Source organism: Klebsiella sp. D5A, assembly GCF_001620885.1.
GTDB classification, from domain to species: domain Bacteria; phylum Pseudomonadota; class Gammaproteobacteria; order Enterobacterales; family Enterobacteriaceae; genus Klebsiella; species Klebsiella variicola.
The window spans coordinates 57,672-115,342 of the sequence record NZ_LOAR01000007.1; the positions used below are offsets into that span (position 1 = coordinate 57,672).

Sequence of the window (57,671 nt, forward strand, 5' to 3'; positions counted from 1 at the left end):
CCACCAGAGTCATGGCGAACAGCGGCCACGCGGCGCGGCTCTGAACGAACGGAATGCGCCGGGTGCGGATCATGTGCACAATCAGCGTCTGCGACAGCAGCCCTTCGATAAACCAGCCGGACTGGAACAGAGTCTGCATCTCCACGGTATTGGCGTGGAACACCCACCACATCAGGCCGAAGGTGAGGATATCGAAAATCGAGCTGATCGGTCCGAAGAAGACCATAAAGCGCCCGAGATCGGCCGGGTTCCAGCGCTGCGGTTTACGGATCTGCTCATCATCGACGTTATCAAACGGGATCGCCACCTGGGAGACATCGTACAGCAGGTTCTGAATCAACAGGTGCAGCGGCAGCATCGGCAGAAACGGCAGGAAGGCGCTGGCCACCAGCACGCTAAAGACGTTACCGAAGTTGGAGCTGGCGGTCATTTTGATGTACTTGAGCATGTTGGCGAAGGTGCGACGGCCTTCGATCACCCCCTCCTCCAGCACCATCAGGCTTTTTTCCAGCAGAATGATATCCGCCGCCTCGCGGGCGATATCCACCGCGCCATCAACCGAGATGCCAATATCCGCCGCGCGTAACGCCGGGGCGTCGTTGATGCCGTCGCCCATAAAGCCCACCACGTGACCTTCGCGTTTCAGCAGCGTCACGATACGCTCTTTATGCAGCGGCGCCAGACGTGCAAACAAAGTGGTGCGCTTCGCCAGCGCCGCCAGCTCGTCGTCGCTCATGGCTTCAATCTGGCTGCCAATCACCACTTCGCCCGCATCCAGCCCCACTTCATGGCACACCTTCGCCGCCACCAGTTCGCTATCGCCGGTGAGGATTTTCACCGTGATGCCGCTGGCCTTCAGCGCCTTCAGCGCCGGGGCGGTGGTCTCTTTCGGCGGATCGAGGAAGGCGATGTAGCCTTCGAGGATCAGGTCGGATTCATCGGCGCGCTGGTAATCGCCCTCGCGCGCCGGCAGGTATTTGGTTGCCACCGCCACCACCCGCAGTCCCTGACGGTTCAGGGTATCGGTGACCCGGCGGATGCGGCGCAGCATGGTGTCGTCCAGCGGTACGATTTCGCCGTTGTAGCGCACCTGGGTCGAGACGTTAAGGATCTCCTGCAACGCCCCTTTACAGATCAGCTGATGCGCGTCGCCCTGCTCTTTCACCACCACCGACATGCGGCGGCGTTCGAAGTCGAACGGGATCTCATCCACCTTCTGCCAGCGCTCCGCGAGGCCGCGGGCGGCCTCCAGCTCCACGCCTTCCAGCACCGCGGTATCGAGCAGGTTTTTCAGCCCGGTCTGGTAATGGCTGTTGAGCCAGGCGGTATGCAGCACTCTCTCGCTGGACTTACCGGAGACATCGGTGTGGTTCTCCAGCACGATCTTGTCCTGAGTCAGGGTGCCGGTTTTATCGGTGCAGAGAATATCCATCGCGCCAAAGTTCTGAATGGCGTCGAGGTGTTTGACGATCACTTTTTGTTTCGACAGCTTCACCGCCCCGCGCGCCAGCGTCGAGGTGACGATCATCGGCAGCATCTCCGGCGTCAGGCCGACCGCCACCGACAGTGCAAACAGCGCCGCTTCCCACCAGTCGCCTTTGGTGTAGCCATTAATCAACAGCACCACCGGGGCCATCACCAGCATAAAGCGGATCAGCAGCATGCTGACCCGGCTGATGCCTTTCTGGAAGGCGTTCGGCTCGCTTTCCTGCTCGCTGACGCGCCCGGCCAGCTGGCCAAACCAGGTGTTGCCGCCGGTGGCGTAGACGATAGCCTGCGCCGAGCCGCTCACCACGTTGGTCCCCATAAAGCACAGGGTGTCGCATTCCAGCGGGTTCTGCTGCAGCGGGTCGCGGCTGCGCGCGACTTTCTCTACCGGCAGCGATTCGCCGGTCAGCGAGGCCTGAGCGACAAACAGATCGCGCGCCTGAATAATGCGCAGGTCCGCCGGGATCATATCTCCCGCCGACAGCTTGACGATATCTCCTGGCACCAGTTGGTCGATAGGCAGTTCAAGCCAGCGGCTCTCCCCCTGCTCGTTCACCACCCGCAGCACCGTGGCGGTATTGCTGACCATCGCCTTTAGCGCATCCGCCGCTTTGGTCGAGCGCGCTTCCTGGATGAAGTTAAGCAGCGTCGAGATGCCGACCATCAGCGCGATAACGCCCGCGGCGAACAGATCTTCGGTGGAATAGGAGACGATGCCGAGCACCGTCAGCAGCAGGTTGAACGGGTTGCGATAGCAGGTCCACAGATGCACCCACCACGGCGAGGGCTTCTGCGCCGGGATCTGATTGTCACCATGTTTGAGGATCTTTGCCGCCACTTCGCCTTCATTGAGCCCTTCAGGGTGGCTGTCAAAGGCACGCCAGATCTCCTGGTCATCCATCGCCGCAACGTCCAGGCAGCGCTTGCCGAGCGAGTCCGGGATCGGCACGCTGGTCAGGTTACGGGCATCAGGCAGCGGATCGCGCTGGACCAAACGGCGTGGCAGATGGCGGCTAAGCTGCGCGAACAGCTGCCGGGTATAATTTTTCAACATAAACAGTCCCTCCGCGCTCGCGCGAGCGAACGCAGCGTCGCCAACAGGCGTAGCAAAGCCTACCTGTCAGGCATGTAATTTTTATGGCAGGGACATCAAGGACATCACTGCTTTACGCTTTCCGGTAAAGCAGTGTTAAACAGGCTTACCGGAAAGAAAGGTTGCTCCATCGAGGATGAGGAGTGGGATCGGGGTCCATAAATTCTCCGGTAAGTGAATATAAACGGCGCGGATTATAGCGCGCTCGTTGAGACATGTGTGGCATTTATGGCGATGATAAGCCCGCGCAACTAAACCGAACGTAAACCAGACTTTGCTCATTGCGGTTTGGTTGAGTAGCATTAGGCTCACTTCTACCATCCCTGACGAGAATTCCGCATGCAGAACCGGCTGACCATCAAAGATATTGCGCGTTTAAGCGGCGTAGGAAAATCGACGGTATCCCGCGTCCTTAACAACGAGAGCGGGGTCAGCGAACGGACCCGCGAGCGCGTCGAAGCGGTGATGCAGCAGCACGGTTTCTCACCCTCCCGCTCCGCCCGCGCCATGCGCGGCCAGAGCGATAAAGTGGTGGCGATTATCGTTACCCGTCTGGATTCCCTGTCGGAAAACCTTGCCGTGCAGACCATGCTGCCCGCCTTTTATGAACAGGGTTACGATCCGATTATGATGGAGAGCCAGTTCTCCCCGGGACTGGTTGAAGAGCATCTCGGCATGCTCGCCCGGCGTAATATTGACGGCGTAGTGCTGTTCGGATTTACCGGCATTGATGAGGCGATGCTCGCCCCCTGGCGCGATACGCTGGTGCTGATGGCCCGCGACGCCCCCGGTTTCGCCTCGGTGTGCTATGACGACGAAGGCGCCATCACGCTGCTGATGCAGCGGCTCTACGATCGCGGACATCGCCACATCAGTTTTCTTGGCGTCCCGCACAGCGACGTCACCACCGGCGAACGCCGCCATCTCGCCTACCTCGCTTTCTGTAAAAAGCATCGCCTGACGCCCACCGCCGCTCTGCCGGGCTTGGGCATGAAGCAGGGGTATGACACCGTCGCCAGCGTGCTGACGGCCGAAACCAGCGCCCTGGTCTGCGCGACGGATACCCTCGCCCTCGGCGCCAGCAAGTACCTCCAGCAGCAGGGCCGCGCTGCGCTGCAGCTCGCCAGCGTCGGTAGCACGCCGCTGATGAAGTTTCTCCACCCGGAAATCTTGACCGTCGATCCCGGCTATGCCGAGTCCGGACGCCGGGCCGCCCGGCAGTTGATCGAGCAGATCGCCGGCAGCGTCGAACCCCGCCAGATCGTGATTCCCGCCGCCCTGAATTAATCTCGTTCGGACGATTTATGTGATCGTCGCCGGGTTTTGGGAACGTTCCCATTTTGCAAATCAAGCGGAACGGTTAGGATGCCCTCAAGGTAAAAAACGGCATCTCTCCCCCTCTGTTTTTGAGGCTTCATCATGAGCAAAGTAAACCAGCAGGACATCGATAAACTGATCGAACTGGTGGGCGGACGCGGCAACATCGCCACCGTCACCCACTGTATTACCCGTTTGCGCTTTGTGCTGAACGACCCGGCCATCGCCAAACCAAAAGAGATTGAACAGCTGCGCATGGTGAAGGGATGCTTCACTAACGCCGGTCAGTTCCAGGTGGTCATCGGCACCGAGGTGGGCGATTACTACAAGGCCCTGCTGGCTACCACCGGCCAGACCTCCGCCGATAAAGAGCAGGTCAAGCAGGCCGCGCGGCAAAATATGAAGTGGCATGAGCAGTTGATCTCGCACTTTGCCGAGATCTTCTTCCCGCTGCTGCCGGCGCTAATCAGTGGCGGTCTGATCCTGGGTTTCCGTAACGTCATCGGCGACTTACCCATGAGCAACGGCCAGACGCTGGCTCAGATGCACCCGTCGCTGAAAACCATCTATGACTTCCTGTGGCTGATTGGCGAGGCGATCTTCTTCTATCTGCCGGTGGGGATCTGCTGGTCAGCGGTGAAGAAGATGGGCGGCACGCCGATCCTCGGGATCGTTCTTGGCGTCACCCTGGTTTCCCCGCAGCTGATGAACGCCTATCTCCTCGGCCAGCAGGTGCCGGAGGTGTGGAACTTCGGCCTGTTTACGATTGCCAAAGTCGGCTACCAGGCGCAGGTGATCCCGGCCCTGCTGGCGGGCCTGACGCTCGGCTTTATCGAGACGCGCCTCAAGCGCATCGTGCCTGACTACCTCTACCTGGTCATTGTCCCGGTCTGCTCGCTGATCCTCGCGGTGTTCCTCGCGCACGCCATTATCGGTCCGTTCGGCCGCCTGATCGGCGACGGCGTGGCCTTCGCGGTACGCCACCTGTTAACCGGCAGCTTTGCGCCGATCGGCGCCGCGTTGTTCGGCTTCCTCTACGCGCCGCTGGTGATTACCGGTGTCCACCAGACCACCCTCGCTATCGATATGCAGATGATCCAGAGCATGGGCGGCACCCCGGTGTGGCCACTGATTGCGCTATCCAACATTGCCCAGGCATCGGCGGTAGTCGGCATTATTATTGCCAGCCGTAAACAGAATGAACGCGAAATCTCGGTGCCGGCGGCAATTTCTGCTTATCTCGGGGTTACCGAACCGGCGATGTACGGTATCAACCTGAAGTACCGCTTCCCGATGCTGTGCGCGATGATCGGCTCCGGCCTCGCCGGCCTGCTGTGCGGCCTGAACGGCGTGCTGGCGAACGGCATCGGCGTCGGCGGCCTGCCGGGCATCCTCTCCATCCAGCCAACCTACTGGCAGGTGTACGCCATGGCGATGGCTATCGCGGTGGTGGTGCCGATTATCCTGACCACCGTGGTGTATCAGCGCAAGTACCGTCAGGGCACCTTGCAGATTGTCTAACTTCTTCTTTCGGGGCGCCTTTGGCGCCCCTCGTTGCAGCAGGAAAGCACTATGAATCATCTTCCCCACTGGTGGCAAAACGGCGTTATTTATCAAATCTATCCGAAGAGTTTTCAGGATACCACCGGCAGCGGTACCGGCGATCTGCGCGGCGTCACTTCCCGCCTCGACTATCTGCAGAAGCTTGGGGTCGACGCCATCTGGCTGACGCCGTTCTATGTCTCACCGCAGGTGGATAACGGCTACGATGTGGCGAACTACACCGCTATCGATCCCTCCTACGGCACAATGGCCGACTTTGACGCCCTGGTGGCGGAGGCGAAGGCCCGTGGTATCCGCATCGTGCTGGATATGGTACTGAACCATACCTCGACCGAGCATGAATGGTTCCGTCAGTCGCTGAATAAGGAGAGTCCCTACCGGCAGTTCTATATCTGGCGCGACGGCGAACCGGACGCGCTGCCGAACAACTGGCGCTCCAAGTTTGGCGGCAACGCCTGGCAGTGGCATGCCGACAGCGGGCAGTATTATCTGCACCTGTTCGCCATTGAACAGGCGGATCTCAACTGGGAGAACCCGGCGGTACGCGCCGAGCTGAAAAAGGTCTGCGAATTCTGGGCCGACCGCGGCGTCGACGGTCTGCGCCTCGACGTCGTCAACCTGATCTCGAAAGACCAGACCTTCCCCTGCGATGCGGAGGGTGATGGCCGCCGCTTCTACACTGACGGCCCGCGGGTGCATGAATTCCTGCAGGAGATGAGTCGCGATGTCTTTACTCCCCGTAACCTGATGACCGTCGGCGAGATGTCCTCCACCTCGCTGGAGCACTGCCAGCAGTACGCCGCGCTGGACGGCCGCGAGCTGTCGATGACCTTTAACTTCCACCATTTAAAGGTCGATTATCCCGGCGGTGAAAAATGGACCCTCGCCCGCCCGGACTATGTGGCGCTGAAAGCGCTGTTCCGTCACTGGCAGCAGGGGATGCACAATCGGGCGTGGAACGCGCTGTTCTGGTGTAACCACGATCAGCCGCGCATCGTGTCGCGCTTTGGCGACGAAGGCGAGTACCGGGTGCCGGCGGCGAAGATGCTGGCGATGGTGCTGCACGGCATGCAGGGCACGCCCTATATCTATCAGGGCGAAGAGATCGGCATGACCAACCCGCACTTCAGCAACATCAGCGACTATCGCGACGTCGAAAGCCACAATATGTTTATCGAACGCGCAGCGCAGGGGCAAAGCCCGGACGAACTGCTGGCAATCCTCGCCAGTAAGTCGCGCGACAACAGCCGCACGCCGATGCCATGGCACGCCGGGGAGAACGGCGGCTTCAGCGACGGTGAGCCGTGGATCGGCCTTGGCGATAACTACCGGGAGATCAACGTTGAGGCGGCGCTGGCGGACCCCGATTCGGTGTTTTATGCCTATCAGCAGCTGATTACGCTGCGTAAAACCCTGCCGCTGCTGACCTGGGGCGATTACCAGGATCTCCTGCCGGACCATCCGTCGCTGTGGTGTTATCGCCGTCAGTGGCAGGGGCAAACACTGGTGGTCGCCGCCAACCTGAGCCGCGACCTGCAGACCTGGCAGCCAGAGGAAGCCCAGGGCGACTGGAAGATGATCATCAGCAACTATGCAGAAACTACGCCCCGCCCGACCGGTCTGACGCTGCGGCCGTTCGAAGCCGTATGGTGGCTGCAGGCGTAAGGTACTTCTTGCCCGACAGAAACCGGAGCGTAATGCCTGGCATCGGAGGTGGATGCCAGGCATTTTTGCTTATTTTCCAGCCAGATAAATTTACATTTATCGCCAGCGCCCATCATCCGTACTCTCACCTTTTTACCTTGTTCTGGGTCAATAAAATCGCAAACATCTTTGATGCAAATCACTACATATAGAACTTAAAATGCGTCCCGGCCCTACATGTTGTATTAATCGTCTATTATGTCACCATATCTTGTCGATGTCTGGCGGTGATGAGATGTGGATAAAACGGGCCGGATCTGAAGGCAAACAGCACGAGCCGTAGCGTGCAGCGCCTTCGGGATAACCTCCGCCTCTGTGGATAACCTGTTCTATATATGGAGTGATCATGACACCGCATGTGATGAAACGTGATGGCTGTAAAGTGCCGTTCAAATCAGAGCGCATTCAGGAAGCAATTCTACGTGCAGCTAAAGCAGCGGGAGTCGATGACGCAGACTATTGCGCCACCGTCGCAGAAGTCGTTAGCCAACAAATGCAGGGCCGCGCCCAGGTCGACATCAACGAGATCCAGACTGCGGTAGAAAACCAGCTGATGTCCGGCCCCTATAAGCAGCTGGCGCGCGCCTACATTGAGTATCGCCATGACCGTGATAGCCAGCGCGAAAAGCGCGGCCGTCTCAATCAGGAGATCCGCGGCCTCGTCGAGCAGACCAACTCCGCGCTGCTCAACGAAAATGCCAACAAGGACAGTAAAGTCATCCCGACCCAGCGCGACCTGCTGGCCGGTATCGTCGCCAAGCACTATGCGCGGCAGCACCTGCTGCCCCACGATGTGGTGATGGCCCACGAGCGCGGCATGATCCACTATCACGACCTCGATTACTCGCCCTTCTTCCCGATGTTCAACTGCATGCTGATCGATCTGAAAGGGATGCTGACTCAGGGCTTTAAGATGGGCAACGCGGAGATCGAGCCGCCGAAGTCTATCTCTACCGCCACCGCGGTGACGGCGCAGATCATCGCCCAGGTCGCCAGCCATATTTATGGCGGCACTACCATCAACCGTATCGATGAAGTGCTGGCGCCGTTCGTCACCGAAAGCTTCAAAAAGCATCGTAAAATCGCCGAAGAGTGGCAGATCCCGGACGCCGAAGGCTATGCCCGCGCCCGTACCGAAAAAGAGTGCTACGACGCCTTCCAGTCGCTGGAGTATGAAGTCAACACGCTGCATACCGCCAACGGTCAGACGCCGTTTGTCACCTTTGGTTTTGGCCTCGGCACTAGCTGGGAGTCGCGCATGATCCAGCAGTCGATTCTGCGCAACCGCATCGCTGGCCTCGGTAAAAATCGCAAAACCGCGGTATTCCCGAAACTGGTCTTCGCCATTCGCGACGGTCTGAACCATAAGTTCGGCGATCCGAACTACGACATCAAGCAGCTGGCGCTGGAGTGCGCCAGCAAGCGCATGTACCCGGATATCCTCAACTACGATCAGGTGGTGAAAGTCACCGGGTCGTTTAAAACGCCGATGGGCTGCCGCAGCTTCCTCGGGGTGTGGGAAAACGAGGATGGCGAGCAGGTACATGACGGGCGCAATAACCTCGGCGTGATTAGCCTCAACCTGCCGCGTATCGCCCTGGAAGCGAAAGGCGACGAAGCCGCCTTCTGGGCGCTGCTGGACGAGCGCCTGCAGCTGGCGCGCAAAGCGCTGATGACCCGTATTGCCCGTCTGGAAGGGGTGAAGGCCCGCGTGGCGCCGATCCTGTATATGGAAGGGGCCTGCGGCGTGCGGCTGAAAGCCGACGATGACGTCTCCGAGATTTTCAAAAACGGCCGCGCGTCCATTTCACTGGGTTACATCGGTATCCATGAGACCATCAATGCGCTGTACGGTAATCAGCATATGTACGACAGCGAGGCGCTGCGTGAGAAAGGTGTGGCCATCGTCCAGCGCCTGCGCGACGCCGTCGATGTGTGGAAGGAAGAAACCGGCTACGGCTTTAGTCTGTACAGCACGCCGAGCGAAAACCTGTGCGACCGCTTCTGCCGTCTCGACACCGCCGAGTTTGGCATAGTGGAGGGCGTGACCGATAAAGGTTACTACACCAACAGCTTCCACCTTGACGTCGAGAAGAAGGTCAACCCGTACGACAAGATCGATTTCGAAGCGCCGTACCCGCCGCTGGCCAACGGCGGCTTCATTTGCTACGGCGAGTACCCGAATATCCAGCACAACCTGAAGGCGCTGGAAGACGTGTGGGATTACAGCTATGAGCACGTGCCGTACTACGGCACCAACACGCCGATCGATGAATGCTACGAGTGTGGTTTTACCGGCGAGTTCGAGTGCACCAGCAAGGGCTTTACCTGCCCGAAATGTGGTAACCACGATGCCGCTCGCGTGTCGGTTACTCGTCGGGTATGCGGTTATCTCGGCAGTCCGGACGCGCGTCCGTTCAACGCCGGCAAGCAGGAAGAAGTGAAGCGCCGCGTTAAGCACCTGGCCAATGGGCAGATCGGTTAAAGAGCTATGCGCTTTTCCCGGAGAGCGGCGCGCAGCGCCTTATCCGGGCTACTGTTTTGCACCGTCCGGTAGCCCGGGTAAGGCGGAACGCCGCGACCCGGGAAATGGCCGCATTCCTTCGTATTCGCAAAGCAATTAGCGTCAGAGCAAGGCGGCAAACGAGGGAATTCCCGGGAGCGTACATTCAGTACGTGACTGGGGTGAGCGAGCGCAGCCAACGCGGCTATGGCGTTAATTGAGAAGCGAAAAATGAATTACCATCAGTACTACCCGGTAGATATCGTCAACGGCCCCGGCACCCGCTGCACCCTGTTTGTCTCCGGCTGCGTCCACGAGTGCCCCGGCTGCTACAACAAGAGCACCTGGCGGGTGAACTCCGGTATGCCGTTTACCGCTGAGATGGCCGACCGCATCATTGCCGACCTCAACGATACCCGCATCAAGCGCCAGGGGATTTCACTCTCCGGCGGCGATCCGCTGCATCCGCAGAACGTCGCGGAGATCCTCAAGCTGGTTCAGCGCGTGCGCGCCGAATGCCCCGGCAAAGATATCTGGGTCTGGACCGGCTATAAACTGGATGAGCTGAATGAGGCGCAGATGCAGGTAGTGAACCTGATCAACGTGCTGGTCGACGGTAAGTTTGTGCAGGATTTAAAAGACCCGGCGCTGATCTGGCGCGGCAGCAGCAACCAGGTGGTACATCATTTGCGTTAATCCCCTCCGTCAGCCTCTCAAAACCGGCTGACGCACTCCATCGCCACCGTTTTAAACTCATTGAAGCTGCGGGTCGTGGCAAGGCGGCTCATGGCGCGCTCGCGCAGGAAAGTCACGAAAATATCGTAGATCGCCATCGCCTCTTCGTACTCGCGCTTACTGATGGCGAGCAGGAAAATGATATGGGCGGTTTCGTCGCCCCAGGCGATCCCCTGCGGGGCGATAACCGTATAAACCACCGTCTTTTTGGCCAGCAGTCCCAGGGAGTGCGGCAGCGCAATGCCATCGCCGAGCATGGTGCTGACAATCGCCTCACGCTCCACCACCGAAGCATGAAACTCGGCGTCAACAAAGCCTTCCTCCAGCAGCTGCTGGCACAGCTCGGCGAACAGCGTTTGCTGATCCATCGGCTTATCGACCACCCGGAAGTGGGCGGCATCGAAGTACTTATTCAGCATCCACGGACGGGTACGGTCCACCAACACCAGCTTGCCAATCTGATCCAGCTGATAGTCGGTGGGAAACGGCGCGATGGTCACCACCGGTTTGTCTTTTTCGCTGATGCGCACCGTGGAGATAACAAAATCCGCCTCGATCGCATCCCGCTGTTCATACTCGCGCTGGGAAATCGTGGCGGCGATCTCCAGCTGCGGATATTTGCGCTGCAGGATCGCTTCGATCATCCGTACCATCGCATTGCTGGTATCGCAGACCAGTAGCACCTGTGGTTGACGCTGGTAGCCAATGTTGTAGTGGCGCTCCAGCCCGACGCCGATATGCAGCACCAGGAAGCCAATTTCGTTTTCGCTGATGGTATAAGGCGTGTACTTCCCCCAGCTGGAGACCGCGGCGAGGGTCATATCCCAGGCCATCGGGTAGTGCTGTTTGATGTTATCCAGCAGCGGATTGGGGATCATGATCTGGTAGCGCACGCGGGTGATCATGGTTTTAATGTGGGTCAGCAGATCGGCGTGCAACTGGGCGTCGTCCAGCAGGTTGTAGTTATACTGGCTGTTGATGTAGCGCAGAATGTAATTGACCAGCGCTTCGTCATCGTCGGCGCTGATGGTTTCCGGGTCGACGTCCTGCACCTGACGGGCGGCGAGATGCACGCACAGCCACTCTTCTTCAGCGGGCGAGAAGGGTTTTCCGGCCAGCCGCTGCAGCTCTCCCGCCAAATCGCGCGCGGCGTCGCGGACGTTTTGCGCCACATCTTCAGCGTTGAAATCGGCCAGCGGATAGCCTTCGCTAACGCGGCGCACCACCACTGCGCCGTACAGGCAGATAAAGCGCTCACCGACATCAGTGAGGCGAATATGGTGCCGGGTAAGCGTCTCCTGTAGCACCGGCTCCAGCAGCGCAGGGACATCCGCCTCCAGCGCCTCGGCGCCGATCAACGGATTGATACCGCCCTGTTGGGCCAGCTCCCACAGCAGATCGGTCAGGCAGGCGCGAATCGACACCTCGCTACCAAACAGCTTCATGCCGTGGCGAGGGCGGGTTTCAAGGGTAAGCTGATAGCGCTGGAAGCGCTCACGCACCTCGACCATATCATTTTGCAGCGTCGCGCGGCTGACGAACCACTCATCCGCCAGATCTTCCAGCTTGATGGAGAACGCCGACGTCAGGAAGCGCACCAGCAGAAACGTGATGCGATCCTGGGCGGTTCGCGGCACGTGCTGCGTCTTCGGCGCCGTCTCCTCCAGCGCCTGAAAGCTCGCCGGGTTATCAATTTTCAGTTGATAACCGCTGCCGCGGTTGAGGATAAACTGCGCGCCATACTGCGCCAGCAGCGCATTCAGGGCGGTAATATCGGCGCGCACGGTACGGGTGGAAACCGACAGGCGTTGCGCCAGCTCATCCTGCGGCAGCGTTTCATTTCGCAGCAGGGTGAAGAGTTGCGCTAAGCGTTGGTTGGGAAATCGCATGTCAGTTCCTTGTGGTTACGGCTCAGGGTTGGGCGGATATCACCATCTGCGATGGGCTACCAACCGGCGTGTAGTCGGAGGCAAAGGTTAATTTGCCATCCTTCGGCGCCACGCTGAAGCGGGTAATATTATCGCTACGCTGGTTGATGACGTACAGCCACTGCCCTTGATTATCCAGGGTCAGCGTACGGGGGTAATCCCCACGCGTCCAGATATCCTCCTGGTGGCTCAGGCGGCCGTCGGCCTGCACCGTAAAGTGGGCGATGCTGTTATGCAGGCGGTTGGCGACATACAGCTGCTTACCATCGTTGCTCAGCGCCAGACCGGCGGCAAAGCTGGTGCCCTTATACTCTTTCGGCAGCGCGGAGACGGTTTTGCCTTCGCGCAGCAGGCCGCTTTGCTTATCCAGATGATAGAAAGTCAGCGTCGACGCTTCTTCGTTGATCAGCCACAGGCCGTCGCCCTTTGGCGTAAAGACGAAGTGGCGTGGGCCGGCGCCCGGCGACGAAGCGGCGATGAACGGCGGATCGTTCGGCGTCAGCTTGCCGCTGGCGCTATCCAGCCGGTACTGATAGATCCGATCCAGCCCCAGATCGGTGGAGTAAACAAATTTCCCGCTGGGATCGGCGGCGATCATATGGGCGTGCGGGCCATTGTGATCGCTGATGGCGAAGCTGCCCTCGACGGCCGCCGCCGGGCGTTCGGCGCCTGCCGGGCCTTCATCCTGATGCCTGTCCACTGCCTCGCCCAGGCTACCATCTTCTTTCACCGGTAGCACGGCGATACTGCCGCTGACGTAGTTGGCCACCAGCAGATGTTTACCATCCGGCGTCAGGGAGAGATACACCGGCCCGGCGCCGCCGGAGGCAACCTGGCTGAGCGCGGTCAGCTCGCCATTCTTCTCAATGCGCCACGCCTGCACGACGCCTTTTTCGACTTCACTGGCGGCATACAGCGTTTTGCCATCGCGCGACACGGTCAGTTGCGCGACGTTTGGCAACGCGCTCACCAGGGCCCTGTCACGCAGCGCACCGGTGTTGGCATCGACGGTAAAGCGGTACAGACCTTCGCCATTGGGATTATAGGTACCTACCCAGGCATAGTGGGTTTGCGCGGCGCCCGCGGCGGCGGCAAAAAGGGACAGTGAAGCGACAAGCAGATGACGAGCGACAGGCATAGCAACTCCTTGATGGTTCGGTGGGGTAAGTTTCCCCTCACCCCGGCCCTCTCCCAAAGGGAGAGGGAGAAAACCAGATGGTTCCCTCTCCCTCCGGGAGAAAGTTAGGATGAGCGGCAATAGCACTACTTCACTAACTGTTTGGTCATCTCCAGCAGCTGGCGCACATCGGCCGGGCGGGTGTTGCCGCTGGCTTTATCGATAATCGAGCTGTAGATATGTGGGATGATTTTGCTCACCCCGGCATCGAGAGCGATTTTCAGGATCTCGCTGTAGTTGTCCAGATCGATACCGCCGGTCGGTTCCAGCCAGAAATCGTGCGCAGCGCAGGCTTTGGCGACGGCTTCGAATTCGGCGCGGTGCTTCAGGCCGCCCATCGGGAAGTATTTGATGGAGCTGCCGCCCATGTCTTTCAGCAGCGCGATGGCGGTTTCCAGCGGCACAATGCCATCCGCCGCGCCGCTGCTCAGCGGGCCGGTGGAGATCTTCACCATTCCCGGCGTACCGGTCGGCGAGACCAGGCCATTCACCACGGTCTCATTCTGCCCGAGCAGCGCGCGGCTGGTAGCCACGCCGGTGAAGACCTGGTTGACGTGCTGCGGCTGCACCTGGCGAGAAATCTCGCTCACCATCGCCGACTGGTTTGGATCGCCTGCGCCCAGCCCGACGGAGAGCGCGTTATCAATAAGCTTCGCGTAGTCACGCATATCGGCCACCGCGCTGGCGACATCCGGATAGTTTTTGGAGAGCACGCCGACCAGGACGTGACCTTCCGCCGCGTCGTAAATTTCGCGGGCGTTGTCTTTGCTGCCCGCCAGGACGTTCAGGCACACGCGATCACGGTAAAAGTTTGGGGTCAGTTTCATGCTTGTTTCTCCTTGTTCAGCACTTCCGCGATGCGGCGGGCGACCACCGCCAGCTGCTCCGCGTTCACGCTGCGGACATCGGCTTCGATAATGCCTTCATTCGCTTTATAGCCGCGGAAGTAGATGGCGTATTCGCCCTGCTTCAGCGCGTTAACCAGATCGCCGGTCTTCACGCCGGTCACCGCTTCGTTGAATTTGATTTCGGCGCGGGCGATATCGCGACCCGCGCTATCCCACACCACCCGGGCGGTCACGCCGTTAAGCGTGTTGAGCTGTTCGATAAACGGCGTCATCTTCGCCACCATCTGCTCGCCGCTCTCTTTGCTCGCCGTCAGGTAGTATTCAATGGCGCAGGTCAGGCCGAGAATGCCCTCTTTACCCACTTTCATCGCCCGGCCAATCCCCATCGACTGGCGTTTAACCCACTCGACGTACTGCGTTTTGCCGATCACCAGCCCGCTGGTCGGCCCTTCAATGGCTTTTGCGCCGCTGTAGATCACCAGGTCGGCGCCCATGCGGTAGTAGCACTGCAGATCTTCTTCCGCCGCCGCATCGACAATCAGCGGCAAGCCATGCTGGCGCGCCACTTCCGCAGCCTGCGCGACGTTGAGCATGCTTTTCTGTACGCAGTGGTGGGATTTGATGTACAGGATCGCCGCGGTGCGCGGGGTGATTGCCGCCGCCAGCTGTTGGGCGGAACATTCGTTGGCGTAGCCCGCTTCCACCAGCTTACCGCCGCCCAGCGCCACCATCGTGCCAACCGGCGCGCCGAAGTTGACGTTGTGGCCCTTCGGCAACACGATTTCGTTATTCTCAATCGGCGTAACGTGCAGGTTCTCCAGCAGCCAGTCGCTGTCTTTCACCAGCACCGCCGCCACCGACTGGGCAATCCCCGCCGACGCGCAGGAGACAACGGTCGCCCCTTCCACATCCAGCAACCTGGCGATGTACTCGCCGGTTTTATTCACCAGGTCTTTCATTTCAAAGTACTGGTTCATACCGGCCATCGCGGCTTCCACCACTTCCGGGCGCGGCGTGGAAACGCCCAGCGCCGTCATGCGGCCCGAAGTATTAATCACCTGTTTTAAATGGTATTTCTCAAAAATCGAAGGCATGTTCCGCGCTCCCTTGTTCGGTCAGATAGCCTTTGCCCGCGCGGATCGCGGCCAGCGGCACCAGAATGTTGTCAGCCTGGAGGCTCTCTTTTTCGGCATCCACCAGCAGCGTGGGCCGGTGCTCCAGGCGAAATAGCGTTAAATCGGCGTCGAAGCCCACTTCCAGCCGCCCTTTACGCGACAGGCGCAGCCCCTCGGCGGCGCTGACGGTCACGCAGGCAATGACCTGCGGCAGGGTCATGCCGATGGCGAGGAATTTCGACATCACCAGCGCCAGCGAGCGCACCGGGCCATCGATACGGTTACGGCAGTAAATATCGGAGCTGATGGTGTGCGGCAGAATGCCCAGCGCAATCGCCCGCCGCGCCACTTCAAAGCTGAAGCTGGCGGTGCCGTGCCCAACGTCGAGGCGCACGCCGCGCTGCAGGGCGCGAGTAATCGAGCTACGCAGTTCGCCGGCGGGATTCAGAATGCGGTTCGGCTTGCCGTTATAGCAGTGGGTAATGATGTCGCCGCGGCTCAGCAGATCGGCGATTTCATCGAGGTTCGGCGGGTTATTGCCGATGTGCACCATCAGCGGCAGATCGCCGTTTTCCTGCTGAATGGCCTTGGCGCGCGCCAGCGGCGTAATGCCGTTTTCGCCGACGACGCTGCTGCTCATCCGCGCCTTCAGGCCGACGATAAAATCAGGATGACGCTGCACCGCCTGCTTCACCGCAGCGGCGTCGATATTGGTCATATTGGCCAGCTCATTCTGCGCAATCAGCCCGACGCGGGAGATGTTGAGCAACGCATAAACTTCCGTCGCCGCGTTACGGGTCAGTTGATAGAAGTCATCGACGTCGTCGGCGCCGGTGCTGCCGGCATCAATCACGGTGGTGACGCCGGTGGCGATGCCGACGCTGTCCGGCTCATCGTGATAAATCGGCGAATTCGGGTAGCAGTGAACGTGGGAGTCAATCCAGCCGGCGCTGACGTAGCTGTTGCCGTGCAGATCGAGGGTGTTGCGGGAGGGCGCGCTAATCTCGCCCAGCGCCGCGATTTTCCCGTCCTGGATGGCGATATCAGTCAGGGTATCGTCGACGAGGCGCGCACGGCGCAGGAGTAAATCAAACATAGCTATCTCCTGATGAAAAGGGTGAATCTGTTGCCGGATGGCGGCGTACCGCCTTATCCTGCCTACCAATCGCGCTGACGTGTAGGCCCGATAAGCGCAGCGCCATCGGGCGATTAGCTAATCGCCACCGGGAAGATGGAGCCGAGGATCATCGCGCCGAGGATGGCGCCGCCGGTGATCGGTTTCTGCCAGATGTAGAACAGCAGTGCGCCAACCAGCGAGCCAATCCCGATAGGAATCGAGGCGGTCATCGCGCTGAGGATAATCAAGGGACCGAGGAAGCGGCCGGAGGCATTACCGGCCCCCATCATCACGTCGGCGCCGTAAGTGGAATCGCTCTGGTTAATGGTGAACTTACGCGCCAGAATGATGATGTAACCCACTGCCAGACCAAGGACCAGGCCGGTGACCAGCGAGGCGGCGAAGTTCGCCACCGGGAAGACAAAGCCCGCGCCGAGCAGCAGCGCCGGTACGCCAAGACCGATACCGGTCTGTATCGCTCCGCCGATATCGAGGATCCCCACCAGCGACCCTTCGATGATGCGGGCGAACAGGAAGCTGGCGCCAAACGCCGCCACCGCGCCGTAAACGCCGGTATCAATCCCCGACTTCAGCATGGCCACGAAGGCCACTTCGTTAAAGGCGCCGATGCCGTACAGGTAGTACATGTGCGTCCCGGCGAAGACGCCGGAGGAGAGCAGGCCAACAAAGATCGGGAACGACCAGTCGGCATACCAAAAACCTTTATTCTGTTCCATTATCAGGCTCCCGTTACTTGCCGCTGAGTGAGTTGTGGATCATGTCCAGCCAGTTCGGCACGGTCAGATGGAAGGATTCGATCATCTTCATGTCGAAGCCGCGGAAGAAGCCGCTGAGGACAAACAGCGCGACGATGGCCACCATCATCACTTTAGTCACCCGGTTCCAGCCGCTCTCTTCGACGCCTTTACCGATCAGGATCCCCAGCACCAGACCCGGTACGGCGTTACCCATAATCAGCTGCGCGGCGCCGCCGAAAATCGTCGCCCAGAAGCCTGATTTCTTACCGGCATCGATAGCCGCCAGCCAGAAGATCACCGGCATCACGGTGTTCACCAGCAGGTTTGCCGCCGGCACCAGGACCTTAACCGCGGTCACCTGCAGCGCTTCCGGTACGGACGAGGCGGTGAGGTTGAGGAAGGCGACGACAATCATGCCGATGATGCCGCAGGAGATGGCCATTTTTTTCGGATCGTGCAGCGTTTCGCCGACGTTACGATTTTTCAGCATTAGCGCCGCCGCGCCCCAGTTGGGGATAATGCGGTGGTCAACATCCTGGGTGAAGGAGCCTGCTGCCACGGAAGAGGCCCAGGCGTTAAAGAAGAAACCGAGGCCAAAGGAGAAGTGGGAAGCCGGATCGCCTTCGCAGGAATTCAGCTCGCCCAGGGTTCGAAACGCCCCCATCCCCTGGGTGGTAGGGGCGTGAAACATGCGTGCCGCTCCGGCGCCCACGCCGACGCCGACCAGGCCGCCGATGATGAGCGATTTTATTAAAATTATCAGGAACATAGTCAGACCCTTTGCTAACAATCAGGTTTGCGTGACGAAATCCACTTTATCGAGATCGATGGCGGTCACGTTGACGGTGACGTCCAGCTCCACGCTGTAGGTCCGTCGTTCACGGCGCAAAAAGAAGAACAGGAAGGCCTCTTTTCGTACCGCTTCGCGCGCATGAACAACCGTCACGTCCTGTGGCTCAATACGCAGCAGAATGTGCGATGAGGTTTTCATCACCGCAGCCTGCACATGGTTCAGGGCATCGGCGAAGGCCCGTGATTTGCTTTCGCCTTTGCCGGCAACCCTCACCGTGGTGGTGAATTGCTCTTTCATACTTATGCGCCGTATTTCTTTTTCCAGGCTTCTACCAGGCGCTCGCCCAGCTCTTCTTTATCCATAAAGCCGAAGCCCAGCACGTTGCACCCTTCGTTGATGGCAGTGACGCCCTCTTCCACCGAACGCATGCCATATTTCGCTTTGTAGCCGTATTTGGTCTGGGCGGTGATGGCCCCGGCGCCGCCGCTGCCGCAGAAGGAGATGCCGAAGGTAGCGTTTTCCGCTTTCATCATGTCGCCAAGCTTCATATCGGCAGCAACGCCAGGGACGACCACAGCACGTGCGCCCGCTTTCTCAGCGCCTGCAGCGACTTTTTGGCCTTTACCCAGACGGTCGCCAATGACTACGGTGATTTGTTCCATGTTTTGCTCCTTACAGGTTTTCTTTTGCGACTTCGAAATGGACGGACAGCAGCCAGGCCTCTTCATCGGGCAGGTTGCCGAACTGCGCGACCACTTCGCGGGCCAGCGTCATTGAATCTGGTGAAATCTCTTCGAACAGGCTGGCATCCACTTCCGGCAGCGGTTCACCACTGATTGACCGGTGGGCCATGGCCCGCACGTGGGAAGTCAGCATTTGCTCCTGAACGTCGTTAGGGACGATGCCGTGACGGTTTAACAAGGCGTAAACCTGCTGCAGCATCTTGTCAGCCAGCCGTTCGGTCTGCGCTGCCTGCTCCCCTTCGTCGTGTATTACCGCTCCGTTATTCACTTCTGATACCCCGCTGATGTCTCTGGAAATCAAGGTAGCGCCGGGGGATGGGAGTTTGTAGCGAGTTGTTTTCCACTTCGAAGTGGAAAGGGAGACGGCAGGCGTGATCGACCCCACATATTCACAGGGAAAAGGCAAAAACGACGGCTATGACGTGAGATGTATCACAACAATGAGCGTGGACAAGGCGCCCGCGGCAGCGGAAAGGCCGGAAAAAGAGAGTGGAAAAATGTGATATCGGTAGGCTTTCAGGCGGGAGGCATCGGCTGATGCCTCCCGAAAAGAACGGTTAGCGGTACTTCTTATGGTAGGTGTTGCGGGTGGTTTTAAACTCCTCCGCGGCGGCCTGCGCCTCTTTCACCTTGCCTTCGTTCGCCAGCTTCAGCGCACCGTCGATCTGGCCGATCAGAATATCCAGACCATGACGGTAATCTTTCATCTCAGCGCTGTCGGCCGCTTTGCCTTCCAGCTTCGGCGGGGTCTCTTTCTGGGCATCGACCGCGGCGGTACGCATCTTATTCAGCGCCGCTTTCAGCTCGCCGGCGTCGGAGGTCTTCTGTACCACTTGCAGGTTTTCTGCCAGAGTGTCCATGTCTTCGCCCAGGTCGGCGAAGGCCGACGCTGAACCGAGCGCAAAAGCAGAGACAGCCAGCATCGCTAACAGTTTTTTACGCATTGCTCACTTCCTTTTTATTATTTAAGCAAACAGGTGTTATTGCCCGGCGATTTTCATCTCCGGCAGCAGCACAGAACCGCACTGAATGTTGCTGCGCGTTTCAATATCATCGCCAATGGTCACGATATTACGCCACATTTCTTTCAGATTTCCTGCAATGGTGATCTCACTGACAGGATATTGAATTTCGCCGTTTTCTACCCAGAAGCCGGATGCGCCGCGTGAGTAGTCGCCGGTGACGCCACTGACACCCTGCCCCATCAGTTCGGTAACCACAAGACCGGTGCCCATCTCTTTAAGCATCTTTGCAAAACTCAGGCCGCGGCCGTTAATGCGCCAGTTGTGGATGCCCCCGGCGTGGCCGGTGCTTTTCATCCCCAGCTTACGCGCCGAGTAGTTGGTCAGCAGCCACTGGGTCAGCACGCCGTCTTTGATGATGTCACGACGCTCAGTGCGCACGCCTTCGCTGTCGAACGGCGTGGAGGCCAGCCCTTTCAGCAGGTGCGGATGTTCTTCGATGGTCAGCCACTCAGGCAAAATTTGTTTGCCCAGCGAATCGAGCAGGAAGGTGGATTTGCGGTATACCGAACCACCGGCAATCGCTCCGACCAGGTGGCCAAACAGCCCGGTCGCCACTTCGTTGGCGAAAATAACCGGCGCCTTCATGGTCGACAGCTTACGCGGCGCCAGACGCGACAGGGTGCGGCGAGCGCACTCTTCCCCGACCCATTCCGGGGACTGCAGATCCTCGATCGCCCGGCCAATGGTGTAGGCGTAGTCGCGCTCCATATCGCCATCATCTTCCGCGATGACGCAGCTGGAGAGCGAATGGCGAGTCGAGCAGTAACTTTGCAGCATGCCGTGACTGTTACCGAACACTTTGATGCCGTAGTGACTGTTAAAGCTGCCGCCTTCGGTGTTGGTGATGCGTTTATCGGCCTTCAGCGCCGCTTGCTCCGCGCGGGCGGCCAGTTCGATGGCTTCGTCCGGGGAGACCTCCGCCGGGTGGAACAGGTCCAGATCCGGGGCGTCAAAGGCCAGCAGCTCTTTATCGGCCACACCGGCAAACGGATCCGGGGAGGTGTAGCGCGCAATATCCAGCGCCGCCTGTACGGTGCGGGCGATGGCGTCCGGGCTAAGATCGGTGGAAGAGGCGCTGCCCTTGCGGTTCTGATGGTAAACCGTAATGCCTAACGCCCCATCGCTATTGAATTCTACATTCTCCACTTCGCCATAGCGGGTGCTGACGCCGATGCCCGTCGTTTTGCTGACGGAGACTTCCGCACCGTCAGATTTACCTGCCGCCAGTTCCAGTGCCGTGGTAACGGCTTCTTCCAGCGTCTTACGCTGCTGTGCAACTTGAGAGATGACTTTCATTGCTAATGCCATAATGTAAGAAGGAGTTAACTGAAGTCTAACAGAGAACCGTTTTTCAGTGCGCGCCTTAACTGGTAACATTAGCCTCTTTTTTTAAGGAGCCTGAGATGACAAAGCAGCCCGAAGACTGGCTCGACGACGTGCCCGGTGATGACGTTGAAGATGAAGATGATGAAATCATCTGGGTCAGTAAGAGTGAAATTAAGCGCGACGCGGAAGAACTGAAGCGTCTTGGCGCGGAACTCGTTGACCTGGGGAAAAACGCGCTGGATAAAATTCCGCTGGATACTGACCTGCGCGACGCCATCGAACTCGCCCAGCGAATCAAAAAAGAGGGTCGCCGCCGCCAGCTGCAGCTTATCGGTAAGATGCTGCGCAACCGCGATGTCGATCCGATTCGTCAGGCGCTGGACAAGCTGAAAAACCGTCACAACCAGCAGGTTGCGCTGTTCCACAAGCTGGAGCAGATCCGCGATCGACTGATTGACGATGGGGATGACGCTGTCGCTGAAGTGCTGAACCTGTGGCCAGATGCTGACCGTCAGCAGCTGCGTTCGCTGATCCGCAATGCGAAGAAAGAGAAAGAAGGCAACAAGCCGCCGAAATCGGCGCGCCTGATCTTCCAGTATCTGCGTGAACTGGCGGAAAACGAAGGCTAAGTCCCGCTGTTTTTGCCCGCAATCGTCTCCCGGATGGCGGCGCGCTGCGCCTTATCCGGGCTACAGATCCCTGTATATCAACCGGTTAATCTGTTTCGTAGGCCCGCGCAAGCGCAGCGCCGCCGGGCAATCTGTACCAGACTCCGTTCCCGTCGTTGTGCCGGATGGCGGCTAACGCCTTATCCGGCCTACGGAGCCCTGTATATCAACCGGTTAATCTGTTTCGTACGTCCGCGCAAGCGCAGCGCCGCCGGGCAAGCTGTACCATGCTCCGTTCCCGTCATTGTGCCGGATGGCGGCTAACGCCTTATCCGGCCTACCTTCACCCCAGTTCTAAGGTTTGCGCCAGCAGGGATGTACCCTCCGTATCGCCTGGGGCCCCTCATCCGCACGACGATACGTTTGTTTTTTGCCTTGTTGCCAAGCTGAATCGTTAAAGCTAAAAACAATGTAGATCACATATCCTGGTGATAAATACGCATTACTTAGCAAAATAATACGACTTTCATCGCATTTAACATCATAAAAACGGCCACTTTCTCACCAGGTGAGGCGCTTCACATTTTAATCACCCCCATGCCGGTAGATTTCACACGTCAATGACACAATCGATTCAGCAAAAAGGGAATAAAAATGAAAAAGACATTGGTTCTGACGACGATCGCCCTGCTGGTTTCTGGCTCAGCCGCGGCAAAAACATGGGTGCTGACGAACGCTGAAGAGGGCATGGATAAAGGAAACTGGCAGATCAGCAGCGATCAGCTGAAGGTAAAAGACCATGCGTTCAGCATTGAGCAAAAAGTCCTGCACGGCGGTAAGCAAGAAGGCAGCAAAATCCTCACCATTCACAGTAAAGACGGCCTGACCATCACTCTCAGCCCAACCCGTGGCATGAACTTACTGCGTATTGAGGGTTTCGGCAGCCGGATGGGCTGGGATTCGCCGGTTAAAGAGGTCGTCAACCCGGCGTTTATCAACCTGGAAAGCCGCAATGGACTCGGCTGGCTGGAAGGATTCAACGAGATGATGGTCCGCTGCGGCTATGAATGGACCGGCCATCCGGTGACCGCGGACGGGCAGATTTATACCCTGCACGGCAAGGCGGGCAACACGCCGGCCTCGCGGGTAGAAGTCGAGGTGGCTGACAGCGCGCCGTATGAAATCCGCATCCGCGGGCTGGTGAAAGAGAGCACCTTCAAAAAAGCCGATCTGCAGACCCTGACCGAACTGCGCTACGTGCCGGGCAGCAACAGCTTCAGCCTGCATGATGTCTTAACCAACCATGCTGACTATCCGCATGATTATCAGATTATCTACCACAGCAACTTCGGCACCCCGATTCTGGAAGAAGGCGCGCGCTTCCTCGCCCCGATGTCCAGCATCAGCCCGTTCAATGATTACGCGAAGAGCGGGTTAAAAACCTGGCAGACCTATCAGGGACCGACCAAAGATTTTGACGAGATGGTATTTAATATTCAGCCGCTGGCCGATGAAAATCACCAGACCCTGGCCGCGGTGGTCAACAAAGCGGGCGATAAAGGGGCCTCCATTCAGTTTGATACCCGTCAGCTGCCGGTCCTGACGCTATGGAAAAACACCGACACCATCAAACAGGGCTACGTCACCGGTATCGAACCGGGCACCAGCTACGCCTATCCGGTCACCATTGAACGCGAACAAAAACGCGTGAAGCAGCTGCAGCCGGGCGCCAGCGCGCAGTTTGATCTGACCTACACCCTGCTGCACGACAGCGCTCAGGTGGCCGCCGTTGAGCAGAAAATCGCGCAGATTCAGGGCGACAATAAAGTCGCGGAGAACGAGACGCCGATCGCCAAAGAGTAAGGTTGTAACCAGTGAATTCCCGGAGCGGGGCGACGCCCCGTTCCGGACTACTCCCGCCCCATCACCTCGCGCCCGAGATCCCGGGCAAACTGCTGGTACTGTCGCTCATCGATCGGCTGCGGGTAGCTCAGCACCAGCAACTCATGATCCGCGATGCCCTGATGATAGCTCGGGTGATGATGCGCCCACGCATTGGCATGAAATCCCATCGACTGATAAAAGCGCAGCCGTTTATGAGCGATTGCCGTGGTTAGCGGATCGATTTCCAGAATGGTCAGCGGCGCGCGCGTCAGGATCTGCGCCAGCAGCTGTTTACCATAGCCGCGGGAGCGCAGCGTATCGTCGATCGCCAGATGTTCGATATAACCGTAGCCGGCAAACTGCCAGCAGCCGCTGAGGCCGATAAATACGCCCTCATCGAACCACGCTTCCAGCGCGTAGCGCGGGTGGCTCAGCGCCTGAAGTTTGGCGTCGCTTTCGCGCTGCTCGTGCCACGGAAAGGCGCGCGCGTAGAGCGCGTCCAGCGTGGCGAAATGGGGCGAGTCGGTAGAACGTAATCTTTCGCAGGTCAGCATGGCACAATCCCTGGTAGCGAAAACAAAACTGCCCTCACACGGAGGGCAGTGATCGGAGGCGTTCGCGCTTATTCTGCCGCGGCCGCTTTTTGCGCCAGCTTATCCAGCAGCTTCTGATGAATGCCACCGAAGCCGCCGTTGCTCATCACCAGGATATGGTCGCCCGGGTGGGCGGTTTTGACCACCATCTCCGCCAGGGTATCGACGTCGGCGCTCCAGTGGGCCGGCTGGACGCAGGCTTCCGCCACTTCCGCCACCTGCCACGGAATATGCTGCGGCTGCAGGAGGAACACTTCATCAGCGCGACCGAGAGACGGCGCCAGATCGTCTTTGCAGACGCCCATTTTCATGGTGTTAGAGCGCGGCTCCAGCACGGCGAGAATGCGCGCGGTGCCGCCCACTTTGCCGCGCAGCGCCTGCAGCGTGGCGAGGATTGCCGTCGGATGATGGGCGAAATCGTCATACACGGTAACGCCGTTGGCTTCGCCGCGCAGCTCCAGGCGACGGCGGGCGTTGATAAAGCTGCCCAGCGCGTTCGCGGCATCCGCCGGCAGCACGCCGACGTGACGCGCCGCGGCAATCGCCATCAGGCCGTTATGCATATTATGCTCGCCGACCAGCGCCCACTTCACTTCACCAACCTTTTCGCCGTCGAGCAGCACTTCCCACTGCGAGGCGTCGGCGTTCAGCTTCTTCGCCTGCCAGTGGCCCTGCTCGCCCACCAGCTCCTGCTCGCTCCAGCAGCCCATCGCCATCACCTGCTTCAGGTTGATGTCGTTCTCCGGCAGGATGATTTTGCCTTTGCCCGGCACGATACGCACCAGATGGTGGAACTGTTTCTGAATCGCCTTCAGGTCGTCAAAGATGTCCGCGTGGTCGAACTCAAGGTTGTTGAGGATCAGCGTCCGCGGGCAGTAGTGAACAAACTTGGAGCGCTTGTCGAAGAAGGCGCAGTCATATTCGTCGGCTTCAATCACAAAGAACGGGCTGTCGCCCAGGCGTGCGGAAACATCAAAGTTCCCCGGTACGCCACCGATCACGAAGCCCGGTTTATAGCCGCAGGCTTCGAGGATCCAGGTTGCCATCCCGGCAGTGGTGGTTTTGCCGTGGGTCCCGGCGACGGCCAGCACCCAGCGATCGCGCAGCACGAAGTCGTGCAGCCACTGCGGGCCGGACATATACGGAATATTGTTTTCCAGCACCGCTTCAACGCACGGGTTGCCGCGAGTCATGGCATTACCGATGATCACCAGATCCGGCCGGGGATCCAGCTGGCTGGGGTCATAACCCTGAATTAAATCAATCCCCTGGTTTTCCAGCAGGGTGCTCATCGGCGGATAGACGTTAGCATCCGACCCTGTTACCTCATGACCGAGGGAGCGCGCCAGCATGGCCAGGCCCCCCATAAACGTGCCACAGATTCCTAAAATATGAATGCGCATTCGTCATTTCCTTCTCTTATCCGGGGCACATTTTACCCATATCCCGGGCCCTGGCGAAATGCATTTTCAGGCGAATCTGTATTTTGCTGGCGCGATTCACCAGTGCGCACTTTTTTGATTCTTTGTTAAGATTGTTGCGTTCGTTTTACTCAACATAAAAATGCAGGGAACGAGTTATGAAAACGTTAGGTGAGTTTATTGTTGAAAAGCAGCACGAGTTCTCCCACGCCACCGGTGAGCTGACTGCTTTGTTGTCAGCAATAAAGTTGGGCGCCAAGATCATCCACCGCGATATCAACAAGGCCGGTCTGGTCGATATCCTGGGTGCCAGCGGTGCTGAAAACGTTCAGGGCGAGGTTCAGCAAAAACTCGATCTGTTCGCTAATGAAAAATTAAAAGCCGCACTGCGAGCACGCGATATTGTTGCCGGGATCGCCTCCGAAGAAGAAGATGAAATTGTCGTCTTCGAAGGGTGTGAACACGCCAAATACGTGGTGCTGATGGACCCTCTGGATGGCTCCTCTAACATCGACGTTAACGTCTCTGTCGGTACGATCTTCTCTATCTACCGCCGCGTCACGCCTGTCGGCACGCCGGTGACAGAAGAAGACTTCCTGCAGCCGGGTAACAGGCAGGTGGCCGCGGGCTATGTGGTATACGGCTCTTCGACGATGCTGGTATATACCACCGGCTGCGGCGTCCACGCCTTCACCTACGACCCGTCCCTCGGCGTCTTCTGTCTATGTCAGGAGCGCATGCGCTTCCCGGAGAAGGGCAATACCTACTCCATCAACGAAGGCAACTACATCAAATTCCCGCAGGGCGTGAAGAAGTACATTAAGTACTGCCAGGAAGAGGACAAAGCGACTCAGCGTCCTTATACCTCACGCTATATCGGCTCGCTGGTGGCGGACTTCCACCGTAACCTGCTGAAGGGCGGCATCTATCTCTATCCGAGCACCGCCAGCCACCCGGACGGTAAGCTGCGCCTGCTGTATGAATGCAACCCGATGGCCTTCCTCGCCGAACAGGCGGGCGGTAAGGCCAGCGACGGTAAAGAGCGTATTCTGGATATTATTCCGGAAAGCCTGCACCAGCGCCGCTCGTTCTTCGTCGGTAACAACCACATGGTAGAAGACGTCGAGAACTTCATTAAAGAGTTCCCGGACGCCTGATCCCTGCCCTCCCTTCCCGCCTTGCGGGAAGGGAGTTCCCTGTTAGCGACTCCCCGCTCCGCTCACCCGCGTCACCGCCGCATTCTGCCGATTTTCCCACAGCACGGTCAGCCCACGCTGCAGCGCGATAAAGATAAACAGCAAAATACCGATAGCGATTTTCGTCCACCATGAGCTGAGGGTGCCGTCGAAGTTGATGTAGGTCTGAATTAACCCCTGAATCGCCACCCCGAACAGCGTTCCCAGCACGGTGCCAACACCGCCGCTGAGCAGCGTGCCGCCGATCACCACCGAGGCAATGGCGTCCAGCTCCACGCCGACGCCCGCCAACGCATAGCCTGCCTGGGTATAAATGGAAAAGACGATCCCGGCCAGCGTCGCCAGCCCGGTGGAAAGCATATAGATACGGATCGTGGCGCTGCGAGTCGAAATCCCCATTAAATTCGCCGACGTGGCGTTGCCGCCGATGGCATACACCTGGTTGCCAAAGCGAGTGCGATGGGCGACAAAAATACCGGCCACCACCACCAGCAGCATCAGTAGCCCCATGGCGCTGAGACGACCGCCGCCGGGGATGGTCCATGCCAGCCCAGACAAGGTGTCGTAGACCGGATGGTTAATCGGAATCGACTCCTCCGACACCATATAGCTGACGCCGCGCAGAAAGAACATGCCGGCGAGCGTGATGATAAAAGCCGGGATCTTTAGCGCGTCGATAAGCAGCCCCATAAACGCACCGAAGGCACAGCCCATCACCAGCACCAGTGGAAACGCCACCAGCGGTGATATTCCCCAAAAGCCAATCGCTTTGGCGAGGAAGACGCCGGTAAAGGCGATCACCGACCCCACCGACAGATCGATCCCACCGGAGAGGATCACAAAGGTCATGCCGACGGCGATGATCCCAAGGAAGGCATTATCCGTCAGGATATTGCAGATCACCCGCGTTGAGGCAAAGCCGGGGAATTGCGTCAGGCAGTAGAGGTAGCCCAGCACAAACACCGCAAGGGTGATCATCAACGGTAAATTACGTTTTATCATGGCCGCGTACCCCTTTCAGTAAACCGATAAAGCGCGGCGACTGGACAATCAGTACGCACAGCACCACCACCGCTTTCACCACCTGGTTGAGCTCCGGCGGGAAGCCAGAGAGCAAAATCCCGGTATTCATCCCCTGGATAATCAGCGCCCCCACCACCGACAGCAGCAGGTTGAAGCGCCCACCCATCAGGGAGGCGCCGCCGATGACCACCGCCAGAATGGCGTCCAGTTCGAGCCACAACCCGGCGTTATTAGCATCCGCACCGCGTATATCCGCCGCCACGATGATCCCGGCAATCGCTGCGCAAACGCCGCTCAGCACATAGGCCAGCATCACCACAATACGAGTATTCACGCCGGCGTTTTTCGCCGCGCGAATGTTGATCCCCACCGCTTCGATAAACATACCCAGCGCCGTTTTACGGGTAAACAGCCAGAACAGCAGCAGCGTGGCGGCGGCGATGATCACCGGCGTCGGAAACAGCAGAAACGATCCGCTGCCGAGCCATGCCAGGGCCGGGGAATCAAAGGTGACGATCTGCCCCGAGGTGATTAACTGCGCCACCCCGCGTCCGGCCACCATCAGGATCAGCGTCGCCACGAAAGGTTGGATCTTAAGGATCGCCACGAGGATACCGTTCCACAGCCCGGCCAGCGCACCGGCCCCCAGCGAGGCCAGCACCACCACCGGCAGGCTGTGCCCGGCGACGGTCATCGAGGCGGCCGTCGCGCCGGCAATCGCCATCACCGCCCCCACCGACAGATCGATACCGCCGGTGGCGATCACCAGCGTCATGCCAATGGCCAGCAGCGCCACCGGCGCGGCGCGGTTAAGAATATCGATCGGGCTGCCAAACAGGCGGCCATCCTGGAGCACCACCTGATAAAAATGGGGCGCGACCAGGCTGTCGACCAGCAGCACCAGCAGCAAGGCAATGATCTGCGGGGTGCCCTTCGGCCAGCTGAAGCGTCGCTTCTCCGGGCCGGTTTGCGAAAGAGATCGAGGCATCATGAGTTACTCCTTATGCCGCAATAGCGTTCATGATCGCCGGTACAGAGAGCTCGGCGAGCGGGATCTCCGCCACCTGTCGGCGATCGCGCATGATAATGACCCGATCGGCGTAACCCACCAGCTCCTCCAGTTCAGAGGAGATAACCAGCAGCGCCAGACCATCGGCGCAGAGGGTTTCAATCAGGCGAATAATTTCCGCATGGGCGCCGACGTCGATGCCGCGGGTCGGCTCATCGAGGATCAGGAACTGCGGTTTGGTCAGCAACCAGCGGGAGAGCAGTACCTTCTGCTGGTTGCCGCCGGAGAGAAACTCGATCGGCTGCTCCGCGCTCGGGGTACGGATCCCCAGCTGGCGAATAAAGCGCTCGGCGATCTCGTTCTGTTCACGCCGGGGGATCGGCCGCAGCCAGCCGCGCTGCGCCTGCAGGGCAAGGACGATATTTTCCCGCACCGAAGCGGCGGCGATAATGCCGTCGGTTTTGCGATCTTCAGGACAGAAGCCGATCCCGAGGCAGGAAGCCTGATGCGGGGAGCGCAGGGTCTGCGGTTTGCCTTTGATCCACGCCTTCCCGCTGTCCGCCGTTTTAATACCGAAGATCACCTCGGCGGTTTCCGTGCGTCCGGAACCCAGCAGGCCGGCGAGGCCCACAATTTCGCCCGGACGGACCTGCAGGTCGAACGGGGCGATGGTGCCTTTTTTACCGTAGCCTTCAAACGCCGCCACCGGCTTATCGCTCAGCAGGGTACGGCCCGCCCGCTGCAGGGCATTGTGGTCCAGTTCGCGACCCAGCATCATTTTCACCAGCTCAATCTGCGGTAGCTCGCGGGTCTCGCGGCAGCCGACGAAACTGCCGTTGCGCAGCACGGTGATGCGATCGCTGACCGCATAGACCTGGTCGAGAAAATGGGTGACGAAGATTAGGCTGACGCCGTTATCCCTGAGCTGGCGCATCAGGGTGAACAGCATCTCCACCTCCTGGGTATCGAGGCTGGCGGTGGGCTCGTCGAGGATCAGCACTTTGGCCGACAGGTCGATGGCCCGACAGATAGCGACGATCTGCTGCATCGCCACCGAAAAGCGGTTCAGCGGTTCGCGCACGTCGAGAGAAAAGCCGTAGGAGGCCATCAGCGCCGTCGCCCGCGCCTCCATCTCTTTGCGTCGCAGCAGGCCAAACCGCCGCGGCTCACGGCCGATGAACAGGTTATCCGCCACCGACATATTGGGTAGCAGGTTCACTTCCTGGTAGACGGTGCCAATCCCCAGCTGCTGGGCATGGGCGGTATTTTTGGGCGAAATAGCCTGGCCTTCCAGCCAGATGGTGCCGCGATCGGCATGGTAAACGCCGGTAAGCGCTTTGATCAGCGTCGATTTTCCGGCGCCGTTTTCGCCCAACAGGGCCATGATTTCGCCGCGCCGCAGGCTAAAGTTGACGTTATCCAGCGCCTTAACGCCGGGGAAGAATTTACTGAGTCCTTCGGTGCGAAGGATCTCCTGGTGTGCCTCGGCGCTCATAATCGATGTCACCTTTAAATGATGTCAGGTTACCCCGGGTCGCGCTGGGCTTCCCGGGGTTACTGGAACGCTGCTTTTTACCCTCTCCCACTGGGGAGAGGGATGGAATGAGGGGCTCCCCACTCAGTAACCCATATTTTTCTTCTTCTCTAACTCTTCTTTCGCCGTATCCGGCAGATACAGCGTCGATTTGGTAATGGTCAGCTTCTCAGGCAGGGTGCCGTCTTTTTTGTATTTCTCCAGCGCATCAAACGCCGGGCCGGCCATATTTGGCGTCAGTTCGACGCTGGCGTTGGCTTCACCAGCGATCATGGCTTTATAGATATCCGGCACGCCGTCGATGGAGCCCGTGAGGATATCTTTGCCCGGCTTCAGACCCGCCTCTTTAATGGCCTGGATGGCGCCGATTACCATGTCATCGTTATGGGCGAAGACCATGCAGATGTTTTTGCCGTTATTCTCAGCTTTGATAAAGCTCTCCATCACCTCTTTCCCTTTGCTGCGGGTGAAGTCGCCGGACTGAGAGCGGATAATTTTGATATTCGACGCTTTGGCAATCGCGTCGGCGAACCCTTTCTTACGATCGATGGCCACGCTGGCCCCAACGGTGCCCTGCAGTTCAACGACGTTACACGGCTTACCGTCGACGGTTTTCACCAGCCAGTCGCCAATCAGTTGGCCTTCCAGCACGTTGTTGGCGGTCACGGTGGTCATGTAGAGATCTTTATCTTTAACATCAATGGAACGGTCGAGAAGGAAGACCGGGATCTTGGCCTCTTTCGCCTCTTTCAGCACCGGTTCCCAGCCGGTGGCCACCACCGGTGCAATGAAGATCGCGTCGACCCCTTGAGCGATAAAGGAACGCACTGCTTTGATCTGGTTTTCCTGTTTTTGCTGACCATCAGCGATCTTCAGGGTGATACCGCGCTTGGCGGCCTCCTCTTTCGCGACGCTGGTTTCCGCCGCACGCCAGCCGGATTCAGAACCGACCTGCGAAAAACCTACGGTTAGCGGGGCAGCTATCGCCATAGACGACATAGCTGCGGAAACTGCTGTGACAAGAAGTAAGCGCTTCCACATAAGGGTATCCTCGTAGGGTTATTGTTGGTTAAAGTCTCACCTGCGGACAAACTATAGACAATCGGTGATGTAACTGAATGCGTTACATCACACTTCAAAAAAGTAAATGAGATGTTAATGATGGCCCCGCTGCCCAGCGGAGAGCCGATAAGGCTTCGCAGGGAGCGCGGCTGTTGCGGTTTATGACGTTTTTTTAAGCAGTTTGATAAATCAATCACATGCAATGAAAACGGTTACATAAATTTATTCATGATGTGGCTATGTTTATGGATTTTCATGTCATTATTACGCGAAAAATTCGGAGCACTCCGCGGCGATATCGGGAAAAAGAAGCGAAGACTTTCGATGTGAGTTGGCTATAATACCGAGCACTTGTTTGCCATACATTTTAAAGGAAACAGACATGAGCTTACTCAACGTACCTGCGGGCAAAGATCTGCCGGAAGACATCTACGTCGTGATCGAAATCCCGGCGAACGCAGATCCTATCAAATATGAAGTCGACAAAGAGAGCGGTGCACTGTTCGTTGACCGTTTCATGTCCACAGCAATGTTCTATCCGTGCAACTACGGTTACATCAACCACACCCTGTCCCTGGACGGTGACCCGGTTGACGTGCTGGTCCCGACGCCGTACCCGCTGCAGCCGGGCTCCGTGATCCGCTGCCGTCCGGTTGGCGTTCTGAAGATGACCGACGAATCCGGTGAAGATGCGAAACTGGTTGCCGTACCGCACACCAAGCTGAGCAAAGAATACGATCACATCAACGATGTGAACGATCTGCCGGAACTGCTGAAAGCCCAGATCACTCATTTCTTTGAGCACTACAAAGATCTGGAAAAAGGCAAGTGGGTTAAAGTCGACGGTTGGGACAACGCGGAAGCGGCGAAAGCTGAAATCGTTGCCTCTTTCGAGCGCGCAAAGCAGAAGTAATTCTGTCTCAGGCAGGGTCATCCCCTGCCTGATTGCGGCACGGATAGCCGCGATAACACCATGGAGGGTGTCCCGTGAAAAGCGTTCGCTATTTCACTCTGAACTATACCGGTTTCACCACCGCCGCCTGTGAAAAACAGGGATATCTGCGCCTTATCGCCGGCGAGCATGTCTTTTATACCGATAAACGCTATTTTAAAGACCCCGCGCTTTTTGACCGCCTGACGATCAATCAGCCTCTGCACCTTGGCGTCCGCCGTCTGGACAACGGCTGTTACTGGATCCACTGGCTCAGCGATGGCGAAACGCTCCTTGAACCCAGTCAACGGGTAACGCGCTGGGCCCGTCCGCTGCTGATTATCAGCCTGCTGACGCTCATCTTCGCTCTTATCCCGCTCGTGATGAGCACCTCAGAATGGGGAAGGTTCGGCTGCGGCATTATCGCGATACTGGCCTTCATCGGACTGTTAACAGGGCTCTATGAGCGACTGTTCCACCCGGTGCTAAAACGGCACCCCGCCATGCGCGATCTGCTGGCGAAGATGGCAATGGCCCGCCGCCGCGACTTTTCCTTTTGCCAGCCACTACCCGCAACGGCGCGGGCCGTCCGCCAGTCGGCAATGCCTTTTACGCAAGCCCTGCCGGAACGCTATGCCGTCCGGACGGGAAAAATTAGCAATATCGTTTTTAAGAAGTGGTTCGCGGGGAACCCAACGCGGGAATACCATGGCGTTGGGATACAATGCGACACGGCGCCGCTGGCCTTCTGGTGGCAGGCAGGCTGCGCCAATTTCGCGCTGCATCCCGTTCTCTATCGTCGTCAGCCACCGTTTATCGCCATTGGCGATCGCCTCGTCGCCGTGTACGAGCGCGACAGCCGTGCGATCCACGCGCTATACAATGCCAGCGACGGCGCGGCTTATATAAAAAACCATCCACTCTATCCAGGTCGCCGACAACTGGCGCTGCTCTATTACCTGTTTTACGGCCTCGCGCTGGTGATGTATCTGCTATTTCTCGCTGTTGAACTCATCAGTGCCCTTCAGTCAGGCCGGAGCGTCTGGTGGCAGGTTCAGGATTCACTGGACATGCTGTCCCTATTATTACTCAGTTTCGGCGGGATCCTGGCGGTACTGGAGCTGATTGGCCCAACGGCCTGGTTATTATCACACCGGGTAGCTGACTGGCTGAAGATGCGCTCGGCGATGCGGCGCTACCTGCAGGGAGTGGCCCGCCATACCGCGCTCGAGGAGATCATGTAATGTTCAGTACTCCAACACGACGATTATTCTTTCTCGTGCTGACGACGCTGGCTTCCGCGATGTGGCTGGCGAAGGATCGTCTGCCACTCTGGTAAGGCATGGAGCAGAAAAAACAACGCCACCCGAAGGTGGCGCTGTCGTGGTTAGTACTGGTCGCGATCCAACCAGTTGCCGTTCGCTATCAACGTGCATCCCTCAACGGAACGTTGATACACATACATCCATGCGCTGCCGTAAGGCGTCTGAATGAGGTGGCGCGCATACTCGCCCCCCTTCGTGCGTAGCGCATCCAGTTCGGCCAGCGTCGATGCATCAATACGATAAACTTCACCATGTACTGTGCCTTCGCCGGGCACCGCGCCTGGATAGTGGCCCAGGCTGTACAGCTGATAATCGTTGACACTATGAGCGCCCAGCCACTGGGCGTTGGTCATCCAGTGGCTGTTGCCTTGTTTGCGTCGTAAACTGCCGTAAACAAATATTCGCATTGCTAAAACTCAAACTGATAGAGCAAATCGAGCGCCTGGTCAATGCCAGACACCGCTTCCACATATAGCCTAGGCATCAGGCGATAACGTAAAGTCAGCGTCGCCAGGGAGTCGAAAATACCGACCCCATATTTTACCTGCAGACCCGGCAGTACATAGCCGCTGACCACCACCTGGGAAGAGTCGCCTACCCCTTCGGTGTCCAACGCCAAATTGCTTACGCCAAACGTCTCGCCGATTTTACCCACAACCTGACCACTTTGTGCAACCCCCATTCCAATAAGCATTGAGGTCATCGCGGCGCTATCGCTCTGTCCGCTGCTCAAACCCTGGCCGCGCAGCAGATAAGATAGCGCTTCCTGCTGGGACATCACCGGGTCAGAGAAGATCTCCGCTTTCGGCTGATCGGCGGAGCCGGTGACGCGAACGCCGGCGATCACATCGTCTTCGGTAGCATCCGGGTTACGAATCGCTTCGATATTCAGCAGCGGCTGATCCGGCGGACCGGAGAACAGCAGCTCCCCTTTGCGAACAATCAGATCCTGACCATAGGCGTGGAAGCGGCCGTCCGGAATATTGATCTGCCCGTTGAGGCCCAAGCCTTGCTTGTCCTGCGCCACTTTCAAATCACCGGTCAGACGCGCTTTCAGACCAAAGGCTTCCAGACGCACGTTGTTGCCGACGTGAATCGTCAGGTTGCTGTTGATCGGGATACCGGCGCTCTGCTGATTAATCGGCTTGAGGTTTTTATCCAGCATCACTTCATCAGAGGAGACGCCAACCGCGCTCTCTGGCACCTCGTTGACCACGATCCGCGCCCAGGGCACATCCACCTTGCCATCAAGGCTGAACAGGCTCGGCGTGGCGGTAAACACCACGTCCGGCGACACATCGAGACGCACCATCGGCGGCACCGTGATCCGCACCCGGCTGCCCTTCGCTGCAATCTGCGCCCGCCAGTTATCGATCTGCGTCCAGTCGGCGTTGCCGCTGAGAGCAATTTGCCCCTGGCGGGTGTTCACCGTCCCCTGCAGGGTCGAGCGCGTGCCGTTGAAGTTCATCGCCAGCTGGCTCGGCTGCATATCAAACGGCATGAAGTTGCCATCGATATCCACCCCGCTGAGCTGCATCTGGCCGAACAGCTGCGGGCTTTTCACGTTGCCGCCCAGACGCAGACGGGCGTTGAGCCTCCCCTCGGCTTTTTCGCCGCGAGCGAAAATCGGGTTGATCATCGCCAGCGAGAAGTTGCTGATATTGACGTTGCCGCCGAGATTACGCCGCCCCTGCGGGTCGGTGACCTGCACCTGCCCATCCAGTTGACCATTGTTGGTCAGGCGGATAAGCCAGCCCAGCTCGGCGCGATTGTTATGCAGGTCGGCGCTGAGGTTCAGCGTATCGAATGCCACCGGCAGCGGCGCGTCGTTGACCACCTGGGTCACCTTGACGTTGCGCCCGCTGAGGGTCACTTTGCCCTGCGGCAGCCCCTCTTTGGTGGTGTCCCAGCTCACATCGGCATTACCGGTAAACACGCCGCTGGCCTGGGTCGCCTCCGGCATAAACGGCTTAAGCATCGCCAGATCGAAGCGGTTGAGGTTCACTCGCGCCCGCCCGCTGGCGCCCGCGTCGATGGTCTGCGGGACGCAAAGCTCGGCGTTCGGGTTGGTCCAGCAGTGTGGCCCAATGCTGATTTTCTGCTCCTGGTTGCGGTAGTCCAGCGCAATGCTGCGCGTCAGCGCTACCGGCCCTACCGGCGTCTGGAAGCGGGTATCGCTCAGCGAGCCTCTCCAGCGTTCGGCCTGACGATCGAAGCTGCCTGCCAGCGTCAGCTGGCCGGAAACCGGATCGCCCTGCACGCGCAGCCGCAGCTCATGCTGCTTCTCAGTACCTTTGGCATTGAGCTGCACCAAACTGATATTGACCCCCGGCTGGCTAATGCGATCTACCCGCACGTCCAGGTTACCGCCAATCTGATCGGTGGATTTCACGTCCCCTTTGACGTTGACCTGGGCGATCGTCAGTTCCTGCCAGCGCAGCGCCCGGGCGGTGATGTCGGCCAGAAGCTGCGGCGCATCGACAGTGCCGCGCACTTTCACCAGCCCCTTCGCCGTTCCGCCAAGCCCCGGCAATGCATTATCCAGATGCGGGGCATCGATAGTGGCGTCGAGGTTAAGATCCTTCACCCCAAGCTCACCTTTGATATCGGCGCTGTTCGGGCCTAACGCCAGGTGCAGGCCCGGGATTTTCCACTGCAGATAGCTGTTACCCTGCAGCGAGCCCGAAACATCCACTTTGTTCTGCTTCACGTTGCCGGTAATTTTCAGCTCCGGCACCGACATCTGCCAGCTGCCGCCGTACAGGCTGCCCTGGGTCTTGATCATGCCGTTGAGCTTCGACGGCCAGTCCGGCACCTCTTTGGCGGTGTTGATCCCATCGAGGGTCAGCTCGCCGCGCCAGCTGATCGCCTGCTGCCAGTCGAGCAGCGCCTTCAGCTCGGTTTTCCCTTCCAGGGCGTTGACCGTCAGCTTGTCGAGATTAATCTGCCGCTCATTGCCTTTGGCGTTGAGGGTGATTTTCGCCGGCGGCAGCGACTGACCTTTCACCGCCGTGGAGAAGGCCAGCGCGTAGTCGGTCATTTTGCCGCTGAACTTCAGCTGGACATCATCGGCCTGGAACTGCTTCTCGCCGCTGAATGGCCAGGCGAGCTGCTTACTCTTCAGCTCCATATTGAGCGGCAGCCCGGCCTCCGCCAGCTGCGCATCCGCGCGCAGCGTGGCCGCGACTGGCCCGCTTAAGTCCACCCCGACCTTAAGCGTTTTACGCACTTCACCGCCCACCTTCAGCTGCACCTTCTCCCCTTTCATCGGGTCAACGTTCAGCGTTCCGGCGAGGGTAATGTCCACCGGCCAGTTATCCTGCAATTGCGCGTGGCCCGAGGCGCTGACCTTGCCCTGATCGGAGTCGATATCGAGGGCGTCGAGCTTCATCTGACCGTCGATACTGCTGACTTTCAGCAGCAGGTTATACACGGTGATGTCGGTATCGCCGGTCAGGCGTAGTTGTTCCCCGCGGAACGCCTGAATATTGAGGTTCAGCGGCAGATGGACATCGGTCATTGCCGGCAGCACCGGCTGCGAGAAGAGGTCGGTCATCGTCTCGCCGAGCGGTTTTTCCTGCGGCTTCGGGTTGTCGATTTTCGGCTCGACCACCTGCTCCTGCGCCACTTTCGCCACCTTCGGCAGGGCGATTAGCAGCCCCTGCAGCGAGGTCGGCGTCAGGGTCAGGTTTTTCTCCTGCCAGTTCAGGCCGGTGGAAAAATCGCGCACGGACACTGCAGTATCGTCGATTTTGACGTTGACGTTATGCAGTGCGACGCGGCTGAGGGTGATCGGATAAGGGGTGGAGAGATTCAGCGGCCCGCTGTCTTCTTCCTCGACCGGCGCGGCGGGCGGCATCTTCTTCGTATCGACGGCAACGTAAATATCGCGCAGCGCGATGTCGTTTACGCACAGGCTGCTGTCCCACAGGCAGCGCAACCTGACGCTGAGGTGAAACTGACCGGCGGTGACCGCCACCCCGGGCTGCTCGTAGCGGACATTATCGAGGGTTAAATCACGCCAGCCACCGGTGACTTTGCCGATATCCAGCCCCGGTACCCAGCGATCCGCCGCTTTGAACACCAGATGCAAGCCGGTGGTCGTCCCCACCAGGAACCCGACGGTGCCCAGCAGGAGCACCAACACGATTAAGACGCCGAGGCTTATTTTCTTCCATAAACTCATAATTCAGGCCCCAGACCGATGTAAAACTGTAAACCATGCTCTTCTTTGTCGCCGATCGGCCGGGCGATATCCAGCTTGATCGGCCCCACCGGCGACTGCCAGCGCACGCCCACCCCGGCGCCGGTTTTGAAATCGCTCTCGCGAATATCGCTGACCGCTTCGCCGCTATCGACAAACACGGCGCCCCACCATTTACCACTGACGTTGTACTGATACTCCAGCGAGCCGGTCGCCAGCTTCGAGGCCCCGATCAGCTTGCCGTCATCGTCCTTCGGCGAGATAGATTTGTATTTATAGCCGCGAATACTGCGGTCGCCCCCGGCGAAAAAGCGCAGATCCGGCGGCACCTTGTCAAAGTTGTCCGCTTCGATCCAGCCAAGGTTGCCGCGCACCACAAAGCGGTGGCGGTCATAGAGGGTACGGATCCAGACGTCCTGGGCCTGCATCACGATGAAGTTGATGTCCGAGCCCCACATGGTGTTGGAGTAGTCCACGGAGTAGCGCTGTGAATCGCCCCAGGTGGGCATCAGACCGCCGCGAGAGCGAGTGCGGTTCACCGAGACCCCAGGGTAAATCAGCATGGTGGTGTTGGTGACGTTCGCCTGGGTAAAGTGGTCCAGGCTCCAGCGCAGGTTGATCGCCCGCTGCCAGCCGCTCGACATCTCCCAGAAACGCGATACCCCAAGCGTGGTGGAGTCGGCCTGGGTGTCATTAAGATCGGTGCGCTTAAAGCCGCCCTGCATCAGATAGTACTGCTCGAGCGGGCTCTTCAGCAGCGGGACTTTATAGGTAAAGTCGAACTGCTGCTCCGGAGCGGAGAGGCTGACGCTGGAGGTCAGGCTGTGGCCATACGAGTTCATCCACGGTTTTTTCCACGTGGCTTTCACGCGCGGCCCGACATCGGTTGAAAAACCAACCCCGGTTTCCACGGTGTTCTCTTTGCGTGGCGAAACAACGCCCTGCAGAGGCAGCACCTTGGTTTTCCGTGATTTAGCGAAATCAGGCGCCACCACGACTGAACTGAACCAGCCGGTCGCCGCCAGGCGGCGGTTTAGCTCGGCCAGATCCTGCGAGGTGTAGTAGTCGCCCTCTTTAAACGGCACGAGGTTTTGCAGGTATTCATCGCGAATTTGCGATCCGGAGAAGGTGACGTGACCAAAGCGATAGCGCTCGCCGCTGTCATAATCGATATCCCAGAACGCCTGGTGGCGGTCAAGGGAGACCCCGAGCTGGCTTTTGTTGAACTCGCTGTCAAAGTAGCCTTTGCGCAGGGCGACGCGGGTCAACGAGCTCTTGAAACCGTCATAATCGCCATGGTTCAGCACCGTCCCGATGGCCGGACGCGTTTTTAGCAGCGCCAGATAGTCGCTATCGGTACGGGCGCCGCCGCGCAGAATGACCTCGGTTCCACCAATGCGCACCGGTTCACCCGGGGTCACTTTGGCGATCAGCACCTGACGCCCCCTTTTCGGCGGCGGACGTAAATCAAATTCAATCGTCGGCTCGTAATAACCCAGCGCTTTCAGACCTTCGCGAATGGCGTCATCGACGCGCGCGCGAAAGCGACGATCCGGCGTGACCTCATCACTCTGGATGGTGGAAAGCTGGGCGCGAACGTTTCTCTCCAGCTCCCCGGATAATCCCTCAACCTGCAAACGCACATTCGCTGCGCTGGCGACCCCGCTGACCAGCAAAAGGCTGGTGATACATAACTGGCGGATTTTTAGCACATTTTCTCCTGAATCTCCCTGTTTCCCCCTACAGGAAACACTGGCGCCGCTCCACGGCTTAACAAAACCCTAACAACCAGGGTTGAAAAAGTGGCAATAACCCAAATAATTCTTATGTATTAATCTAGACGTATTACGCGTGTTTATTGTGTTAAAAGACACGCTTCGTTACAACCTTAACGACGATTTCTGTATTGAGAGGCCAACCGTGAGTCTATTTGATAAAACGCATCTTGTCGCCCAGGCGGATGCGCTGCCTGGACGCAATACCCCCATGCCAGTGGCGACGCTCCACGCAGTTAACGGCCACTCGATGACCAACGTCCCGGCGGGGATGGAAGTGGCGCTGTTCGCCATGGGCTGCTTCTGGGGAGTGGAGCGCCTGTTCTGGCAATTGCCGGGGGTTTACAGCACCGCCGCAGGCTATACCGGCGGCTATACGCCAAATCCGACCTATCGCGAAGTGTGCAGCGGCCAGACCGGTCACGCGGAAGCAGTGCGCGTGGTTTACGATCCGCAGGTGATTAGCTATGAGCAGTTATTACAGGTGTTCTGGGAAAATCACGATCCGGCGCAGGGCATGCGACAGGGCAACGACCACGGTACCCAGTACCGTTCGGCGATTTACCCGCTGACGCCGGAACAAACGGCAGCGGCAAAGGCCAGCCTCGCCCGCTTCCAGGCGGCGATGAACGACGCGCACGATACTCGTCACATCACTACCGAGATCGCTACCGCCAAACCCTTCTACTATGCCGAAGACGATCATCAGCAGTATCTGTATAAAAACCCGCACGGCTATTGCGGCATCGGCGGCATCGGCGTGTGCCTGCCGCCTCAGTAACAACCCGATTGCGCTATCGGGGAGTGGTGGTTAATCAGAAAAGACCGGGCCCGCAGGGAAGTGGGCCAGAAATGCCGTCACGGTTAACCATTCACGCAATGACGGAAACGTCATCTCTTTCTCTGCCAATGCCCGATCGAAAGCGATTAGCGAATCGATGCCTGCCGTTCCGAACACGCCCCCGGCCCATAGTATTCTTTGCGCCTGGTCCCGCGCCCAGCCACTCTCGCTACGCCAGGCAAGGATATGCAGCAGAGCCTGTAATAAAGAGGCGACGTGGGTGCGCTGCTCTTTCACCAGCCGGCGGTAAACAGGCAGAGCAACACTTCTTATAATGTCGATACTCTCCCATACCGCCTCGTCTTTCAGCAGCCTCCCGGCCTCTTCGCACAGACGATTATGGGTAATAACCTCTTTTTTCTCGATGGTCTTCCCGGCAGCAATCACCATCCCACCCAGCAAATAGAGCGACTCTGGCAATAATGGCAAAACAACCCGCCGTTCTCTGGCAAGCTGTTGTCCGGCATAAAGGCAGTTAACCACTGTTTTTTGGACGTTGTATGGCTCGCTGTGGCTATCGAGGAGGTGTAACTCAGGTACCAGGTGATTCACTAAATCCACCGCCCGGACAGAGTGAAGAATAATGCTGCTCTGTTCGGAGGTCTGTATTCTCTGCACATCCAGTAAAACAGTCTCTTCCATTTTATTTTCCCTCTGTTATACGTACTTGCACAACGCCCATGCCGGGACGCATCTGATTCCAGCCTTCGCTTAATCGCGCAGCATCAGTCATACCCCACCTCAAAACAGGGTTGAAAGAGAGGACATAAACTTAGGTAAGGTATTTATCAGCGCAACGAGAGTGAGCAACAAACAAAAGAGATAGCTGATCGCCATGCATATTTGTAATAACCGTGGCGCCTTGTATCCTTTATTAATATCCTTTCGCCACAGCAGCAGGCAAATAAACAAGCCGGCGACCGGCGTGGATACCGCCGTTGCCACATTCGCTAAGTAAATTAACTGCACCGGCGAACCGCCAAAGCTAAAGCAGATTAACCCCGCCACCACCAGCACCACCATGGATCCCCACTGGACCGCTTTACTCTCCAGCGCGGTAGATTTATTGAAGCCGGAATTGAGCAGCACAACCCCACGCTGAGTATTCCCCAGTAGAGATGAGAAACCCGCCCCCAATAGGGCGACACCCATAATGTATTTTGCCGCCCGTCCCATACTGGGCGTTAACAAATCGGCCAGCTGCGTCGGCGTATTGATTGATATCCCTTGCGGAAAAAGGACGATGGCCCCCACCAGAATAATCGCCCCGCTGATCAGCAGCACACCGATAATATGGGCGACGGTATCCGCCACCATCACGCCATTAAAGAGGTCATCTTTTTTCCATTTTTTCTCTTTGCCAAGGTAAGTGCCGTAGATCCCGGTCGTCAGGGAGGCATTGGTACTGATAAAGCCCAGGGCGGTGACTAAACTCCCCGCAGGAAACATCCAATGCGTTAACCCTTCGCCACTGGCTTTCCAGTCTGGTCCCCCCGTCCCTACCAGGGTAATATAAAAAGCGATAATCATTGCCACAATACAAATAGTGATCCCTTTTTCGACTTTGGAATAAACGCCTTTAGAGAAATAGCAATAGATCATCACCGCAATCATAATTAACGCACCGAGTTTCCAGTCAATGCCGAAAACCAGGTTCATGCCGGCCCCGGTACCCGAGATATTCCCCATGGTAAAAAAAAGACAGGCTAAAAAAGTAGCCCCCCCACAAACCCCGAGGCGACTTTACCGTAATAGTGACGTATCGCCTCGATTGACGGCATTCCGGTGAGCATCGAGATACGATAGGTCGTCAACATAAACGTGATCCCCATAAAGGCAATGGGGATCAGCAGCCATAACAAAGAGTAGCCATAGTCCGCCCCTAACATCGACGCGGTGGTGATAGCGCCGGGACCGACAACGACCCCGGTAAGAACAATACCCGGACCAATACGGCGAATTAATTGAGAGAAGGGAAGTTTTTCTATTTGTGCGGGTACAGTGGAAGATGTTTTTTCTAAATTATTCATGACAGCCTCATTATATTATCTTTACAGAATATTATATGGCCAACCTTATATATTGAATAAAACCGGATAGTCCCTGGTAAAACCAACCCGTATTCATGAAGAATACGGGTTTAACATACAAATAATGAATTAAATAACCGCTTTTTTAATACCTGCTTCACGGATAGCCGCTTTGATCTCTTCTTCCGCGCCGGGTTCCAGCGGTAACAACGGTGAACGAACGGTCGCGTGTTCCAGGATGCCACGTTCAACCAGAGCATGTTTCAGCGCGACCGTGCCTTCCATATGCGAGCCACGGTGATAAACGGCCTTGGTAACCGGCAGCAGACGGTCGTGAACCGCTTTGGCCTTCACATAATCCTGCGCTTTTCCGGCCTCCAGCAGTTCCAGCAGGAGTTCAGGGGCAATATTGCCATATCCCACCAGGAAACCATCAATATCGAAGGCGGTATGCAGCAGGTATTCATCATGACAGCTGAGGATCTGTAAATCAGGGCGTTCGCGGCGAATCACCGGAATTTCCGTATCCCAGCGGCGCATATTCCGCACGCCATTTTTCATCGCAAAGACTCCCGGTTGCGCGGAGATATCCAGCATCGTTTCGAGGTTATAGGTGGCTTTCGTGACATCCGGATACTGAAACAGAATAAGCGGCAGGCCGCTCTCTTCGTATACCACGCGATAACGATCCTGCGGCGCCCCTTTTTGGTAGCCAAAACGCAGCCAGCCATGGGAGGGATACAGCAGGCCAGCAGAGGCGCCAGCGTCGACGGCACGCTGTGCTTCCAGCGCCGCCACTTCCGTCCCTTCGCCGGTAATACCGGCGATAACCGGCACGCGGCCTTCGGTCGAGTCCACAAAACTACGGATAACATCGGCCTGCTCCTGCTGAGTCAGGAAGGTACCTTCCCCGGCATGTCCCAGCACCACCAGACCTTTCACGCCTTTCACGCTGCCAAGCCAGGAACCTAAGCGTTTGATCGCTTGATGATCGATGCGTCCATCGCGGGTAAAAGGGGTAACGGGGGCTGGAACAATACCACGCAAATCAAGTGCTTTCATGTTAACTCCTTACACATTTCAACAATAAAGATGATAAAATCCCCTTCTTGAAATCGATTGCAGGAACGATTGCAAGTGAATTGGAATGTCTTCCCTTTACTCCGCAAGATCAAGGGTACTCTGCGAATAAATGCAATTCGAATCACAAAAAAGAGCGGCTTAAATGTTTATCAATCTGCATTACGTGATCTATTTCCCACATTATTGCCTGTTACCGCTCACGCCAATTCAGTTGCGTGGGCGAAATAACTACGAATACAATCTCAGCTGAATTTAAACAGGGAATCGGTCATGGGAAATCAGTCATCTTCAGAGCAAAATGGAAGAACGATCACGATGCAGGATGTGGCACGCGCTGCAGGCGTGAGTGTTTCAACTGTTTCACGCGTGCTGGATGAACGTCTCCCCCCGTCCCGCAGCCCTTCCGCTGAAAAAATACGCGAAGCGGCGAAGCTGCTGGGTTATCGACGTGACTACGTGGCGTCAAGTCTGCGCCGGGGCGATACCGGCACGATAGGCGTTCTGGTGCCCAGATTGACTGATACCGTGACGGCGATGTTCTATGAAGCCGTCTCTCAGGCCGCTGCGCGCCATGGGTATTTCACGGTAGTGGCCACCTGTGGCAACGATCCAGAAACGGAAGAGCGCGCCACGCAATCTCTGTTAGACCGCCGGGTGGACGGCCTGATCCTTTCCACCTGCCGCCTGGGCGATCGCCTGCCCCAGCAGCTACGGGAAAAACAGATCAACCATGTTCTGGCGCTACGCACCGACGGCATTAGTCCATCGGCCATTGGTGATGACGAACTGGGGGGTTATCTGGCGACCCGCCATTTACTGGATTTAGGGCACCGGGAAATCGGCATCATTGCCGGGCCGAATTTTTCATCGAGCACCTTAAACCGGCAAAAGGGTTTCCTGCGGGCCATGCAGGAAGCGCAGGCCGAGGTGAATCCCCAGTGGTGGCGAGATTCCGATTTTACCATTGTGGCCGGTGAAAACGCCGGTTATGAAATACTGAATAGTCCTGCGCGCCCCAGCGCCATTTTCGCCGTCAATGATGACCTGGCGATCGGCGTGATGGCGGCGGCACATCGACTCGGACTGGAGATAGGCCGAGACGTTTCGCTGGTGGGTTATAACGACATTCCTTTGGTCAGCCGTCTGCCGATCCCCTTAACCTCGGTAAAAACGCCGCTTGATCAGCTTGCCAGCCATGCTGTCGAGTTACTGTTAAGCAACCATGTGGAAAATCCTCAGCGCTATTCTCTACCCACGCTGATCCCGCGCGCTTCCACGCGGCCTTATCGCTAAGCGGCGAAGGTTCCCGGCCCAAAGGGTGTGACAGGGCCGGGGCAGTATTTAATATTATGCCAGCTAATGTTATCAGATATTGATTCTTGCTCGTCAGGGGGAGGTTATAGCGTAAACGTCATGCCAATACGATACCGTGATTCTGAGATTTTATTTTGGCCGTCATGGTAGCCCTGTTTCCCGAGATAATCATATTCGATATAGGGACTAAACCAGTCATTCCATTTATAGCGTAGCGTTAGCGCATTTTCTGTCGCCGAAGACTTATCATTTTTATACTTATAGTCGTCATTGACGTGGCGATAGACCGTGCCTTGATATAAGGCGCTCCATTGTGCATTAAATTTATAGGCAACATATAAATCCAGACGATTGACGCTATCCCGATGCGACTCACCGGCACTATTGACCGTTTCATAAGTGTTGTAGTCATAGCGATAACGCAGCCCAAAGGTAAGGTCGGGCGTGGCTTTATAATTAACGCGCAGATAAGGCCGTAGCTGAGTGCCTTTGCTGCTCCAGTGATAGATGCCGCCAGGCTGCAAGGCCCATTTATCGGCGAATGGCCAGCTATAGTTAGCCTCTATTTCATTATAATCGACCGTGCTGTCGCCAAAGGAGTGGGAACCATCAGCTCTGTCGGTACCCTGGTTGCCCTGATGGTTATTTTTGTTGTTTTTGTTATCCATCTCCATACTCGCCCACCAGCCTGTTTCCCATCCCTGACTGACCTTATAGCGGGACTCGTAAGAGTGGCTTCCCGCCCGATATCCTCCCCTGACATCAAAGGTCAGCGCGTGACCGGCTGCAGGAATGCCAAGAACGCAACACATAATAAAAGCGGTTTTTGTATGCATATTTTATCCCTAAAATTAATCAACTTGAAATGAAACGGAAAAGAATATGACGGTATCTATATATTATCTAAACCAATGTGAAATCGTTTGCGGTATCGTTTTCAATTACAGATATATTTCTATTACTAAATACGAATGGTCAAGACGGTAAAAATACCGATGCTATTCTCATCACAAATTTTCATCCGCTATTATCATGGCAGATGAATTTCTGTGATCGACTCCGCTCCCTTTATTAGCGGATCATCGACTTCCCTTTCACCTGCAGATGAGTCGCTCTTGTTGCGGGAATTATCCTGCGACGCACCTGTCATCATAAGTACGCGTTTACGCTGACGCGTGGCGGAGAGATAACCGCGTAATTAACAATGATTAATCAATGCTCTGGCGATTTTGCTGACTGTTACGCTATACTACCTTCTGAAATTGCCAGCCCACGCCTGTGGGCGGGTGTTCAAGTAGCTTCCTTATAGTTCGATCAACTTCCCTTCCGAGGATCTGACCTCAACGGTCAGAAAAGATATGTTAAACAGTATTTTAGTAATACTCTGTCTGATAGCCGTCAGTGCCTTTTTTTCGATATCGGAAATCTCACTGGCCGCCTCACGTAAAATCAAACTGAAACTGCTGGCCGATGAAGGCAACGTCAACGCACAGCGCGTGCTGAAGATGCAGGAGAACCCGGGCACCTTCTTTACCGTCGTGCAAATCGGCCTCAATGCCGTCGCCATTCTTGGCGGTATCGTGGGCGACGCGGCCTTCTCCCCGGCGTTTCATAGCCTGCTCAGCGGGTATATGTCGCCGGAGCTGTCCGAGCAGCTGAGCTTCATCATCTCTTTTACCCTGGTCACCAGCTTGTTCATCCTGTTTGCTGACCTGACTCCGAAACGCATCGGTATGATTGCGCCCGAAACCGTGGCTCTGCGCATCATCAACCCGATGCGCTTCTGCCTGTTAGTCTTCCGCCCGCTGGTGTGGTTGTTTAACGGCATGGCCAACATGATCTTCCGCATCTTCAAACTGCCGATGGTGCGTAAAGACGATATTACTTCCGACGATATCTATGCCGTCGTTGAAGCCGGCGCGCTGGCCGGGGTGCTGCGCAAGCAGGAGCACGAGCTGATTGAGAACGTGTTCGAGCTGGAGTCCCGTACCGTTCCTTCCTCCATGACCTCGCGCGAAAACGTCATTTGGTTTGATTTACACGAAGACGAGCAGAGCCTGAAAAATAAAGTGGCCGAACATCCACACTCGAAATTCCTCGTCTGTAATGAAGATATCGACCACATTATCGGTTACGTCGATTCAAAAGATCTGCTGAACCGCGTACTGGCCAACCAGAGCCTGGTCCTGACCGGCGGCGTGCAGATCCGCAACACGCTGATCGTGCCGGATACCCTAACCCTGTCAGAAGCGCTGGAAAGCTTCAAAACCGCCGGCGAAGATTTCGCGGTGATCATGAATGAATACGCGCTGGTCGTCGGGATCATCACCCTCAACGACGTCATGACCACCCTGATGGGCGACCTCGTCGGCCAGGGGCTGGAAGAGCAGATCGTCGCCCGCGATGAAAACTCGTGGCTAATCGATGGCGGTACGCCGATTGATGACGTGATGCGTGTGCTGGATATCGACGAGTTCCCGCAGTCCGGGAATTACGAGACCATCGGCGGCTTTATGATGTTTATGCTGCGTAAAATCCCGAAACGCACCGACGCGGTGAAGTTCTCCGGGTATAAGTTCGAGGTCGTGGATATCGATAACTACCGGATCGACCAGCTGCTGGTGACCCGTATCGATAACAAGCCAACGGTGCTGGTGCCCAAGCAGGCCGAAGCGGCGGAAAGCCAGAACGCCTGAGCCTGACCTTTTCTCTCTCAAGGGCGGATAACCATCCGCCCTTTTTTTATGTCCCGAATGTGAAGCGGCTCACGCCCCTCTGCCGATAGCAGATTACTCCTGCTCGATAGCGGAACGTTCATGACTCCTCGCCACGCAAAAAGGTAACGTTGCCCGCGTCTACACGATCATATTCCTGAATAAAGGAAGCGAGGGTTACCATGATAACGTCAAATAAAAATTACTTTATCAGCTGTCTGTTTTTCCTGTTCTTCTTTATAGGCTGGGGATGCTGCTACCCCTATTTATCACTGTGGTTAACGGAAACCATCGGCATCAATTATACGGACGTCGGTCTGGTCTATTCCTTTACCGCTATTGTCGCCGTCTGCGTTCAGCCGTTATTCGGCTTCATCTCCGATAAACTGGTATATCGTAAAAATCTGATGTGGATGCTGGCGATTATAATCACGTTATTCGCCCCTTATTGGATCTATGTCTTTGCTCCCCTGTTAAAAATAAATGTGTTCCTCGGCGCGCTGGCTGGCGGCCTTTATATTGGCATGGCCTACGGCGCAGGCTGCGGGGTTTGCGAAGCCTACATTGATAAAGTCAGCCGCGCTTCCGGTTTCGAATTTGGCCGGGCGCGGATGTTCGGCGGCATCGGCGCCGCGATCGGCACCTTTGCGGCAGGAAAACTCTACGGCATTGATCAGAATATGATTTTCTGGTTGGCCAGCGGCGCAGGCGTCTGCCTGCTGGTCATTGTCTGGAAAATGCAGATCAGCGCCCACCCGCAGCAGGGATTGCTGTCTGGCAAAGCCTCGCCGGTTACCCTCCGCGATGCCGTCTCGCTGTTAAAAATTAAAAAATTCTGGTTCTTCGCCCTCTATGTCATTGGCGTCGGGGCGGTCTATGAAACCTATGACCAGCAGTTCGCTATCTATTACAGCCATTTCTTTGAGAGTAAAGCCCGGGGTGCAGAAGTCTTCGGTTATTTAACCACGGGTCAGATTTTCCTTGATGCCATCGTGATGTTCTTTGCGCCATGGTTTGTGAATAAAATCGGCCCGAAAAATGCGCTGTTATACTGCGGGCTGATTATGAGCTTGCGCATTATCGGCTCCGCATGGGCTATTGGCCCGGTATCCATCAGCCTGATTAAACTCCTCCACGGCTTTGAAAGCTCGGTGCTCCTCGTCGCGGCGCTAAAATATATTACCGCTAACTTTAACCCTCTGCTGTCAGCGACCGTTTACTTAATTGGCTTCCAGTTTTCGAAAAGCTTTAGCTCTATTTTTCTCTCGACCGGTATCGGCCATATGTACCAGAGCATGGGCTTTACCAGCAGTTATATCGTACTCGGCGGTATCGCTCTGTGCTTCACGCTCATTTCTTTTATTACGCTGGATAAAGCGCGTGTCTTCGCTTCACAACCGGTGCCCGCGAATTAATGTCAGGAGGTAGTGTGTATGTCTCATTTATTTTATGGCGTGGCGTATTACGATGAATATATGCCGGAAGATCGGCTGGCTAAGGATATCGCCTTAATGCGCGAAACCGGCATTAACGTGGTGCGTATTGCCGAGTCCACCTGGAGTACGCTGGAGCCTGAAGAGGGCCATTACAATTTCTACCATATCGACCGGGTGCTGGAGGCGATGCATGAGGCCGGCATTGCGGTCATCGTCGGGACGCCGACCTATGCGGTACCGGCCTGGCTGGCGGCGAAACATCCCGATATTCTGGTCACCACCGTCGCGGGGCAGCAAAAATATGGCCCGCGGCAGATCATGGATATCGTCAATCCGACCTTTCGCCGCTATGCCGAAAAAATTATCCGCACGCTGATGGCCCATGTGCAGCAGCATCCGGCGATTATCGGCTGGCAACTGGATAACGAAACCAAGCATTTCGACAATATTGGCCGCTATATGCAGGAGGGCTTCGTGCGCAGCCTGCAGGAGAAATATCCTGACCTCCGGCAGCTGAATCGCGATTTCGGCCTGGATTACTGGAGCAACCGCATTGACCGCTGGCAGGATTTTCCGCCGGTGGAAAACACCATCAACGCCAGCCTCGCCTGCGCCTTCTCCCGCTATCAGCGTCAGCAGGTCACCGAGTATCTGGCCTGGCAGGCGGCCATCGTTCGGGAATACGCCCAGCCGCACCAGTTCGTCACCCACAACTTCGATTTCGAATGGCGCGGTTACTCTTACGGCGTGCAGCCGCGGGTCGACCATTTTGCGGCGGCGCAGGCGCTGGATATCGCCGGCGTCGATATCTATCACCCGAGCCAGGCGCACCTGACCGGGCGGGAAATCGCCTTTGGCGGCGCCATCACCCGCTCGCTTAAGCCGGGTCAGAACTACTTCGTACTGGAAACCCAGGCTCAGGGCTTCGCCCAGTGGACCCCCTTCCCGGGCCAGCTACGCCTGCAGGCATTCAGCCATATCGCCTCCGGCGCCGCCATGGTCTCCTACTGGCACTGGCATTCGATTCATAACGCCTTCGAAACCTACTGGAAGGGGCTGCTCAGCCACGACTTCTCGCGCAACCCAACCTGGCAGGAAGCCACCACCATCGGCGCCGATTTCGCCCGCCTGTCGCCGCAGCTGGCGGAGCTGAAGGCCGAAAATGACGTCGCGTTGCTAATAAGCAATGAGGCGATGGACGCCCTCAATCACTTCCGTCCCGGCGATGCCGAGGGCAACATTTATAACGATATCTTCCGCCGCTTCCACGATGCGCTGTATGACCACAATATCAGCCTCGACATCATCCACGATGTGAACGAGGAAACCTCGCGCTACCGGGTACTGCTCGTTCCTGGTCTGTACGCCGCCGATGATGGCCTGCTAACACGGATTAACGACTATATCGCCCGGGGCGGCAGAGCGCTGATCGGCTTTAAATCAGGCTTTAGCGATGAAAATGTCAAGGTGCGCAACAGCGCGCAGCCGGGGATTTTGCGCCAGAGCTGCGGCGTCAGCTACAGCCAGTTCACCCTGCCGGAAGGGACGACGGTAAGCTCATGCTGCGCAGAGATTGATTGCCGCAATGATAATCAGGCTGAGCTGTGGATGGAATTGCTGACGCCCGATGGCGGAACCCGCACACTGCTGCGCTATCAGCATCCGGCATGGGGCGAATACGCCGCCGCAACGGCGGCGGATTACGGTCAGGGACGCGCCCTGTACGTTGGCTTCCTGCCGCACAAGCGCCTGATTAGCCAGCTGTTTGATGTCCTGACGGCGGATCTCACGCTGAACTCGCGAACTTCCGCCTATCGCTATCCGTTAGTGGTTAAAAAGATGCGTAACCGAGCCGGAAATACTATCCACTTCCTGTTCAATTACTCCGGCGAGGCGCTGGATGTTGTCAGCGAGACCGCGGGTACCGCGCTGCTGAGCGGGGAGGCTGTAGACGTCGGCCAGCCGTTGCGCCTCAGGGCCTGGGAATTTACTATCATCGAAAGCTAACGACGCGGCGGCGCCCAGGTGGGAGAAAGAATGGAACTGGATATCAATGAGCTACTCAATTTCTCGCCATTGATGAAGACCTTTACCTTCAATGCCTGGGTCGTCGCAGGCTTCACGCCGATTACCCGCGGCTCCACGCTGGACTACTACATTAATCGCCCGCAGGGGATGAAAGGTTACATCATTAATCTGACCCTGCGCGGCCAGGCGCGGGCGAAAGCGGGCGATGGCTTCCTGCTGTGCCGGGAAAACGATCTGTTGCTGTTTCCTCCCGGCGTGCCCCATCATTACGGCAGGGACGAACACAGCGAGTACTGGGACCATCTGTGGATCTACTTTATCCCCCGCCCCTACTGGATAGACTGGCTAAAGTGGGACCAAACCACCCACGGTATCGGCAAAACAACCATTAACGATCCCGACCAGCTCCAGCAGCTGCGCGATCTTTTCTACGAAGTAATACGCCACCACTCTGCGTCCGTACCGCTGTCAGAAGCGCTGGCAATGAACGCGCTGGAGAGATTAATTCTCCGCTGTTTTCAGCAGCAGCCCATTAGCAACCGCCATGCCCACGACCCACGGATTAACGCCATCTGCGACTATCTTAACGCCCATATTGCGCAGGAGGTAAAAATCGAGACCCTGGCGGCGATGGTGTTTATCTCCCCTTCACGTCTGGCGCACCTTTTCAAAAATGAACTGGGGCAAACGGTCTATGCGTGGCGGGAAACACAGCGCATCAACCGCGCCAGGTGGCTTATTCAGAGCACCTCGCTCCCACTAAACAAAATTGCTTTATCGGTGGGTTACAGCGATCCGGTCTATTTCACCCGCCTTTTTCGTAAACATAACGGAGTCCCACCGGGCGAATATCGCAAACGCTATGCGGAAATGAAGGGCTAAAAACATCAACGGCTCCCATCGGGAGCCGTCTTTTACCTACTACGTACTGCTACGTTTCAGGTTATGCCATCTCAGTTTGCAGACGCAACACCTGACGATTGACTTCGGACATCACTGACAGATGCAGCTTGTCCTTGACCTTCGGGATAAGGATTTTGCCCTTATCAAATTCAAATGCGCCAACGTCCTTGATGTACAACCGTCCACGAAACAGGATCTTCACGTACTTCGCCACTTGCAGCGGATTGTAGCGTTGGAAAATTTTCATTCTTCTCTCCTGCCAGGGTTACGCTCCTGTGGTGCCACAGTTAGCCCACGTATCGGGAGCGCAAATTTTAATGCCCTAAAACTATAGTCCAGAATCTCAGAGGGACCCAGTGTGTATAAGTTTATTTACCGTTTGATGACAATAATTCAGAATTTTCGTTTCGGACATACGATGAAGTAAGTATAAGTCGCCATTTTTCTACTAATTTGTGCGTCAACACGCAAACTGGCATCCTCATTGCGGGTAATCGCCGCCAATCGCACTTATGATTAAACGAGACCAAGTGGTCGGATCACCTGCATAAAAATGATAAGGATTACGCATGACCCTACGTAGCATACTGGCCGCCTCGTTACTGCTTCTCCCGCTGCTGGCCACAGCGCATAACTTCGTCGACGGCCAGCGTGTGGCGCCGGTCGGCGTCGCGGATCGGGGAGAACTCATTCTGGATAAGGATAAGTTTAGCTATAAAAACTGGAACAGCTCGCAGCTGGTGGGAAAAGTGCGAGTTATCCAGCACATTGCCGGTCGCTCGTCAGCCAAAGAGAAAAATGCCAACCTGATCGAGGCGATTAAAGCGGCAGGTTTCCCGCACGATCGTTACCAGACTACCACCATCGTTAACACCGACGATGCCATTCCGGGCACCGGCATGTTCGTGCGCAGCAGCATTGAGAGTAATAAAAAGCTTTTTCCATGGTCGCAGTTTATCGTCGACAGCAACGGGCTGGTGCATAAAGCCTGGCAACTGGACGAGAAGAGTTCCGCGATCGTGGTGCTGGATAAGGACGGTCGCGTAAAGTGGGCCAAAGACGGTGCGCTGACCCAGCAGGAGGTGCAGCAGGTCATCGACCTGCTGCATAAATTGCTTAATAAATAGAGACCCGGAAGCCTGGGTTGAGGAAGGATTCACGCGGCGTGTAGTCGAGGGTTTTGCCCTGCCAGTCGTGAACATGCGCCCCGGCGGCCACCGCGACCGCGTGGCCGGCGGCAGTGTCCCAGGTGCTGGTCGGCCCGAAGCGCGGATAGAGCTGGGCCTGGCCTTCCGCCACCAGGCAGAACTTCAGCGAAGATCCGATAGAAGTGGTTTGATGCTCGCCCAGTTGCTCAAGATACTCCTGCAGCTCCGGATCGTTACCGTGAGAGCGACTGATCACCACCAGCGGCGGACGGGCATCGCGGACCTGGATCTGCTTGCGCACCCCGCACTCTTCTTTCCACGCTTTGCCTTTTTCCGCGCTGTACATCACCTTCATCACCGGGGCATAGACCACGCCCAGCGTCGGCTTGCCGTTTTCAATCAGCGCGATATTGACGGTGAATTCGCCGTTACGCTTAATAAACTCTTTGGTGCCGTCCAGCGGGTCGACCAGCCAGTAGCGCTGCCAGTGCTGGCGCACTTCCCAGGACGGCGGGTCCTCCTCGGAGAGGATCGGGGTATCAGGATCCAGCGCCTGCAGGCCACTGACAATGACTTTATGCGCTGCGATATCCGCCGCCGTGACCGGAGAATCATCTTTCTTGCTGGCGACGTTGATCGGCTGGTTTCCATCGTAGACTTCCATGATGGCATCGCCCGCGTTCCGTGCAAGCTGACATACTTGTTCTAACATTCTCCACCTCGTCTGGTTACAGTGGCGTTAACTCGTTGTTTTATTTATATCGCATCACCGCGAGTTCCGCTATCTGTGATAACGATGGCGGTTTCTATGCCCGCTTTTCTGGCAAGATTCACATTTCTGTAAGCAACAGAATATAAATACATTTTCTACTGTGCTATCGCTCATAAAAAAAGGACGCCTCTGATGATTAAGTTTAGCGCAACGCTCCTGGCCACGCTGATCGCCGCCAGCGTCAACGCCGCGACGGTCGACCTGCGGATCATGGAAACCACCGATCTGCACAGCAATATGATGGACTTTGACTATTACAAAGATGCCGCCACGGAGAAATTCGGCCTGGTCCGTACCGCCACCCTGATCGAACAGGCGCGGGCAGAAGCGAAAAACAGCGTGCTGGTGGATAACGGGGATGTTATCCAGGGGAGCCCGTTAGGCGACTACATGGCCGCGAAAGGGTTGAAAGAAGGCGATGTGCATCCGGTGTATAAGGCGATGAATACCCTGAATTACGCCGTCGGCAACCTGGGCAACCATGAATTCAATTATGGCCTCGACTTCCTGCATAAGGCGCTGGCCGGGGCGAAATTCCCCTACGTGAACGCCAATATCATCGATGCCAAAACTGGCAAACCGATGTTTACGCCGTACCTGATCCAGGATACCCGGGTCGTGGACAGCGATGGTCAACCCCATACTCTGCGCATCGGCTATATCGGTTTTGTGCCGCCGCAGATCATGACCTGGGATAAAGCCAATCTCAGCGGTAAAGTGACGGTCAACGACATTACCGAAACCGCGCGCAAATATATCCCGGAGATGCGGGCGAAAGGGGCTGATGTGGTGGTCGTGGTCGCGCACTCCGGCCTCTCCGCCGACCCGTATCAGGCGATGGCCGAAAACTCGGTCTACTACTTAAGCCAGGTGCCCGGCGTGGACGCCATTATGTTCGGCCATGCCCACGCGGTGTTCCCGGGTAAAGACTTCGCCAACATCAAAGGCGCGGATATCGCCAAAGGAACGCTGAACGGCGTACCGGCGGTGATGCCGGGAATGTGGGGCGATCATCTCGGGGTGGTTGATCTGGTGCTGAACAACGACAGCGGCAAATGGCAGGTAACTCAGAATAGAGCGGAAGCGCGGCCAATCTATGACGCGGTGGCGAAGAAATCGCTGGCGGCCGAAGACGGCAAGCTGGTGGCGGTGCTGAAAGCCGACCACGACGCCACTCGCGAATTCGTCAGCAAGCCGATCGGCAAGTCCGCCGACAACATGTACAGCTATCTGGCGCTGGTGCAGGACGACCCGACGGTGCAGGTGGTCAACATGGCGCAGAAAGCCTATGTAGAACACTATATTCAGGGCGACCCGGATCTGGCGAAGCTGCCGGTGCTCTCCGCCGCCGCGCCGTTTAAAGTCGGCGGACGTAAAAACGATCCGGCGAGCTTTGTCGAAGTGGAGAAAGGTCAGCTCACCTTCCGCAATGCCGCCGACCTCTATCTCTACCCCAACACCCTGGTGGTGATGAAGGTCAGCGGGAAAGAGGTCAAGGAGTGGCTGGAGTGCTCCGCCGGACAGTTTAACCAGATCGATCCCGCCAGCAGCAAGCCGCAGTCGCTGATCAACTGGGACGGCTTCCGCACCTATAACTTCGACGTCATTGACGGGGTGAACTACCAGATTGACGTCACCCAGCCGGCCCGCTACGACGGCGAATGTCAGATGATCCATCCGCAGGCAGAGCGTATTAAGCACCTGACCTTTAACGGTAAACCTGTCGATCCGCAGGCCACTTTCCTGGTCGCGACCAATAACTATCGCGCTTACGGCGGCAAATTCGCCGGCACCGGTGAGAGCCATATCGCCTTTGCCTCACCGGATGAAAACCGTTCAGTGCTGGCGGCGTGGATAGGCGCGCAATCGAAGAAGGATGGCGCGATCCATCCGGCGGCGGATAACAACTGGCGTCTGGCGCCGATCCACAGCAACACGCCGTTGGATATTCGTTTTGAGACCTCGCCAGGCGACAAAGCCGCGGCGTTTATCAAAGAGAAAGCACAGTATCCAATGCGCCAGGTGGCCACCGATGATATCGGCTTCGCCATTTATCAGCTGGATTTGAGCAAGTAATGCCTGTTCCCCGATGGCGCTGCGCTTACCGGGGCTACAAACCGGGGCTGACGGGTAGCCCGGATAAGGCGCCAGCCGCTATCCGGGTACATCTCCCCGGTGCCGCTGCGCTTACCGGGGCTACAAACCGGGGCTGACGGGTAGCCCGGATAAGGCGCCAGCCGTTATCCGAGTACATCTCCCCGGTGGCGCTGCGCTTACCGGGGCTACAAACCGGAGCTGACGGGTAGCCCGGATAAGGCGCCAGCCGCTATCCGGGAATATCTCCCCGGTGGCGCTGCGCTTACCGGGGCTACAAACCGAGGCTGACGGGTAGCCCGGATAAGGCGCCAGCCGCTATCCGGGTACATCTCCCCGGTGGCGGGGCTACAGGAGTGATACATTTTCACTCCCCGTGGTTAGCCAACACCGCAGGCAGATTGCTCTCGATCCAGTCCGCCAGCGCCGCCACTTTCTCGCTCACCTGCAGGCCGAGCGGCGTCAGGCTATATTCAACGTGTGGCGGCACCACCGGATAAGAGACGCGGTCGATAAAACCATCCTGCTCCAGGGCCTGCAGCGACTGCGCCAGCATCTTTTCGCTGACCCCGCCCATTTTGCGGCGCAGATCGCTGAAGCGATGGGTCCCCTCGCGCAGCGCCACCAGAATCAACACGCCCCAGCGACTGGTGACATGTTTAAGCACATCGCGCGACGGGCACTGTTCCGCAAACAGGTTGCCGTTGCGCAGTTTCTCGCTCAGCGTCGGTTCGGCCATTTTCACACTTACCTTTTTGTACGTACTTACTAAAAGTTAGTTAAGGTGTTAGCTTACCACAACTGCCACTAAACACGAAGGAGAAGACCCATGATCGCCCTTACCGGTGCCACCGGCCAGCTTGGCCACTACGTTCTGCAAGACCTGTTAAAAACCGTCCCTGCCAGCCAGATTGTGGCGATTGTCCGCAACCCGGCCAAAGCCCAGTCCCTCAGCCAGCAGGGCGTCGTTGTCCGTCAGGCCGACTATAGCGACGAAGCGGCACTGACCGCCGCGCTGCAGGGCGTGGATAAACTGCTGTTAATCTCCTCCAGCGAAGTCGGTCAGCGCGCCGTTCAGCACCGCAACGTCATCAACGCCGCCAAAGCCGCTGGGGTGACATTCATCGCCTACACCAGCCTGCTGCACGCCGACACCTCGCCGCTGGGCCTGGCCGCAGAGCATATTGAAACCGAGCAGATGCTGGCCGACTCTGGTATCGCTTACGCCCTGCTGCGCAATGGCTGGTATACCGAAAACTATCTGGCCAGCGCACCGCCGGCGCTGGAGCATGGCGTGTTTATCGGTGCCGCCGGCGAGGGTAAAATTGCCTCCGCCACCCGCGCGGATTATGCCGCCGCTGCCGCCCGCGTTATCGCTGGTGAAGGCCATGAAGGGAAGATTTACGAACTGGCGGGTGATAACGCCTGGACGCTGAGCGACCTGGCTGCTGAGCTGAGCACGCAAAGCGGAAAAAACGTGGTCTACCAGAACCTCAGCGAAGCCGATTTC

49 protein-coding genes and 2 pseudogenes (2 of these 51 cut by a window edge) are annotated in these 57,671 nt (G+C 57.3%); 20 read left to right on the forward strand and 31 right to left on the reverse strand.

What is annotated here, in order from left to right; all coding sequences use genetic code 11:
- Both mgtA and mgtL read right to left on the reverse strand, forming a co-directional pair.
- On the reverse strand, window positions 1-2,542 hold the 5' portion of the coding sequence (gene mgtA, locus AS136_RS11565; RefSeq protein ID WP_008807129.1) for a magnesium-translocating P-type ATPase. The gene continues 167 nt to the left of window position 1, outside the view; the window shows 2,542 of its 2,709 coding nt (coding positions 1-2,542); the start codon lies at window positions 2,540-2,542; its stop codon lies off the left edge, out of view.
- Between the two features lie 145 nt (window positions 2,543-2,687).
- Entirely contained in the window at window positions 2,688-2,807 is a 120-nt protein-coding gene (gene mgtL / locus AS136_RS29345; protein ID WP_353074613.1) for a mgtA regulatory leader peptide MgtL, read from the reverse strand.
- Between the two features lie 113 nt (window positions 2,808-2,920).
- On the opposite strand from mgtL, the gene treR reads away from it, so the two are divergent.
- From treR to nrdG, 5 genes are all read left to right on the forward strand, one after another.
- The gene (gene treR, locus AS136_RS11570; protein ID WP_008807130.1) at window positions 2,921-3,868 is read left to right on the forward strand and encodes a trehalose operon repressor TreR; all 948 of its coding nucleotides are present in this window, start codon (window positions 2,921-2,923) and stop codon (window positions 3,866-3,868) included.
- A gap of 132 nt (window positions 3,869-4,000) precedes the next feature.
- Window positions 4,001-5,419 carry a PTS trehalose transporter subunit IIBC gene (gene treB / locus AS136_RS11575; protein ID WP_063266788.1) on the forward strand — a complete coding sequence of 473 codons (1,419 nt, stop codon included), beginning with the start codon at window positions 4,001-4,003 and terminating at the stop codon, window positions 5,417-5,419.
- A gap of 51 nt (window positions 5,420-5,470) precedes the next feature.
- On the forward strand, window positions 5,471-7,126 hold the full coding sequence (treC, locus tag AS136_RS11580; RefSeq protein ID WP_016160169.1) for an alpha,alpha-phosphotrehalase: 1,656 nt from the start codon (window positions 5,471-5,473) through the stop codon (window positions 7,124-7,126).
- A gap of 385 nt (window positions 7,127-7,511) precedes the next feature.
- Window positions 7,512-9,650, forward strand: coding sequence for an anaerobic ribonucleoside-triphosphate reductase (gene nrdD, locus AS136_RS11585; RefSeq protein ID WP_032731807.1), 2,139 nt, complete (start codon window positions 7,512-7,514; stop codon window positions 9,648-9,650).
- Between the two features lie 249 nt (window positions 9,651-9,899).
- Entirely contained in the window at window positions 9,900-10,364 is a 465-nt protein-coding gene (gene nrdG, locus AS136_RS11590; RefSeq protein WP_012969085.1) for an anaerobic ribonucleoside-triphosphate reductase-activating protein, read from the forward strand.
- Window positions 10,365-10,381: 17 nt separating this feature from the next.
- Here the strand turns inward: nrdG and AS136_RS11595 are convergent, their stop codons facing one another.
- The 10 genes from AS136_RS11595 to AS136_RS11640 all read right to left on the reverse strand — a co-directional run bounded on the left by AS136_RS11595 (window position 10,382) and on the right by AS136_RS11640 (window position 19,150).
- Window positions 10,382-12,292, reverse strand: coding sequence for a BglG family transcription antiterminator (locus AS136_RS11595; RefSeq protein ID WP_023323526.1), 1,911 nt, complete (start codon window positions 12,290-12,292; stop codon window positions 10,382-10,384).
- Window positions 12,293-12,314: 22 nt separating this feature from the next.
- Window positions 12,315-13,469 carry a lactonase family protein gene (locus AS136_RS11600; protein ID WP_023323525.1) on the reverse strand — a complete coding sequence of 385 codons (1,155 nt, stop codon included), beginning with the start codon at window positions 13,467-13,469 and terminating at the stop codon, window positions 12,315-12,317.
- A gap of 125 nt (window positions 13,470-13,594) precedes the next feature.
- Entirely contained in the window at window positions 13,595-14,335 is a 741-nt protein-coding gene (dagF, locus tag AS136_RS11605) for a 2-dehydro-3-deoxy-phosphogluconate aldolase (RefSeq protein ID WP_008807137.1), read from the reverse strand.
- Window positions 14,332-15,450, reverse strand: coding sequence for a DgaE family pyridoxal phosphate-dependent ammonia lyase (locus tag AS136_RS11610; protein ID WP_063266789.1), 1,119 nt, complete (start codon window positions 15,448-15,450; stop codon window positions 14,332-14,334). Before AS136_RS11610 ends, dagF begins: the two co-directional genes overlap by 4 nt.
- On the reverse strand, window positions 15,434-16,567 hold the full coding sequence (locus tag AS136_RS11615; protein WP_048271422.1) for an amidohydrolase/deacetylase family metallohydrolase: 1,134 nt from the start codon (window positions 16,565-16,567) through the stop codon (window positions 15,434-15,436). The genes AS136_RS11610 and AS136_RS11615 overlap by 17 nt, the downstream gene beginning before the upstream one ends.
- A gap of 113 nt (window positions 16,568-16,680) precedes the next feature.
- Window positions 16,681-17,325 (reverse strand): DUF4310 family protein, encoded by a 645-nt coding sequence (locus tag AS136_RS11620; protein WP_004152267.1) that lies wholly within the window; start codon window positions 17,323-17,325, stop codon window positions 16,681-16,683.
- Between the two features lie 13 nt (window positions 17,326-17,338).
- Entirely contained in the window at window positions 17,339-18,115 is a 777-nt protein-coding gene (locus tag AS136_RS11625) for a DUF4311 domain-containing protein (RefSeq protein ID WP_002886897.1), read from the reverse strand.
- A gap of 21 nt (window positions 18,116-18,136) precedes the next feature.
- Window positions 18,137-18,436, reverse strand: a complete 300-nt coding sequence (locus tag AS136_RS11630) for a DUF4312 family protein (RefSeq protein ID WP_004206503.1) — start codon at window positions 18,434-18,436, stop codon at window positions 18,137-18,139.
- Window positions 18,437-18,438: 2 nt separating this feature from the next.
- Window positions 18,439-18,801, reverse strand: coding sequence for an SFCGS family glycine-rich protein (locus tag AS136_RS11635; protein WP_004206501.1), 363 nt, complete (start codon window positions 18,799-18,801; stop codon window positions 18,439-18,441).
- A gap of 10 nt (window positions 18,802-18,811) precedes the next feature.
- Entirely contained in the window at window positions 18,812-19,150 is a 339-nt protein-coding gene (locus AS136_RS11640) for a PRD domain-containing protein (protein WP_008807140.1), read from the reverse strand.
- 103 nt (window positions 19,151-19,253) lie between these two features.
- Here AS136_RS11640 and AS136_RS28635 point away from each other — a divergent pair, with 103 nt between their 5' ends.
- Window positions 19,254-19,385: a hypothetical protein gene (locus tag AS136_RS28635; RefSeq protein ID WP_012543089.1), complete on the forward strand. Its 132-nt coding sequence runs from the start codon at window positions 19,254-19,256 to the stop codon at window positions 19,383-19,385.
- Between the two features lie 54 nt (window positions 19,386-19,439).
- Here AS136_RS28635 and cybC read toward each other — a convergent pair whose 3' ends face one another.
- Both cybC and pmbA read right to left on the reverse strand, forming a co-directional pair.
- Complete coding sequence (cybC, locus tag AS136_RS11645; protein ID WP_002886893.1) at window positions 19,440-19,826, reverse strand: cytochrome b562; 387 nt, start codon at window positions 19,824-19,826, stop codon at window positions 19,440-19,442.
- A 36-nt stretch (window positions 19,827-19,862) separates the two neighbouring features.
- Window positions 19,863-21,215 carry a metalloprotease PmbA gene (gene pmbA, locus AS136_RS11650; protein WP_008807141.1) on the reverse strand — a complete coding sequence of 451 codons (1,353 nt, stop codon included), beginning with the start codon at window positions 21,213-21,215 and terminating at the stop codon, window positions 19,863-19,865.
- A 95-nt stretch (window positions 21,216-21,310) separates the two neighbouring features.
- Between pmbA and yjgA the strand changes: the two genes are divergently transcribed.
- Entirely contained in the window at window positions 21,311-21,862 is a 552-nt protein-coding gene (gene yjgA, locus AS136_RS11655; protein ID WP_004177664.1) for a ribosome biogenesis factor YjgA, read from the forward strand.
- Window positions 21,863-22,195: 333 nt separating this feature from the next.
- Here yjgA and AS136_RS28640 read toward each other — a convergent pair.
- Window positions 22,196-22,311 (reverse strand): annotated as a pseudogene (locus AS136_RS28640) (hypothetical protein).
- A gap of 184 nt (window positions 22,312-22,495) precedes the next feature.
- Here AS136_RS28640 and AS136_RS11660 point away from each other — a divergent pair.
- Window positions 22,496-23,704, forward strand: a complete 1,209-nt coding sequence (locus AS136_RS11660) for an aldose 1-epimerase family protein (protein ID WP_023323523.1) — start codon at window positions 22,496-22,498, stop codon at window positions 23,702-23,704.
- 47 nt (window positions 23,705-23,751) lie between these two features.
- On the opposite strand, the gene AS136_RS11665 is transcribed toward AS136_RS11660, so the two are convergent.
- Both AS136_RS11665 and mpl read right to left on the reverse strand, forming a co-directional pair.
- Window positions 23,752-24,279, reverse strand: a complete 528-nt coding sequence (locus AS136_RS11665; protein WP_008807143.1) for a GNAT family N-acetyltransferase — start codon at window positions 24,277-24,279, stop codon at window positions 23,752-23,754.
- A gap of 68 nt (window positions 24,280-24,347) precedes the next feature.
- On the reverse strand, window positions 24,348-25,721 hold the full coding sequence (mpl, locus tag AS136_RS11670; RefSeq protein WP_023296931.1) for a UDP-N-acetylmuramate:L-alanyl-gamma-D-glutamyl-meso-diaminopimelate ligase: 1,374 nt from the start codon (window positions 25,719-25,721) through the stop codon (window positions 24,348-24,350).
- A gap of 176 nt (window positions 25,722-25,897) precedes the next feature.
- On the opposite strand from mpl, the gene fbp reads away from it, so the two are divergent.
- Window positions 25,898-26,896 (forward strand): class 1 fructose-bisphosphatase, encoded by a 999-nt coding sequence (gene fbp / locus AS136_RS11675; RefSeq protein ID WP_023323522.1) that lies wholly within the window; start codon window positions 25,898-25,900, stop codon window positions 26,894-26,896.
- Between the two features lie 42 nt (window positions 26,897-26,938).
- Here the strand turns inward: fbp and yjfF are convergent, their stop codons facing one another.
- From yjfF to ytfQ, 4 genes are all read right to left on the reverse strand, one after another.
- Entirely contained in the window at window positions 26,939-27,937 is a 999-nt protein-coding gene (yjfF, locus tag AS136_RS11680; RefSeq protein ID WP_063266790.1) for a galactofuranose ABC transporter, permease protein YjfF, read from the reverse strand.
- Window positions 27,924-28,949: a galactofuranose ABC transporter, ATP-binding protein YtfT gene (gene ytfT, locus AS136_RS11685; RefSeq protein ID WP_023323521.1), complete on the reverse strand. Its 1,026-nt coding sequence runs from the start codon at window positions 28,947-28,949 to the stop codon at window positions 27,924-27,926. Before ytfT ends, yjfF begins: the two co-directional genes overlap by 14 nt.
- Window positions 28,950-28,959: 10 nt before the next feature.
- Window positions 28,960-30,462: a galactofuranose ABC transporter, ATP-binding protein YtfR gene (gene ytfR / locus AS136_RS11690; RefSeq protein ID WP_008807146.1), complete on the reverse strand. Its 1,503-nt coding sequence runs from the start codon at window positions 30,460-30,462 to the stop codon at window positions 28,960-28,962.
- 123 nt (window positions 30,463-30,585) lie between these two features.
- Window positions 30,586-31,542, reverse strand: coding sequence for a galactofuranose ABC transporter, galactofuranose-binding protein YtfQ (gene ytfQ / locus AS136_RS11695; RefSeq protein ID WP_008807147.1), 957 nt, complete (start codon window positions 31,540-31,542; stop codon window positions 30,586-30,588).
- 403 nt (window positions 31,543-31,945) lie between these two features.
- Between ytfQ and ppa the strand changes: the two genes are divergently transcribed.
- Together ppa and AS136_RS11705 are read left to right on the forward strand one after the other, a co-directional pair.
- On the forward strand, window positions 31,946-32,476 hold the full coding sequence (gene ppa / locus AS136_RS11700) for an inorganic diphosphatase (protein WP_002886766.1): 531 nt from the start codon (window positions 31,946-31,948) through the stop codon (window positions 32,474-32,476).
- A gap of 74 nt (window positions 32,477-32,550) precedes the next feature.
- Window positions 32,551-33,738: a hypothetical protein gene (locus AS136_RS11705; protein ID WP_063266791.1), complete on the forward strand. Its 1,188-nt coding sequence runs from the start codon at window positions 32,551-32,553 to the stop codon at window positions 33,736-33,738.
- 143 nt (window positions 33,739-33,881) lie between these two features.
- On the opposite strand, the gene AS136_RS11710 is transcribed toward AS136_RS11705, so the two are convergent.
- The 3 genes from AS136_RS11710 to tamA are packed head-to-tail and all read right to left on the reverse strand — an operon-like array spanning window position 33,882 to window position 39,735.
- Window positions 33,882-34,226, reverse strand: a complete 345-nt coding sequence (locus AS136_RS11710; protein WP_008807149.1) for a gamma-glutamylcyclotransferase family protein — start codon at window positions 34,224-34,226, stop codon at window positions 33,882-33,884.
- Between the two features lie 2 nt (window positions 34,227-34,228).
- Complete coding sequence (tamB, locus tag AS136_RS11715) at window positions 34,229-38,005, reverse strand: autotransporter assembly complex protein TamB (protein ID WP_008807150.1); 3,777 nt, start codon at window positions 38,003-38,005, stop codon at window positions 34,229-34,231.
- On the reverse strand, window positions 38,002-39,735 hold the full coding sequence (tamA, locus tag AS136_RS11720; RefSeq protein ID WP_008807151.1) for an autotransporter assembly complex protein TamA: 1,734 nt from the start codon (window positions 39,733-39,735) through the stop codon (window positions 38,002-38,004). The genes tamB and tamA overlap by 4 nt, the downstream gene beginning before the upstream one ends.
- 208 nt (window positions 39,736-39,943) lie before the next feature.
- Here tamA and msrA point away from each other — a divergent pair, with 208 nt between their 5' ends.
- On the forward strand, window positions 39,944-40,579 hold the full coding sequence (gene msrA / locus AS136_RS11725; protein WP_008807152.1) for a peptide-methionine (S)-S-oxide reductase MsrA: 636 nt from the start codon (window positions 39,944-39,946) through the stop codon (window positions 40,577-40,579).
- Between the two features lie 30 nt (window positions 40,580-40,609).
- Here msrA and AS136_RS11730 read toward each other — a convergent pair whose 3' ends face one another.
- From AS136_RS11730 to AS136_RS11740, 3 genes and pseudogenes are all read right to left on the reverse strand, one after another.
- Window positions 40,610-41,281, reverse strand: coding sequence for a hypothetical protein (locus AS136_RS11730; protein ID WP_008807153.1), 672 nt, complete (start codon window positions 41,279-41,281; stop codon window positions 40,610-40,612).
- Window positions 41,282-41,380: 99 nt separating this feature from the next.
- Window positions 41,381-42,669: pseudogene (locus tag AS136_RS11735) on the reverse strand (Nramp family divalent metal transporter).
- Window positions 42,670-42,798: 129 nt separating this feature from the next.
- Window positions 42,799-43,731, reverse strand: a complete 933-nt coding sequence (locus tag AS136_RS11740) for a dihydrodipicolinate synthase family protein (protein WP_008807155.1) — start codon at window positions 43,729-43,731, stop codon at window positions 42,799-42,801.
- Window positions 43,732-44,022: 291 nt separating this feature from the next.
- Here AS136_RS11740 and AS136_RS11745 point away from each other — a divergent pair, with 291 nt between their 5' ends.
- Entirely contained in the window at window positions 44,023-45,045 is a 1,023-nt protein-coding gene (locus AS136_RS11745) for a LacI family DNA-binding transcriptional regulator (protein ID WP_022065389.1), read from the forward strand.
- A gap of 104 nt (window positions 45,046-45,149) precedes the next feature.
- On the opposite strand, the gene AS136_RS11750 is transcribed toward AS136_RS11745, so the two are convergent.
- The gene (locus AS136_RS11750) at window positions 45,150-45,902 is read right to left on the reverse strand and encodes an oligogalacturonate-specific porin KdgM family protein (RefSeq protein ID WP_023323518.1); all 753 of its coding nucleotides are present in this window, start codon (window positions 45,900-45,902) and stop codon (window positions 45,150-45,152) included.
- A 522-nt stretch (window positions 45,903-46,424) separates the two neighbouring features.
- Between AS136_RS11750 and paeA the strand changes: the two genes are divergently transcribed.
- From paeA to araC, 4 genes are all read left to right on the forward strand, one after another.
- Window positions 46,425-47,762, forward strand: coding sequence for a polyamine export protein PaeA (gene paeA / locus AS136_RS11755; RefSeq protein ID WP_008807158.1), 1,338 nt, complete (start codon window positions 46,425-46,427; stop codon window positions 47,760-47,762).
- 200 nt (window positions 47,763-47,962) lie between these two features.
- Entirely contained in the window at window positions 47,963-49,195 is a 1,233-nt protein-coding gene (locus tag AS136_RS11760) for an oligosaccharide MFS transporter (protein ID WP_023323517.1), read from the forward strand.
- 18 nt (window positions 49,196-49,213) lie between these two features.
- Window positions 49,214-51,223 (forward strand): beta-galactosidase, encoded by a 2,010-nt coding sequence (locus AS136_RS11765; RefSeq protein ID WP_023323516.1) that lies wholly within the window; start codon window positions 49,214-49,216, stop codon window positions 51,221-51,223.
- A 30-nt stretch (window positions 51,224-51,253) separates the two neighbouring features.
- Window positions 51,254-52,126, forward strand: a complete 873-nt coding sequence (gene araC, locus AS136_RS11770; RefSeq protein WP_012969101.1) for an arabinose operon transcriptional regulator AraC — start codon at window positions 51,254-51,256, stop codon at window positions 52,124-52,126.
- Between the two features lie 61 nt (window positions 52,127-52,187).
- Here the strand turns inward: araC and AS136_RS11775 are convergent, their stop codons facing one another.
- Complete coding sequence (locus AS136_RS11775) at window positions 52,188-52,394, reverse strand: DUF1107 domain-containing protein (protein WP_002886707.1); 207 nt, start codon at window positions 52,392-52,394, stop codon at window positions 52,188-52,190.
- Window positions 52,395-52,716: 322 nt separating this feature from the next.
- Here AS136_RS11775 and AS136_RS11780 point away from each other — a divergent pair, with 322 nt between their 5' ends.
- On the forward strand, window positions 52,717-53,274 hold the full coding sequence (locus tag AS136_RS11780; RefSeq protein ID WP_023323515.1) for a YtfJ family protein: 558 nt from the start codon (window positions 52,717-52,719) through the stop codon (window positions 53,272-53,274).
- Here AS136_RS11780 and cysQ read toward each other — a convergent pair.
- Entirely contained in the window at window positions 53,264-54,007 is a 744-nt protein-coding gene (gene cysQ, locus AS136_RS11785) for a 3'(2'),5'-bisphosphate nucleotidase CysQ (RefSeq protein WP_008807163.1), read from the reverse strand. The genes AS136_RS11780 and cysQ overlap by 11 nt on opposite strands.
- Window positions 54,008-54,199: 192 nt before the next feature.
- On the opposite strand from cysQ, the gene cpdB reads away from it, so the two are divergent.
- A complete protein-coding gene (gene cpdB, locus AS136_RS11790) occupies window positions 54,200-56,143 on the forward strand; it encodes a 2',3'-cyclic-nucleotide 2'-phosphodiesterase (protein WP_023323514.1) in 1,944 nt (647 codons plus the stop codon).
- Between the two features lie 385 nt (window positions 56,144-56,528).
- Here the strand turns inward: cpdB and AS136_RS11795 are convergent, their stop codons facing one another.
- The gene (locus tag AS136_RS11795; RefSeq protein WP_012543100.1) at window positions 56,529-56,900 is read right to left on the reverse strand and encodes a winged helix-turn-helix transcriptional regulator; all 372 of its coding nucleotides are present in this window, start codon (window positions 56,898-56,900) and stop codon (window positions 56,529-56,531) included.
- 90 nt (window positions 56,901-56,990) lie between these two features.
- Here AS136_RS11795 and AS136_RS11800 point away from each other — a divergent pair, with 90 nt between their 5' ends.
- Window positions 56,991-57,671 carry the 5' portion of an SDR family oxidoreductase gene (locus AS136_RS11800; protein ID WP_008807166.1) on the forward strand. The gene runs 168 nt beyond the window's last position, so the window shows 681 of its 849 coding nt (coding positions 1-681); it begins with the start codon at window positions 56,991-56,993; its stop codon lies beyond the right edge, outside the window.

Bases quoted from the DNA above. Each gene is read 5' to 3' on its own strand.
- dagF (WP_008807137.1), bottom strand. From the start codon at position 14,335: ATGAAACTGACCCCAAACTTTTACCGTGATCGCGTGTGCCTGAACGTC.
- pmbA (WP_008807141.1), bottom strand. From the start codon at position 21,215: ATGGCATTAGCAATGAAAGTCATCTCTCAAGTTGCACAGCAGCGTAAG.
- tamB (WP_008807150.1), bottom strand. From the start codon at position 38,005: ATGAGTTTATGGAAGAAAATAAGCCTCGGCGTCTTAATCGTGTTGGTG.
- yjfF (WP_063266790.1), bottom strand. From the start codon at position 27,937: ATGATAAAACGTAATTTACCGTTGATGATCACCCTTGCGGTGTTTGTG.
- AS136_RS11740 (WP_008807155.1), bottom strand. From the start codon at position 43,731: ATGAAAGCACTTGATTTGCGTGGTATTGTTCCAGCCCCCGTTACCCCT.
- AS136_RS11600 (WP_023323525.1), bottom strand. From the start codon at position 13,469: ATGCCTGTCGCTCGTCATCTGCTTGTCGCTTCACTGTCCCTTTTTGCC.
- ytfQ (WP_008807147.1), bottom strand. From the start codon at position 31,542: ATGTGGAAGCGCTTACTTCTTGTCACAGCAGTTTCCGCAGCTATGTCG.
- AS136_RS11760 (WP_023323517.1), top strand. From the start codon at position 47,963: ATGATAACGTCAAATAAAAATTACTTTATCAGCTGTCTGTTTTTCCTG.
- AS136_RS11745 (WP_022065389.1), top strand. From the start codon at position 44,023: ATGGGAAATCAGTCATCTTCAGAGCAAAATGGAAGAACGATCACGATG.
- AS136_RS11610 (WP_063266789.1), bottom strand. From the start codon at position 15,450: ATGCCTTCGATTTTTGAGAAATACCATTTAAAACAGGTGATTAATACT.
- ytfT (WP_023323521.1), bottom strand. From the start codon at position 28,949: ATGATGCCTCGATCTCTTTCGCAAACCGGCCCGGAGAAGCGACGCTTC.
- araC (WP_012969101.1), top strand. From the start codon at position 51,254: ATGGAACTGGATATCAATGAGCTACTCAATTTCTCGCCATTGATGAAG.
- cybC (WP_002886893.1), bottom strand. From the start codon at position 19,826: ATGCGTAAAAAACTGTTAGCGATGCTGGCTGTCTCTGCTTTTGCGCTC.
- AS136_RS11795 (WP_012543100.1), bottom strand. From the start codon at position 56,900: ATGGCCGAACCGACGCTGAGCGAGAAACTGCGCAACGGCAACCTGTTT.
- cysQ (WP_008807163.1), bottom strand. From the start codon at position 54,007: ATGTTAGAACAAGTATGTCAGCTTGCACGGAACGCGGGCGATGCCATC.
- ppa (WP_002886766.1), top strand. From the start codon at position 31,946: ATGAGCTTACTCAACGTACCTGCGGGCAAAGATCTGCCGGAAGACATC.
- mgtL (WP_353074613.1), bottom strand. From the start codon at position 2,807: ATGCCACACATGTCTCAACGAGCGCGCTATAATCCGCGCCGTTTATAT.
- yjgA (WP_004177664.1), top strand. From the start codon at position 21,311: ATGACAAAGCAGCCCGAAGACTGGCTCGACGACGTGCCCGGTGATGAC.
- cpdB (WP_023323514.1), top strand. From the start codon at position 54,200: ATGATTAAGTTTAGCGCAACGCTCCTGGCCACGCTGATCGCCGCCAGC.
- AS136_RS11730 (WP_008807153.1), bottom strand. From the start codon at position 41,281: ATGGAAGAGACTGTTTTACTGGATGTGCAGAGAATACAGACCTCCGAA.
- AS136_RS11595 (WP_023323526.1), bottom strand. From the start codon at position 12,292: ATGCGATTTCCCAACCAACGCTTAGCGCAACTCTTCACCCTGCTGCGA.
- mpl (WP_023296931.1), bottom strand. From the start codon at position 25,721: ATGCGCATTCATATTTTAGGAATCTGTGGCACGTTTATGGGGGGCCTG.
- nrdD (WP_032731807.1), top strand. From the start codon at position 7,512: ATGACACCGCATGTGATGAAACGTGATGGCTGTAAAGTGCCGTTCAAA.
- nrdG (WP_012969085.1), top strand. From the start codon at position 9,900: ATGAATTACCATCAGTACTACCCGGTAGATATCGTCAACGGCCCCGGC.
- AS136_RS11750 (WP_023323518.1), bottom strand. From the start codon at position 45,902: ATGCATACAAAAACCGCTTTTATTATGTGTTGCGTTCTTGGCATTCCT.
- AS136_RS11710 (WP_008807149.1), bottom strand. From the start codon at position 34,226: ATGCGAATATTTGTTTACGGCAGTTTACGACGCAAACAAGGCAACAGC.
- AS136_RS11615 (WP_048271422.1), bottom strand. From the start codon at position 16,567: ATGTTTGATTTACTCCTGCGCCGTGCGCGCCTCGTCGACGATACCCTG.
- treC (WP_016160169.1), top strand. From the start codon at position 5,471: ATGAATCATCTTCCCCACTGGTGGCAAAACGGCGTTATTTATCAAATC.
- AS136_RS11635 (WP_004206501.1), bottom strand. From the start codon at position 18,801: ATGGAACAAATCACCGTAGTCATTGGCGACCGTCTGGGTAAAGGCCAA.
- AS136_RS11620 (WP_004152267.1), bottom strand. From the start codon at position 17,325: ATGGAACAGAATAAAGGTTTTTGGTATGCCGACTGGTCGTTCCCGATC.
- AS136_RS11630 (WP_004206503.1), bottom strand. From the start codon at position 18,436: ATGAAAGAGCAATTCACCACCACGGTGAGGGTTGCCGGCAAAGGCGAA.
- AS136_RS11775 (WP_002886707.1), bottom strand. From the start codon at position 52,394: ATGAAAATTTTCCAACGCTACAATCCGCTGCAAGTGGCGAAGTACGTG.
- fbp (WP_023323522.1), top strand. From the start codon at position 25,898: ATGAAAACGTTAGGTGAGTTTATTGTTGAAAAGCAGCACGAGTTCTCC.
- AS136_RS11665 (WP_008807143.1), bottom strand. From the start codon at position 24,279: ATGCTGACCTGCGAAAGATTACGTTCTACCGACTCGCCCCATTTCGCC.
- AS136_RS11625 (WP_002886897.1), bottom strand. From the start codon at position 18,115: ATGTTCCTGATAATTTTAATAAAATCGCTCATCATCGGCGGCCTGGTC.
- AS136_RS11660 (WP_023323523.1), top strand. From the start codon at position 22,496: ATGAAAAAGACATTGGTTCTGACGACGATCGCCCTGCTGGTTTCTGGC.
- AS136_RS11780 (WP_023323515.1), top strand. From the start codon at position 52,717: ATGACCCTACGTAGCATACTGGCCGCCTCGTTACTGCTTCTCCCGCTG.
- paeA (WP_008807158.1), top strand. From the start codon at position 46,425: ATGTTAAACAGTATTTTAGTAATACTCTGTCTGATAGCCGTCAGTGCC.
- ytfR (WP_008807146.1), bottom strand. From the start codon at position 30,462: ATGAGCGCCGAGGCACACCAGGAGATCCTTCGCACCGAAGGACTCAGT.
- treR (WP_008807130.1), top strand. From the start codon at position 2,921: ATGCAGAACCGGCTGACCATCAAAGATATTGCGCGTTTAAGCGGCGTA.
- treB (WP_063266788.1), top strand. From the start codon at position 4,001: ATGAGCAAAGTAAACCAGCAGGACATCGATAAACTGATCGAACTGGTG.
- AS136_RS11765 (WP_023323516.1), top strand. From the start codon at position 49,214: ATGTCTCATTTATTTTATGGCGTGGCGTATTACGATGAATATATGCCG.